We start from the raw sequence: 57,671 nt of genomic DNA on the forward strand, positions 1-57,671 counted from the left end.
GATCCCACCCTGACCTGTTTAATTCATCAAGGTTATCAAAATAATTTAACCCTTCAGAGCGCAGCCGTGAATGTCTTAAAAGCGAGAGCTCAACTTGCGCAATCGGTGGGTGAATTGTATCCCCAAAAGCAGGCCTTAATGGGAAGTCTGACTTACAATCGTATTGGCGGTGGTTCATTACAGCATGTCATACAATCTAATTTTTGGACAGACACGTTGGGAGTAACGGCGAGCTGGGAAATTGATTTTTGGGGGAAATACCGCAGAGCAATTTTGGCGAATGACGCGCTTTTCTTAGCTTCGTTTGCCGCTTATGATCAGGCCTTAGTCTCTCTCACCTCTGATATTGCTACCGCTTATATTGATATTCGCACCACAGAAGAATTAATTCGCATCACTCGACAAAATATTCGAGTACAAACCGAAGGGTTCAATATTGCGAATGCGCGTTATTCGGCAGGGCAAACCAGTCTGGTCAATGTAGAACAAGCGAAGACGGAATTATCTCAAACGCAGGCAAAAATTCCTCAATTACTCAGTCAATTACAACAACAAAAAGATTTGTTAGGTGTATTGTTAGGAACCACACCCGATAAAGTGGATGGTTTTTTAGGTAAAAATCGCGGAATTCCTCGAGCTCCATTGAGCGTTGCGGTGGGAATTCCCCTAGAAACATTAGTGAAACGACCTGATATTTATCAAGCACGGATGGAAGCTGTGGCGCAATCTGAAGCAATAGGCGCAACAAAAGCGAATCTTTATCCTGCTTTTTCGCTTTCAGGGACGTTCGCTTTTGCCGCCAACACCATTGGTCGTTCATCTTTAACCGATATTTTTCATTGGTCGAATCGCACCGTTACGGCGGGACCCTCTTTCAATTGGCCCATTTTGAACTATGGCCAAATTACCAATGCAGTACGTGAGCAAGATGCTGCTTTTCAGCAAGCACTTTTAGATTATCTCAATGCGGTATTAAAGGCACAACAAGAAGTGCAGGATCATATTACTCAGTTTATCGAGACTAAAAAGGCGGAGCGTTATCTGGTGACGGCGAATAGCGCGGCAGTAAAAACAACACGCCTGGCAATGGTCCGTTTCACAGAAGGTGAAACTGATTTTACGCCTGTGCTCATTGCAGAACGTGAGCAATTGCAAGTCCAGAGTGATTTAACGACTACAAGGGGAGATATCCCTAAAGCGTTAGTGGCTCTTTATCGTGCATTGGGTGGTGGTTGGCAAATTCGTAATGGCAATGATATTGTACCCAATAAGATCAAAGAAGAGATGGCAGCTCGCACTAATTGGGGTAGTTTACTTAAACAGCAAAATCATGAGCCACCTACGACTAAGGCCCAAAGAACAAAGGAACTTTATTTACCTAATTGGTGATGAGTATGAATTCAAATCGATCGTCAAAATTACTATACATCGCTATTATAGGGCTAGTTATTGCTTTTCTTTTTTGGCTCATGACTCATCGCTCAACTAAACCCATCCAAGAGATGCCTCCTCCAGAGGTGATCGCCCAAAAACCGCTAATGAACAATGTGAGGGAGTACGTGACTCAGACAGGGACCCTCGTGGCTTATAATTCAGTGGATCTGGTGGCACGCATTAAAGGGTATTTGGAGGCAGTGGAGTTCACGGATGGGACATTTATCAAAAAAGGTAAAGAGCTTTTTATCATAGAGCCTCAACCTTATCTTGAACAACTGAAAGAGGCCCAAGCTTCTGTCGTCGTGCAAAAAGCCTCTTATGAGTATGCCAAGGCCGAATATGATCGCCAGCAACGCATGTATAAACAACATGCAACGTCACTGGATAATGTGGAAAAATGGTACGCTAAGACGGTTGAATACAAAGCCGAAATTGATAAAGCAGTTGCTAATGCTGCGGTCGCGGCAATTAATTATAGCTATACTCATGTGCTTGCCCCTTTTGATGGACGTATCGGTCGCCATTTAGTCGATCCGGGAAATTTAGTGGGTAATGGGGCTGCTACTGATTTGGCCACCCTTGAGCAAATTGATCCCATCTATGCTTATTTTAATCTTAATGAGCTGGATTTAATTAAAATTCGTGAGGCAATACGTAATAATACCTTTAACCCAGGGAAAATTAATGAAGTACCTGTTGAAGTAAAAATGCAAAGCGAAACTGGTTTTAAGCATCAAGGAAAGCTTAATTTTGTTAACACCGGCCTCAATGCATCAACGGGAACCATGGAGTTTCGTGCGCTTTTATCAAACAAAGATTACAGCCTGCTTCCGGGACTTTTCGTGCAAGTACGTATTCCTGTCACTAAACCGACACGGCAATTGACCATTCCGGATACCTCTGTGCAGTACGACCAAATTGGACCCTATGTGTTGACAGTTGATCAAGATAACATTGTCAAATTAAAGCGGGTACAACTAGGAACGGTAGAACAAGGGGTTCGTGCCATTACTAAAGGGCTTGATGCGCAAGACAACGTGATTATTTCTGGCATACAAAACGCGGTGCCTGGTAATCGGGTTAAACGGGTTTCGAACGGGAATAAACAACAATGATTTCAGAATTTTTTATTGAACGTCCTGTACTGGCGAATGTGATTGCGCTGTTTTTCCTATTGCTGGGAGCGGTTGCAATCTACGTTTTACCCATTTCGCAGTATCCTGCTATTGTACCGCCGACTATTCAAGTGACAACAAGTTATCCCGGTGCAGATGCCAAAACCTTGATTAAAACGGTAGCACTTCCTATTGAGCAGCAAGTCAACGGTGTAGAAAATATGCTTTACATGCAGTCTACCAGCACGAATAGCGGCTCATATACTTTGATTGTGACTTTTGCCATTGGGACGGATCTTAATTTTGCCCAAATGCTCGTGCAAAATCGTGTCCAAGCAGCAATGGCGCAATTGCCAATGGCAGTGCAGCAGCAAGGGGTTTTGGTGAAGCAGCAATCCACAGCGATTCTACAATTCATCACCTTAACCGCAAAACATGGCGAATACGATGGATTATTCCTTAATAATTACGCAACCATCAACATGCAAAATGAGCTAGAGCGCTTACCTGGAGTGGGTAATGTCAACATTTTTGGCTCAGGTTCTTATGCAATGCGCATCTGGCTTGACCCGAAAAAAATGTATGCGTTTGGCTTAAATCCGAGCGATGTGCTCCAAGCCATTAGCCATCAAAATAAGGAAATTTCGGCCGGTCAAATTGCTTCCCCTCCAGCAGTGGGAAATCAATCCTATCAACTAACAGTCAATGTGCCAGGCCAACTTGCTGATCCCGAAGAATTTGAAGATATTATCGTCAAAACAGTGTCGACAATGCCTAATCAAAAGGCCAATGTCAGTACGAGTGCACAAGTTGTGCGCATTCGAGATGTCGGTCGTGTGGAATTAGGTTCCTCCAGTTACAGTACGCTTTCTAAATTCAATGATAAGCCTGCCGCAGCAATTGGAATCTATCAGCTGCCCACTGCTAATGCGCTCCAAGTCGCTGAAGAAGTCCGCAAAGCAGTGGCTAAAATGGCCAAAAAATTTCCCCCTGGTCTCCAATATGACATACCGTTTGATACGACTGCTTTTGTTAAGGCTTCTGTGGATGAAGTGTACAAGACGCTGTTTGAGGCAGGAATTTTGGTATTGATTGTTATCCTTGTCTTTTTGCAAAATTTTCGCGCTACCATGGTCCCTGCAACAACGGTACCTATCACTATTGTGGGCTCATTTATAGCGATGCTAGCTTTAGGGTTTAGCATTAATCTACTCACATTATTCGCGTTAGTGCTTGCCATCGGTATTGTGGTGGATGACGCCATTGTCATTGTTGAGGGGGTTTCACAACACATCGAACGTGGTACTTCGCCCAAACAATCAGCAATTGAAGCCATGAAAGAGCTTTTTGGGCCTATTATGGGTATTACCTTGATGTTGATGGCTGTTTTTATGCCGGCAGGGTTTATGCCTGGGTTAACGGGCGCAATGTATGCTCAATTTGCCTTAGTCATTGCGGCCACTGCGTTCATCAGTGCTATCAATGCCATGACGTTAAAACCCACTCAATGTGCGTTATGGCTCAAGCCAGTAGACCCCAATAAAAAGAAAAATAGGGTATTTCGTGCTTTCGATCGCGTTTACAATCCAATTGAAGCAAAATACATCGCTTTTATTGACCGTCTTGTGCATCACAGTGGCCCTGTCTGTCTACTTGGTGTAGTGCTTATTGCGCTTGCTATTTTTGGTTTAAGCCGAATCCCCACCGGTTTTATTCCCATCGAAGATCAAGGGTATTTGATCTTGAATGTGATGTTACCTGATAGTGCTACCTTAGGACGTACTGAGGCGGTTACCAATGAATTAAGTAAAAAAGTCGCTGAAGTGGCTGGTGTTCGCGATACAATTACGATCGGTGGGGTTTCACTATTAGATAATAATGCGGCTCTCGCAAATGCTGGAATTGTGTACGTCATGTTCAAAGATTGGAGTGCAAGAGGCAAAGGAGAAAGTCTAAAAGATCTCTATGCAAAGCTCAATGAAATAGCAGCAAAAACACTTGATGCGAAGGTGTCTGTCATCGTTCCTCCGCCCATACAGGGATTAGGATTGTCAGGAGGCTTTCAAATGCAAGTTGAATTACAAGATGGCAGTTTTGACTATCGTAAATTGCAGGATGTGACAGATCAAATGGTGTCACTAGGCAATAGACAACCTGACTTACAAAAGCTTATGACCACTTTTCGTGCTTCAGTACCGCAAGTGTCGGCACCCATTAACCGAACTAAGGCAGAAACTTTAGGAGTCACATTGGGTGATGCGTTTGATACGTTACAAACTTATTTAGGCTCCTCTTACGTCAATCTTTTTACTAAATTCGGCCAAGTGTTTCAGGTTTATGTGCAGGCCGATGCGCCTTCACGGATGACGATTAATGACGTACGCAATTTTTACGTGAGGAATAAAGGAGGGGAAATGGTGCCTTTAGGGACGCTTACCGATATTCATTCCGCATTGGGTCCTGCAATTATTTCGTTGTACAATCTTTATCCTTCCAGCCTCATCAATGGCGCGGCTGCATCGGGCTACAGTACTGGACAGGCCATTCAATCCTTGGAGCAATTGGCAAAAACGTTTTTACCACCTGGTATTTCTTATGAATGGACGAGTACTGCTTATCAAGAGAAAGTGGCTGGAAATATAAGCCAATATATCTTTATGTTATCGCTTGTTTTGGTTTATCTCATCTTGGCGGGTCAATATGAAAACTGGGTTACTCCTTTCGCCATTCTCCTCAGTGTCCCACTGGCATTAATCGGTACGGTATCGGCGCTTTCACTGTTGGGACTTGCTAATAACATTTATACTCAAATCGGTATTTTATTGCTGATAGCCTTGGCTGCAAAAAACGCGATTTTAATCGTTGAGGTTGCGCGTGAGCAAAGACTCATTCATAACAAAACTATTTTAGAAGCGGCGGTGCTAGGCGCAAAAACTCGCTTTCGTCCCATTCTTATGACTTCCTTTGCCTTCATCATGGGCGTGTTGCCTCTAGTATTTGCAACGGGTGCTGGGGCTAACGCACGGCATTCCATTGGAATAGCTGTCTGCAGCGGTATGATTGCCTCAACGTGCCTTGCTGTCGTTTTTGTTCCGGCATTTTATGTCTTACTGCAAACATGGCAAGAGCGGCGGCGTGAAAGAAAGGTTCAAACCGCATTAACCAAGTTAACAATAAGCGACTAAATACTTTGGGGTTATTCCACAGAAACTCCTTTATTCACTTCCATGATTATTGTTGTACAATGAGGGTTTATTTGAATTATTGGAAAATTAGCCTTCCATTTATATTATCATGCCAGAAAAAAACCATTACGAAACGCTTGGTGTCGAAGAGGATTCTCCTTTAGAAACGATCAAGGCTGCCTATAGAAAGTTAGCGTTAAAATTTCATCCCGATAAAAACCCAGGAAACACTGCAACACGGAGCAATTTCAGAACATTGCTACTGCTTATGGTATCTTAAGCGATCCTGAAAAGCGCAAAAGATATGATAAAGAGCTAAGGGATGCAGAGGAAGTAGATGCTTTTGAAATCGTTGAAGAAAATGAATCATCTGCTTCGAATAACGCTTTAATGGTAGTAAAAACATATCGTTTTGGCGAAGTAGTTATCGGTGCGAATCCTACTAAGAACGAATTATTTGAATTAGCTCACAAAGACTTAACTCTGGCAAAAACCATTGTAGAAACTCCCGAGTTATTGGAGATTTTAGGTTATTTTAAGTTTTTAGATTTGGCAGAAAAATACGAAGAAATCGCTGAGATTTTTCTTAAAAAACAGTTGAGGGAGCCTGAGCCTGCTTTCTACCCCTTTAGCGCAAACGATGAATATGGTTTGTGGGTTTTAGCAAAAAAACACTCAATAATTTGCCAGCTTGTATTGCAAGATAGTCAATTATCCAGTCGCCTTAACATCCAACAACTTCTTGAGTTACGTACACAATACGCTGATGATCAGGTTGTGCAAACAGCATTTGAGAATAACGAAAAAGTAAGTGCACGCTATAATGCTTATCGAGAATTGCATGCTTATTTAGATGAAGCTGCTGATACTCTCGTAATGGATACTGCGAAATTCGCAACCCTTTTTTACGAGGCGGAACCAACTCATCAGCTGTTAGTAGATTTGGCTAAAGAAAAGCTAATTGTCGCAAGATTGATTTTCGAATCGCCAAAACTATATAACTCATTGACATTCTTAGAACTTTTTCGTATTGCTTTAAAGCACAAAGAAATTGCAGTTAATTTTGTTAGAAATAAAGCATTATGGCTGTCTTGTGCACAGGATAGCTTAGGGATGTCAACAGTTATTTCTTATTCCGCTATTTTTACTCTGGCACGCAAATATTCTGAGGCATGCCTGCTGCTTTTAACCAATGAAGAGCTCAGTCACTCTGTGAGTGGTAAAGAATGGCATCGGTTGCGGTTGCACTATGAACAAAACTCACAAATAACCATAGCACTCAATAGCAATCAATCAGTAGCAACAATGTTGAATGCTTATGAGCAGCTTTTGACAGTAGCAACAAAGGGTAATTTTGTCACTGTTTCTGAGTTGCAAAACCATTGCCGTACAGCCAATTTGCGCGGCAACGAATTAAAGACCTTGGCTAAAAAATCGTTTGCGATAGCTCAGGCTATCTTATCCGATAACGAATTAGAAAAAGTTCTTGGTTACCATCGACGCGAGTTGTATCTTAGCCACAAAGAAATTGCCCTTACGCTTGACGATAAGGCAATTACAGCAGCATATTTTTTTCATGAAGATGATTTCTATACTATGGCTGCTACTTGGATTGAGGTTTGTCAACTTATTCTTGCTAAACCTAAACTATTAGCAAAGCTTAGTGGAAAGCATCTCTATGATTTAACCGTGCAATACGGTCTTAAGATTGACCTCGCGGATGAAGAACCGCTAAAGCGCCTACGCAGCTATGCATTAATCGATATAGCTTCTAAAAATCCAGCCGGCATGCGCCTGCATAAACGAGCTACAGCGAGCTTACAAAAGGAAGAGCATCGAGAAAATCTTTACCAAATGGCAAAAATTTATCAGCGACAAAATACCCGAGAGAGTTTAGAGTTGGCCGGTGATTATTATTATCGCGCAGCAGTCCTTGGGCACGGGGATGCTTTACCGCCCTTTGTAGAAATGGTTCAAGCCACTCCAAATAGCATTAACCAAATAAAAGTAGCTGAGGTATATGTTCGTCAAGGAAAGATGGAGGAAGCTAGGGCTTGGCGAGCTCTTGCTCGCGCCTCTTTGCAATTGGCTGAGATTAATCCGCTTGCCGAGCATATAACCCGCTGTTTGGGCAATTTAAAAGATGATTTTTGTAGTGAGCTGGTAGGCGCATTTTATCTTGAGGCAATGGTTTTCCTAACCGAATTACCGCAATTTAATGATGTTGAGAAAATTCCAATCTACCATTCTTTAAGCCACTGCCTTGAGCAGTGTAATGAATCGCAACTTGCTTTAACCGCGCTGCTTAATATCCCGGATTTGCTGCGCAGTGAGGATGATTTATTAAGAATGGGCAATTTGGCATTAACAGCCACTGCGGATAGACAACTTATTGAACAATTGCAGCAGTTTGATAATTCTGAAAGCGAAAGTGCTCTACTACGTAGCCCTCAAAATTTAGCTGAGCGTTATAAAAACGCGTTGCCTTATTATTTAACCGCAGCGGCAAGAGGATTTGCATCAGCAAAAAGACTTTCCATCAATATGCTCAGAGAGTTTTTTAATCTTGATTTGCCAATGGACGAAATAGGTTCCCAGGTTTTACAAGAGCAAACCATGATTGAGAACTTCTCTTTGGTGCTAAATGATGAGGAAATTAGAAAAAATCATGGGCAAATGTTTCTTCAACTGGCTCTTAAAAACAGCACAATTGCTGCTCATTTGTTGAGTTTTTTAAGTTTTGCTGAAATTACTGCGCACCTCACCGATACTTATTTACTATCGTTATTGCAGCAACATCCTACACTGATTGGTGAAAATAGCGTGGTTCAGCGGGTAATCCCGCACATAAAGGACGCTGAAACCTATTATCAGATAGGACTATTATGCCTCCAGCAAAACCAGAAAAAATCAGCGCTCTCCTTTTTTAGTAAAGCCGCGGAGTTTGAACATCAAAACGCTCGACTATTTACCAAATATTCCGCTTTAACGGAAGATAGCTTTGTTTTTGATGCCTTGCAATTGATGATGGATAAAAATTTACTATCCTGGTTACCGGTATTTGAAACAATTTATCAGCTGCCTCAACTTTATCAAAAAGTCCGCCAGCAATTTCTTGAGCTACTCAAAAAGGATGAGTATTCTGCTACCGTAGAAGAAGATTTTGTTGCAACAGTTGCTACTTTAGAAACAATCAGTCAGCAGATGGATACACAAAAAAAAGCGATTAATGCGTTTCTTAGTCAGCAAGAGCAATTAGTTATTCGATTTCAAAAGGATTCACAGAGGTACTGGCAGCAAGGTCTAAAAACTGAGGCGCGTAAATCATCAACGAAAAGTATGATTGTGCAGAACCTCATTACGAAGTTGCAAATGGATGTTAAGCACTATTATTCACAAGATTTCTCATCCATAGCCCCTGATGATGCTGCATTTAGTCAACGCCTAAAAACTACGATTCGTGAGCAACTCATTGAGCCAAATGCTGAATTAAAAGAGCAAGCAAGTTGGGCAAAGCAACTTGCTTTCTCGCTTCTTTGCGCTCTGAGAAAAATTTTTTCCACATCAGCTACTCTGTCAGTGTGGATGACCAATGTAAGTGCACATTTCAAAGTCATTACCGAAAACGAAGCCACTGCGCTTTTAAGTAACGCTGCGGATTGCTTTATAGCGCCCGTTGTTGTCACATAAGGATGATTCATTAGTGCTTAATAGCTCGTTTATTGAAATATAATGGACTAGTTTGTTGCGACCAACATTTGGACTATCGCCATAAACCCAAGCCTGATAATTCGACCTTTTCTTGATTGTACAGCAGGAGAAGCTGACAATTTAAGAATCGTGTTTCAGCCACTTGCTTAAATTTGGCAAGTAGATTGGGAGGAATTTGTGGCAATTCAGGCGCATTAATCACTAAATAACTGTTTGGATTAGAAGCAAGCAAAAAGGCTAAATAATAGAGATTTCGTGTAGAAAGTGCTTTTCCATCTGAATAAAATTGCGCCGAATACTCGAGGCGTGTAGCCCAATAAATGAGTTTGGAGTGAGGTGGAGGGTTTTGCTTTTTCCATAAAGAGACGACCATTTTTTGTGATTTGGCCATTTTGTCAGGATTAAGCGCTATGACAGTGGTTGCTACGAGAAAAGAGAGCCCAATAAAACTGGTTAAATAAAGAATGCTGGTTGCGTTGCGTTCCGTTATTCCTGTTCGTTTCCACAGTTCAGCAAATAACAGGGCAAAGGCTGGTAAACTGGAAAATGCGTAAGTGTAGATAATATTCTTTGAGAAAGTAAAAAAAATTAAGGGTAAATAAGCCCAAAGGAGAAGATAAAGGAGCCATCCCTGATCTTCTTCGCGTAAAAGCGAGGGTAATTTTTTGCCGTGATGAAGCAACCAAAGACCAGCGGCTACCGACCATGGAAAAAGTCCAATTAGCCCATAAATCCAAATTGCGCCATAGGGTTTTGCATGAGAATACCCATACATATTCCCTTTCCACTCAGGCACATAAAATCGCAGAAAATGCTCTCCGATAATAAAGTAATTCAGAAAACCCGGAGTGCGAATTTCAGCCAAAATATACCAGGGTAAAGCAATCGCGAGGGTAATTAGGCTTCCTGTGATCCAGGGTAGATTAACCCAAAGCGCTTTCCATTGATGACGTAATAACACCCAAGAAAAAACCGGCATTGCGGTAAGGACTGTTGCCACGGGACCTTTTGCTAATAGACCTAAACCTAAGGCGACAAAAAAAAGGTAGGACCAAATTTTTGAATGGCTGGACATGCTATGCCAGAAGGACACCATACTCAATGTGGTACAAAAAATGAGCGAGGCATCAGTCATTGTCGCACCGGCATTGAGATAAAAATACAAACAACTGGAAAGAAACAGTATAGTTATGGTTGCCACAGCTTGGCCATTTCGCTTTTTTGCTAAAGACCAAATTAGTCCTAATAGACCGAGAGACAATAGTAAACTTGGTAGCCTTGCCGCTAGCGCATTGAGGCCAAATAACTGAAAAGAAAAGGCTGTTAACCAGGTGGAAAGAGGCGGCTTTGCCAAAAAAGGCGTGCCATAGTGATGATAAAGAGTGATCCAATTATGTGAGCGAAGCATTTCGCGAGCGATTTCACTGTAACGGGATTCGGTCGTATCCATCAATGGCACGAAATACATCGCTACCAATCGACACAACAAAATAAATAACAAAGCCAATACCGCTTTGCGATAGAAATTTATACTCAATTTGATTTGATTTGTCTCAGTCATTTAATTTAAAAACCTTTGGGACTACGCGTTAATGACGTTTAAAAATTCACAACAATAATTTACGCTGCAAGCGACATTGTTGCTCGTGTAAATCACTTAAAAAAGCATCACTCATCAAATAACTCAGCTCATAATGGCGAAAGCGATGTAAAGGGTCATCCGGATCAGTAGAGCGCTTCCCCGGGTGGCACATGATAAGCCCACCTGCATCACTTTGCTTTAAAAATTGCTTGAAGTAAGCGCGATAATTTTTTGCTGCTGCAAAATCATAAATACCGGCAAAGCTCGTATTCCTTAAAATAGCGTGCTTTTTTAGTCGCTTTTTTAATCCAAGACCACCCAGTAAAGCAATTGCTTGGCGCTTGGGAAAAGGAAGGCTAAATAAATCTTTCCAATCGTTACTGGTGTTGCGACAAAATGCAGTTAAATTTCTTTGTTTATAAACAGAAATGAAGGCATCGCGAATAATGGGGAGTTGATGAATGTGTTGATGCCCATCAATGAAATCGGGAGGCATACCCGTGGCGTCAATAAAAACATTAAGTTGAGCATTAATTTCAGCTTCCACGCATTCTCTGTCTAAATGACGAAAATAACTTTGCTGAATAAGCGAAAAAAAACTTCCAAAATGAGAAGTATATTTTTCCTCCCAGGCAGCACTTAACGCCCTGCCGAAACTCAAATTCACATGCAGGCCAATGAAGAGATCGTGCTTTATCCGTTTCAACGCAGTATGCGCTTTTTCCCAATAGGGCAAATTGACTAAGCAGCTGATAGCATTGATGCGTTGATTTTGAGCCAACAATAAAATGCCTTCACTGATTGGTTCATTTTGTGCGTAATCGTCAGCACAGAGAATAATTTCTCTATTCATGAAAAACCTTAACATCACACGCGTTAAGGTCTTGAAGTGTCTCGTAGGTTATTTCTTGTTTAATGTAGTACAAAGGCCTATTTTTTGTTTCAACCAGTATTCGACTAATGTATTCGGAAATAATCGCTAAGAATAAAAATAAAACTGAAAATAGTCCTGAAGTCAAAAAAATAATGGAAGCCACACCGTCAGCCAAATGTTGATGAGTAAACAATTTTTCCATCAAAATAAAACCTGCGTAAAGCATCATCACGGCACTAATAAAAATAGATACGAACGACATCGTGCGTAACGGACGAGCGGAAAAGGAGATAACGGAGTCCAACGCTAAATTAATCAGTTGACGCAAACTGTATTTTGATTTTCCAGCAGCTCGTGGTGGACAATAGTAGGGGATATTTGCTGTTTTAAAGCCCACGTAAGCAAACATCATGATCAAATGACGATTGCTTTCTTTCATTTTTTTTAACGACTCGACGACTTTTCGTTTTAAAAGGCGGAAATTCCCTGTGTCCCCTTGCATATCAAAGCCAGTCATCTTTCGAGTAAACCGATAAAACAGTTTTGCAGCGAACTGTTTGAATCGTGTTTCGTGCTCGCGATTACTGCGTGAAGCGCAAACGACATCATAGCCTTCCTGCGCTTTTCTCACCATTGCAGGAATCAATTCCGGCGGGTGTTGCAGATCAGAGTCCATTAAAATAACGTAGTCGCCCACGGCATAATCAAAGCCTGCCGTCGATGCAATTTCATGACCATAATTTCTCGAAAAGGAAATTAAACGAATATTTTTATTGGCTTTAATGTAAGGAGTACAGCGCGCCAGGGTATGATCCGTTGAACCATCATCGATAAGTATTAATTCGTAATGCTGAAAGTGGGTCTCCAAAACATGAATTGTTTCTTGAAGATAGATTTCGATGATCGCTTCTTCATTGTACATTGGAGCAATGACAGAGATCTTGCTAGGTTGTTGCATATAATTAAATGAAATAGGTAAGAATACAAATGGGTATCAATCTAGCGAGAGTCAATGTGGATTGCAAGTACGATAAAGTGTTTTTTAAAGAAAGTTATTAATTCACATCCCTTAGTAATTTCAGTAGAATGAATGTCATTTTTTAAGGATTAGAGGGTAATTTATGGCTGTCAGCGCACATACAATTGATTTGCGGAACTTGGGTATGAAGGATCTAGAGCAAGTTGGAGGTAAAAATGCCTCTTTGGGAGAGATGATTAGCCATTTATCTTCTGCAGGCGTGTTAGTGCCAATGGGTTTTGCAACGACTGCCGATTCTTTTAGGGAGTTTTTGGCTAATGATGGCCTTGATAAAAAAATTTATAATTTGCTCAATACATTAGATTCCGATGATTTGTCTGCATTAACTTCAGTGGGCAAAACCATTCGTGAGATGATTATTAAGGCGCCCTTTTCTTCAAGCTTTGAAAAAGCGGTTCGGGAATCTTACGAGCATCTTGCTAAGGCAATTGGGCATAATGAGTTTAGTGTGGCAGTCCGCTCTTCAGCGACAGCGGAAGATTTACCAGAGGCTTCTTTTGCAGGACAACAGGAAACCTTTTTAAATGTGCGTGGGATAGACGATATTTTAACTACTATTAAGTACGTCTTTGCTTCATTGTTTAATGATCGCGCAATTACGTATCGGGCTCATCATGGTTTTGCTCATAACGATGTTGCTTTATCAGCGGGTATTCAACAAATGATTCGCAGTGATTTAGCAGGAAGCGGTGTGATGTTTACCATGGATACTGAATCGGGTTTTGATCAAGTTGTTTTTATTACTTCCTCGTATGGTTTAGGTGAAATGGTGGTTCAAGGGGCTGTAAATCCTGATGAATTTTATGTGCATAAACCAGGTTTAAAAGCAGGAAAGCCAGCAGTCATTCGGCGAAATTTAGGCACAAAAGCAGTAAAAATGGTGTATTGCGATACAAGTAGAGTAAAAACCGAAGAAGTGTCTCCTGCAGAACGATTGCAATTTTCGTTGACGAATGAAGAAGTTGAGCTTTTGGCTAAACAAGCGCTCATTATTGAAGGGCATTATGGTAAGCCCATGGATATTGAATGGGCTAAAGATGGTAAAGACGGCAAGCTTTACATTTTACAAGCTCGACCCGAAACCGTAAAAAGCCGAGCGAATAAGCAAATTCTAGAGCGTTACACACTGAAAAAACAAGGCCAGATTTTAAGCGAAGGGCGAAGTATTGGTCAGCGGATTGGCCAAGGACGCGCGCGAATTATTAATGACATTAGCGAAATGCATCGCGTTGAGCCGGGCGACGTATTAGTGTCTGATATGACGGATCCCGATTGGGAACCGGTCATGAAGCGTGCTGCAGCGATCGTAACGAATCGAGGTGGGAGAACTTGTCATGCGGCCATTATCGCACGTGAATTAGGAATCCCTGCTGTTGTGGGGTGTGGTGATGCCACACGAAACATCCAAGATGGAGACGAAGTAACGGTTTGTTGTGCAGAAGGGGATATTGGTTATGTTTACCAAGGATTACTGCCTTTTGAACGCGTTAGTCTTGATGTAAGCACAATGCCTGAATTACCACTGAAAGTCATGCTTAACGTAGGAAATCCCGAACGCGCGTTCGCATTCCAGTCAGTTCCTAATGCGGGAGTTGGCTTAGCACGTCTTGAATTTTTAATTTCAAATACCATAGGCATTCATCCAAAAGCTTTATTGGAGTTTGAGCATTTGCAAGATAAGCAATTAAAACAATTTATTGCTGATAAAACAGCTGCTTATGCCTCGCCTGTTGAGTTTTATATTGAACGGTTAAAAGAGGGTATTGCGACCATTGCGGCTGCATTTTATCCAAAACCGGTCATTGTCAGGCTTTCCGATTTTAAATCCAATGAATATGCTAATTTAGTCGGTGGTCAGTTGTATGAACCCCACGAAGAAAATCCCATGCTAGGTTTCCGTGGTGCCTCACGTTATGTGTCCGAAAGCTTCGCAGACTGCTTTGCTTTAGAATGTCAAGCAGTTCGCCGTGTTCGTGAAGAGATGGGGCTTAAAAATGTCGAAGTAATGATTCCTTTCGTTAGAACGGTTTCTGAAGCAGAAGAAGTGATTAAGGTACTCAAAAAACAGGGGCTTGAACGCGGGAAAGAAGAGTTGCGGATCATCATGATGTGTGAGCTCCCCTCGAATGCGTTACTTGCCAGCGAATTTTTAGAGCATTTCGATGGGTTTTCGATTGGATCAAACGATCTAACTCAACTCACCCTTGGTTTAGACAGAGATTCAGGATTGATTGCTTCTCAGTTTGATGAGCGAGATGCGGCCGTTAAGGCTTTGTTGCATATGGCCATTTCAACGTGTAAAAAAGCAGGAAAATACGTCGGTATTTGCGGTCAAGGGCCCTCTGATCATCAGGATTTCGCGCAATGGTTGATGAAAGAGGGCATCGATAGTGTATCCTTAAACCCCGATTCTGTGCTAGAAACCTGCTTATTTCTAGCTGAGCAAAAGTGAATGTTAGGTGTTTGCGTTCAAAAAATAGGACTTTTCTTGGCAGGATATCTTCCTGCCATTGCTTTTGCAAATGACGCAGTCATGGAGCACCATGATCCCATTGCCCCAGTGATTTTGTGGGTGACCTTTATTTTTTTATGCGCTCTGATAGGTCGGTACATTGCTCAACGCTATAAGCAACCGGCCGTACTAGGTGAGTTATTAATGGGGGTGTTGGTAGGAAATCTTTTTTACTTACTGGGTTCTCACCTTATTGTTGTTCTCCGTGAAGGCTCCGCTGTTTTTAATATCATGAAGAGCATGCTAAATGGCGTTTCGCTGACTCAGGCCATTGATGCAAGTATTCCCAATTCTTACTATGCTCACCAGGTTGCTAATGCTCTTAGTCATAACAATGGCGTCGATTTAATCAAAATCGCTTATATTCTGGATATTTTTTCTCAGTATGGGGTTATCTTTTTGCTTTTTAAGGTAGGTCTTGAAAGCTCTATTGAGGAATTAAAGCATACAGGACGAGAGTCAGTTCAGGTAGCGATAATTGGCGTAGCCGCACCTATTCTTTTGGGATTTTTAGTGGCTTATATGCTATCACCTGGAGCCAGTTATAAATCGCATCTTTTTGTAGCCGCGACCTTATCGGCAACCAGTATTGGTATTACAGCACGTGTACTTTCGGAAATGAAAAAATTGCGTACTCGTGAAGCAAAAACAATTTTAGGCGCGGCAATGATAGACGATATTTTAGGTCTGATTATCTTGGCGATAGTCAGCTCGATAGTGCTTAGTGGTGTGGTTGATGTGATGATGGTCACGCAAATTATTATTTCAGCTATCGCGTTTTTTGCGGGTGCATTACTGATTGGTCCTTGGATTGTACGTAAGGCGGTACTGTTTTTTCGGTTCCTGGAATTATGGGAGCTTAAATTATTTATTGCGTTTATTTTCGTCATGACATTGGCTTGGTTAGCCACTGTTTTTCACTTAGCAACTATTATCGGAGCTTTTGCTGCAGGGTTGATTTTACACGATGATTTCTTCGATTCAGAAAAATCCAGGGGAAATTCCCAAAGCATAGGCAATCTGATTACCCCACTCGAATCCATACTGGCGCCTTTATTTTTTATGCTAATTGGTATTCAAGTCAAGCTGGAGGCTTTTGGGGATTGGCAAGTGTTGTTGATGGCGAGTGGATTAATCGCTGCGGCAATCCTTGGGAAATTAATCAGTGGCTTGGGCGGAAGCAAAAAAGATGATCGATGGTTAATAGGAATTGGTATGTTGCCACGAGGGGAAGTAGGTTTGGTTTTCGCTTCTATCGGTCGGACGTTAGGGGTAATTTCGGATCAACTCTTTTCAGCCATTATACTTATGGTCATTGTCACGACTTTTATAGCGCCGCCTCTTTTAAAAGCGCGTTACATGACTAATGATAAAAAAATAATTAAAAAATGAACATTAAGCAAGCGGATATTCTAACGGATGTAAGACGCGCGTTGCAGGAAGACGTTGGTGCGGGCGATGTAAGTGCAGCACTGTTACCAGTCTCATTGATGGTTGACGCAGAAATTATTTCTCGCGAACCAATGTTAGTTTGTGGTTGTCCTTGGGTTGAAGCGGTTTTTGCGGAAATCAATTCAGCTATCCAATTGGATTGGCGAGTGAAGGAGGGTGAATGGTTGGCTAATCCTGCAACCCTATGCCGCATTAAAGGCCCTGCGGCCTCGATATTAACTGCTGAGCGCAGTGCCTTGAATTTTCTGCAAACATTATCAGCAACAGCTACACAAACTTATCACTATGTGCAAGCGCTGAAAGGAACGCACACCCGGTTATTGGATACCCGTAAAACATTACCTGGCTTACGACTGGCGCAAAAATACGCAGTGGCTTGTGCTGGAGGTATTAATCATCGCATGGGTTTATATGATGCTTTTCTAATTAAGGAAAACCACATTAAGGCATGTGGATCAATTAGTAAAGCAATCGAATTAGCAAAATCATTGAAAAATAATTTATTGATTGAAGTCGAGGTGGAAACCCTTGAAGAATTGCATGAAGCATTAAACGCAAAGCCCGATCGCATTTTACTCGACAATTTTTCGAAAGAAATGATTGAAGCCGCAGTAAAAATTAATCAACCTTATGGTTGTAAGTTAGAAGCTTCGGGTGGAATTAATTTATCCACTATCGCGGCCATTGCGCAAACAGGAGTAGACTATATTTCAACTGGGGCAATCACGAAATCGATTCAAGCGATTGATTTAAGTTTATTAGTTAGGAATATTCAATGAACCCACGAATTATTTTTACTGGCGGCGGTACTGCAGGTCATGTCACGCCTAATTTACCATTAATCGAAGCATTACAACATGAAGGTTGGCAGGTCGACTACATTGGCTCAAATGAAGGGGTAGAAAAAGGAATAGTTACTGCTTTACAAGTGCCTTTTCATGGCATTAGTAGTGGGAAATTGAGACGTTATTTCAGTTGGCAGAATTTTTTAGATCCCTTTAAAATTTGTCTTGGTATTGGTCAAGCTTATCGTCTTATGCGCAAGCTTAAAGCAGATGTGGTTTTTTCAAAAGGCGGATTCGTTGCTTTTCCAGTTGTTTTTGCAGCCTGGTTAAATCGTATTCCCATCATTGCTCATGAATCGGACATGAGTCCAGGATTAGCTAATCGTCTTAGTTTTCCTTTCGTTGATAAAATTTGTGTGACATTTGCGGCAGCAAAGCAGCATTTTAAAAACCCAGATAAAGTGGAAGTCACCGGAACTCCTATTCGCCCAGAATTATTTCATGGTTCTAAGGGAGCAGGTTTAACCTGGTGTGGTTTTACCAAAGATAAGCCCTGTTTGCTTGTGATGGGAGGAAGTCAAGGTTCGTTGAAATTAAATTCAATCGTCAGAAATGCATTGCCCGCATTGGTTAAGCAATATCAGATTATTCATTTATGCGGAAAGGGTAAATTGGATGCCTCTTTACTTCATCATGCAGATTATTGCCAGTTGGAATATGCAAGTAAAGAGTTAGCTGATTTGTTTGCTGCAAGTGATGTCGTGGTTTCTCGGGCAGGAGCAAATTCCGTGTATGAAATCCTAGCCCTACAAAAACCACACCTTTTTATTCCCTTACCTTTGCATGCCAGTCGCGGTGACCAAATCCAAAATGCACGTTATTTTAAACAACAGGGCATCAGTCAGGTTTTGGATGAAGACACACTCACCGCGGAAAATTTCCTTAAAGCTATTAATGATACTTATCAACAAAAAGAGGAAATCGTCCAAAGAATCCAAGCATTAAATATTGAATCAGCAACCCTAAAAATCATAGCCCTGATCAAGGAGCAGATGCATGTTGAATCCCCAAAAGCTATATGATTACATCAGTCGTGAATGGAAGGAAACCATTCTACCCAGCTTATGTGATTACATAAAAATTCCCAATAAATCCCCCCATTTTGATAAAAATTGGCAAGAGCATGGCTATATGGAGCGAGCAGTTAACCATGTCGCTGATTGGTGTGAGAAACAGAACCCGGACAATATGAAGCTGGAAATTATACGGCTACCTAACCGGACGCCTTTATTATTCATTGAAATACCCGGAAAAACGGAGCAAACCGTATTGCTTTATGGGCATCTTGATAAACAACCGGAAATGACTGGTTGGCATGAAGATTTAGGGCCCTGGAATCCGGTTATGAAAGAAGGCCGTCTTTACGGTCGTGGTGCGGCTGATGATGGCTATGCGGCCTATGCGTCGATAACAGCAATACGCGCGTTGCAGGAACAAAAATTAGCTCATGCTCGCTGTGTTTTAATTATTGAAGCGTGTGAAGAAAGCGGAAGTTACGATTTACCTTATTATATTGATGCATTAAAAGACAGAATTGGTGAGCCCTCGTTAGTCATTTGCTTGGATTCAGGGGCGGGCAATTACGAACAATTATGGATGACTACTTCGTTACGAGGGAATATCGTTGGCGAATTAACGATTGAATTGCTCAATGAAGCGGTGCATTCTGGGTATGGCAGTGGCATTGTGGCTGATAGCTTTCGCGTCGCAAAACAAGTGATAAGCCGGATTGAAGATGAGATAAAAGGTGAGATTAAACTACCGGAACTGCATTGCGATATCCCTAAAGAGCGAATAAGGCAGGCCGAAAGGTGTGCATCTGTTTTAGGAGAGGAAGTGTATAGCGGATTTCCGTTGCACGCAGGTGTAGAACCCGTCACTAAAGACAAAACACAGTTAATTTTAAATCGAACCTGGCGTCCTGCTTTAGCCGTGACTGGTGCAGAAGGACTCCCGGCACTTGCGGATGCAGGAAATGTATTAAGACCCAAAACTTCATTGAAATTGTCAATGCGCCTGCCGCCGTTGGTTTCACCACAAAAAGCGGCAGAGGCGATGCAAAAAGCCTTAACTGCAAATCCACCTTATCAGGCCAAAGTGAATTTTCGTATTGATAATGTTGCGGGAGGATGGAATGCCCCACCTTTAGCTGATTGGCTAGCAAAGGCAGTGGAAAATGCTTCAATGACCTTTTACCAGAAATCGGCTGTTTATATGGGGGAAGGAGGAACTATCCCCTTTATGGCTATGCTGGGGGAAAAATTTCCTCAAGCCCAATTTGTAATCACCGGGGTGCTGGGTCCGCATTCAAATGCTCACGGGCCAAACGAATTTTTACACTTAGAAATGGTAGAAAAATTAACATGCTGTGTTGCCTATATTCTAAATCAACATTTTGAGCAAATAGACCTCGACAGGTAAAAAAAATATTGCAATACTTTGCTGCCCCTTCCGATAGAAGGGGGTAGCAAACGTGGCTTGAAAAACCACACGAGTCCAAACAAAAAGGAGATTTAAATGAAAGCAAATTTATTTGCTGTTTTGTTGTCGTTATCTATTAGCTATCTTCCCGTACACGCTGCTAGCGAACAATCCAGTAAGCTCCCAGCAATACCCATTCAAAAATCCACTGTAAAAATTGAATTGAATAAAGCAGATAGTCATGCTTTAACCAAGGTCGTCAAAGGAATTGGCCAAAAAAGGGCTGAGGCAATTGTGAAATACCGTACTGAACATGGCAGTTTTAAATCCTTAGAAGAGCTAGCTAAAGTGCCTGGTTTGGGTAATCAGTTTGTTAAGAATCATCTTAATGAACTGCAAGAAGCGTTCACAGTGAATTAATTCCATATCTTCTCTAATTTTTCTTCTCAATACCGTGCTTTAATGCGCGGTATCAATCGATCGCATTCAACAATTAAATTTTTCATGAGGATAGCTAAGGTCTATTTATATTTTTATTCGAATAATTCTTTCATAAGATATGTCGATTTTTATTTCAATATAGGTTAAAGTGTTCGCCAAAAAAAGAACGAGGTAATGAGGCTCATGTTCAGGAAATTGCGGGGCGTTTTTTCGAATGATTTATCGATCGATTTGGGAACGGCCAACACATTGATTTACGTACGAGATAAAGGGATAGTCTTAAATGAACCTTCTGTTGTTGCTTTACGCAATGAATCAGGTCAAAAACGAGTAGCAGCAGTTGGTCTTGAAGCCAAGCGCATGCTTGGAAGGACACCCGGTAACATTAATGCTATTCGACCAATGAAAGACGGCGTAATAGCCGATTTCTTTGTTACCGAAAAAATGTTGCAACATTTTATTCATAAAGTTCATGAAAATCGATTCCTACGACCAAGTCCTCGAGTGCTGGTTTGTGTGCCTTGTGGATCGACCCAGGTTGAAAGACGTGCGATTCGTGAATCAGCGATGGGAGCAGGGGCACGCGAGGTATTTCTCATTGAAGAACCTATGGCGGCAGCACTAGGATCGGGCATGCCAGTGGAGGAAGCAAGTGGTTCCATGGTTGTCGACATTGGTGGTGGGACTACCGAAGTGGCTATTATTTCCCTCAGCGGTATTGTCTATCATCAATCAGTGCGAATTGGTGGTGATAAATTTGACGATGCGATTGTTTCTTATGTACGGCGAAATTATGGAACGCTAATCGGTGAAACCACCGCAGAACGTATCAAGCATGAGATTGGTTCTGCCTTCCCGAGCAGGGATCTTTTTGAGATTGAAGTCAGAGGTAGAAATCTTGCCGAAGGAGTGCCGCGTAGCTTTACATTGACTAGCGCGGAAATTTTGGAAGCCCTGCAAGAGCCATTGTCAGGGATAGTAGGCGCAGTGAGAGCTGCTTTGGAATTGGCACCGCCTGAATTAGCAGCGGATATTGCAGAACGTGGTATGGTGTTAACCGGCGGTGGCGCCCTCCTGAAAAATATGGATACTCTATTAATGGAGGAAACAGGGCTACCGGTGTTAGTTGCAGAAGACCCATTAACTTGCGTTGCTCGTGGTGGTGGTAAAGCCTTGGAAACAATGGATCTACGTGGCGGTGATTTCCTCTCAACAGAATAACCCTAAAAGCAGACTTTTCACCAAAGGCAAGCATAGATCATTTGGTTTTGTGTTTGCCACCATGCTGTCAGTCTCGCTCATGTTTTCAGACTATCACTATCGATATTTAGATAGCGTGCGTAGCGGCTTTGCTTTACTTGTTTCTCCTTTGCAATACACGGTGGATTATCCTGTACGAGTTATTGGTTGGATTCAATCGCTAGTCAGTGCAAAAAAAGCGCTCATCAATGAGAACATGCAGTTGCGTTATCAACAAACCTTACTCGAGGCCGAATTACAAAAACTCCTAGTCATTAAAGAGGAAAATTCCCAACTCAGGGAGTTATTGCTTACCTCAACCAAGGCAAACATGCGGGCAATGGCAGCACAAATTTTAGCTGTCGATACGAGTATCTCTCGCCAATTAGTCGTTTTGAATAAGGGAAAGCGTGACGGTGTGTATACGGGTCAGCCTGTGCTGGATGCAAAAGGAGTCATGGGGCAGATTATTGATGTGGGATATATGACAAGCACCGTATTACTTATATCCGATTCAAAAAGTGCTGTTCCAGTACGAAATAATCGCACGGGCGAGCGGGCTATTCTGGTGGGAACTAATAATATGAGTCAGCTCTCATTAGTAAATTTACCACGAACCTCATCCATTGAGAAAGGAGACTTACTCGTTACCTCTGGGCTTGGACGGCTCTACCCGGAAGGTTATCCGGTGGGTCGAGTTGACAATGTCAGAAGCATTCCTGGGGAAGCGTTCATTAAAGTCGATGTTAGCCCTGTCGCATTACTGAATCGAAATCGGTTGGTTCTTCTCATTTGGCCTGATAAGGAGCAAGAGGAATTAACAGCGCAGATCAATGAGCGAATGAATGCAATAGGAGCAACCGCATGAATTTTGTGAGTTTACGTTTATTTGCGGCAGTTATTATCGCTCTTGCTCTAACCATTTTGCCATTGCCAGAAGTTCTTCTAGGTCTTAGGCCGCCATGGGTTTTGATTCTTATTTTATACTGGCAATTTTTTTTGCCCGATTATTTCAATATTGCTATTTTACTTATTATTGGTTTGGCGCTTGATGTTTTACTCTCGACTGTTCTTGGGGAACATGCGTTTGCGCTGTCATTAGTGACCTGGCTTGCCAGCAGTAAAGCGAGGCGATTCCGCTTGTTTTCGATGGGGCAACAAATGGCGCTGGTAGGATTTTTTTGTTTATTGTATCAAACGCTCATTGTAATGGTTGATGCATCGCTTGGTTATTACTATGGTTTTCTTATGTTATTAGGCAGCACAGCCATAAGTGTTTTGTTATGGCCTTGGATGCGATTAATAGCCGATGACACTTTAGGAAGTAAAATGCCTAGGTTGGGTGATTAACTAGCGTGTATTCTCCGGGTTTTAAATCCCCTAAAGACCAATCAGCAATGCGATGACGTATTAGACGTAGTGTTGGAAAACCAATGGCCGCAGTCATTCTGCGAATTTGGTGGTTTTTCCCTTCTCTTAAAATGATCTCAAGCCAGCTGGTTGGCACGGATTTGCGAAAACGCACAGGAGGCACTCTTGGCCAAAGTGGTGGCTCTTCAATGATCGAAACAGTTGCGGGTAGAAAAGTTATCCCTGAAATCACTAATCCTTTTCTCAGCGGTGCTAAATCTTCGTTGGCTGGAATTCCTTCCACTTGAACCCAATAATATTTCTTTTTGTCAAAACGAGGATGACTTAAACGATGCTGCAGTTTGCCATCATTGGTCAATAGCAGCAACCCTTCGCTGTTTTTATCCAGGCGACCTGCTGCATAAAAATTTGGCATTTGAATGTAACTAGCCAATGTTTCTTCCTTATTTGCGCCAGTGAATTGGCTGACTACACCAAAAGGTTTATTAAATAATAGAATTGAGCTCATAAAACGCTTGACCCCTTTTTTCGAATTGGTAACCTGGTTCAAAAAAAATTGATTATGCATGCGAACGTCAGTTGGGACAAAGGGTTTTAGCATGCTATCATAATTGTCTTTAATTAGCCGGAGTTGTTGATGACATTCGAAAAAATTCATGTACCTACTAATGGCCAAGCCATTACCCTTGCAGCGGATCAATCATTACAGGTACCCGATTTTCCGATCATTCCTTTCATTGAAGGAGATGGTATCGGTGTGGATGTTACCCCTCCGATGAGAGAAGTTGTTGATGCAGCGGTTAAGAAAGCTTATGGTGAAAAAAAGAAAATTGCCTGGATGGAAATCTATGCCGGGGAAAAGGCAACGCAAATTTATGGAGCTAACCAGTGGTTGCCAAAGGAAACCATCGATGCAATTAGAAAATACATCGTTGCCATCAAGGGGCCGTTAACGACGCCTGTAGGAGGCGGAATTCGTTCATTGAATGTCGCGATTAGACAGGAATTGGATCTTTACAATTGCATTAGGCCAATTCGTTATTTTGAAGGTGTCCCAAGTCCTCTTAAAGAACCATGGAAAACGAACATGGTGATTTTCCGCGAAAATTCTGAAGATATTTATGCGGGTATTGAGTGGCAGGCCAATTCAGAAGAAGCTAAAAAAGTAATTCATTTTTTACAGAAAGAAATGGGGGTGAAAAAAATTCGCTTCCCTGAAAATTGCGGCATAGGAATTAAACCGGTTTCTCAGCAAGGGACTAGCCGTTTGGTGAAAGCCGCTATTCAATACGCCATTGATAATCAGCGCGACTCTGTGACCTTTGTGCACAAAGGCAATATCATGAAATTCACGGAGGGTGCATTTAAAGAGTGGGGCTATCAAGTCGCCAAACAGGTTTTTGGTGCCACAGAATATGAGGGCGGCCCTTGGATGCAAATAAAAAATCCGAATACTGGAAAACCAATTATTATCAAAGATATTATTGCAGATGCTTTTCTACAGCAGATTTTGTTAAGGCCAGAAGATTATAGTGTTATTGCGACTCTTAATTTAAATGGTGATTATATTTCTGATGCATTAGCTGCACAGGTGGGTGGAATAGGCATAGCGCCAGGTGCTAATATTGGGGATAAGGTAGCTGTTTTTGAAGCAACTCACGGCACTGCTCCAAAGTACGCTGGACAGAATAAAGTGAATCCTGGTTCCATTATTTTATCCGCTGAAATGATGCTTCGTTACTTAGGATGGCCGGAAGCAGCGGATCATATTGTTAGAGGAATGGAAGGCGCGATTAAGGCGAAAACCGTGACTTATGATTTTGAGCGTTTAATGGAAGGAGCCACCTGCTTAAGTTCCTCCGCGTTTGGCAAAGCGATAATTAAGCACATGTGAATGTGATTAACATATATTATCCTTGAAGTATGCTATGGATTCTTTAGAAGCTCGCTTTTTTTGGAATCTGTAGCACGACATCGCTTAATGTAATGACCAAGATGGTCATGCTCAAGAGTGGTTGTCTCAAATCACCCGAAGCTGTAAAAATGAGCCTCTAAAAGGGGCGTTTTGTGTTTAGCCTGTCATCTAGATAGGATTTTTGTTTATAGTATTACAACAAAAGCGGGGGACTCTTTTTATCTACCCTGCAAAAAATCACTATGGGTGCGATCTAATCAAGGTGTAGCCGATTGTCGCAGGGTTTAATTATTTCAATAATTAAATCATTTTTTTACTGGCCAAAATGCTCTTGGAAGTCTATAAAATTAGTAAAGGGTGTAAGTTATGAGTGGATGGTCATTAGAGGAAATCATTGAACACAAAACAGCAGAGTCGAAAGCTTTGCCTGAGCTTAAGCAACCTAAAAAATACAGGGTTCTACTGCTCAATGATGATTACACCCCAATGGAGTTCGTGGTAGATGTACTGAAGCGATTCTTTCATTTTAATGAGGAATTGGCTACGCAGGTGATGTTACAGGTTCACTTTTTAGGTAAGGGTATTTGTGGCGTGTTTACTAGGGATATTGCAGAAACAAAAGTAGCCTTAGTTAATGATTTTGCTAGAAATAATGAACACCCACTGCTGTGTACTATGGAACCCGAATAGTTTGGTGTTGTGGCTGGAGAGAGGAGCGACAAAATGTTAAACAAAGAACTTGAATTCACCTTAAATCTAGCCTTTAAGGAAGCGAAAGAGAAGCGTCATGAATTCATGACTGTTGAACATCTGCTATTATCTTTGCTAGATAATCCATCAGCTGGAAATGTGCTACAGGCTTGTGATGCTAATATTGATGCGCTACGCCGCGACCTAACCGAGTTTATTGATGAAACGACTCCTCGCATTCCTGAAGATGAGCTCGATCGTGAGACTCAGCCCACATTAGGTTTCCAACGCGTGCTGCAAAGAGCTGTCTTTCATGTGCAATCCGCAGGAAAAACAGAAGTCACGGGTGCGAATGTTTTGGCCGCAATCTTTAGTGAACAAGAAAGCCAAGCTGTCTATTTCTTGCGCCGTGAAAACATTACTCGCCTGGATGTGATCAATTATATTTCTCACGGTGTTTCTAAATATCATAATAATGAAATGAGTGATAGTATGAGCTCGCCAATGGATGAAGAGGGAATGGGTAGTGAAGGCAATGAATCACCCCTTGAAAGCTATTGCATGAATCTTAACAAACGAGCTAGATTGGGCAAAATAGATCCACTCATCGGTCGTCATGAAGAAATTCAACGCACTATTCAGGTTTTATGCCGACGCCGCAAAAATAACCCCTTATTAGTCGGGGAGGCTGGCGTTGGGAAAACAGCAATCGCTGAAGGATTGGCAAGACGTATAGTGGATGGAGAAGTTCCCGATGCAATCAGAGGTTGTGTGGTTTACTCACTTGATCTTGGTGCTTTGCTCGCTGGTACAAAATACCGTGGCGATTTTGAAAAACGTCTGAAAGCCGTATTAAAGCAATTAGGCCAACAAGACGGTGCTGTACTGTTTATCGATGAAATTCATACTATTATTGGTGCCGGTGCCGCCTCAGGTGGGGTAATGGATGCTTCCAACCTAATCAAACCCTTACTTGCTAATGGTGAATTAAAATGCATTGGTTCAACCACTTATCAAGAATATCGTGGCATCTTCGAAAAGGACAGGGCACTTGCCAGACGTTTCCAAAAAATTGACATCACGGAACCTACAGTTGATGAGACTTTTGAAATTCTCAAAGGCTTAAAAGGCCGGTTGGAGGACCATCACGGCGTTAAATTCTCCATTCCTGCATTAAAAGCCGCTGCAGAATTGTCAGCAAAATACATTAATGATCGTTTCTTACCCGATAAAGCAATTGATGTGGTCGACGAAGCCGGTGCTTACCAAAATCTATTAACGGCTAACAAACGTAAGAAGATTATTAGCGTCACTGAGATAGAAAGTGTGGTTGCTAAAATTGCCCGTATTCCAGTCAAAAAGGTATCCGCGCGTGATAAAGATACCTTACGTAATCTTGAAAGGGATTTAAAATTATTGGTTTATGGTCAAGACGATGCCATCACGGCGCTTGCTTCTGCGATTAAATTGGCGCGTTCAGGACTGCGTGATCCCCAAAAACCGGTGGGTTGTTTCCTTTTTGCAGGCCCTACAGGAGTAGGTAAAACAGAAGTTACCAAGCAACTATCGAATGTGTTGGGCATCGAATTACTACGTTTCGATATGTCTGAATACATGGAGAAACATACTGTTTCACGGCTTATTGGTGCACCTCCTGGCTATGTGGGTTACGATCAAGGAGGATTGCTCACGGAGGCTGTCACTAAAAATCCACATGCGGTATTGCTGCTTGACGAAATCGAAAAAGCTCATCCCGATGTTTACAATCTGCTATTACAAATCATGGATCATGGCACACTGACGGATACTAACGGTCGCCAAGCGGATTTTCGTCACGTCATCGTTGTCATGACAAGTAATGCAGGAGCAACAGAGATTTCTCGAAACTCAATAGGGTTCTCTCTGCAGGACAACAGCAATGACAGTTTGGAGGCAATCAAACGTCAATTCAGTCCTGAATTTAGGAATAGATTGGATGCAATCATCAATTTTGCACCACTCGACAGTACGACAATTGGGCTTGTGGTGGATAAATTCATCATGGAGCTTGATGAGCAGCTAAGTAACAAAGGGGTCACCTTCAAAGTGGATAAAGCTGCCCGCGATTGGCTCATTGAACATGGTTATGATAAAACAATGGGAGCCCGTCCAATGGCAAGGTTAATCCAAGAAAACGTGAAGAAACCTTTGGCTGACGAACTACTCTTTGGCAAATTGTCCAATGGTGGTCACGTGACATTAAAAGTCAAAGATGGCAAATTGCATTTTGATAGCCATGACCACAGAGAAGGGGTGTGCTAAGCGGCATGTTTATACTAACCTGTTTTACACCCGTATAGCGCTAATCAAAGATTCCGAGTCTGGCCAACTTCCTGACCAGACTCTATCCTTAGAAATACTGAAAGCAGGAAGAGAGAGCCTGCTTGCTACGCCTGGATCTTTAGGAAACTACGTGTTCTATGAACACGATAGTGCTCTGAACTCAAATTACTCTTTTACAACGTTCAAAGAAATGAGTGGTCCATGTGAGCTCTTGAAAAGAGAATTTCCAAAATGTACTCATCATTGACATTTTTTTCTCACACATTAAAATGCCGTATTCGTTTATAACATTTTAATATACATTTTTTTGGGAGATCTCTATGCTAAAAGATTTGCATATAGCACATATAACAGGAACTGCAAGAGTTCTCCAAAATAAATTGTTTGCGGATAGAGTAGAATTTGGTCTCCCGCGCCGCAGCATTGGCCAAATGTTTTTTAAACCTTATGAGTCAAAGAAAGAGTTTATATTCTGTGCCCGACATACTCTACAACCCGTAGCACTTATTGGCCTCGGTATATTAAGCCCCATAGGTGTTGCGATAATACCTGCTGTCTTTCTTGCTGCCAGCTTGGGATGTTTAGTGATTGGAGGCTTGGCTAAAAGCTTGGGTAACCAGGAGAGTGCTTTATGGTGGTTTAAGGCGGCTGAGGAAATCGTTTCACGTTTATTGCAAACAATTATTAATTTAGTGGTCTTGCCCGTTTCTGCTGTCGCATTACTTACGCGCAGCGTATCCACTGGATTACAAGCAGCAAGTATTTACGATTATGATGCTCCACCAGAGGATAAGAATTCAGAATCAATGGTTCATGCTGATGATAACTATCCAGAATCAATGGTTCATGCTTAAGCATTGCTGAGAATAGTTTAAGCCTAACAAGCGAAGTGTAATCAAACTGCTCGGTGTTTCAATTTTATTTAATCGCTGATCTGTATTTTTTATTACACTTCGTTTATCAAGTCACTGACTAATTAACACGCTGTTTCATTTCTCTGGCTATCTGGTTAGAATAGGCCAATTTATTATAACTCGATTAAACCATGCTAAGTGTGATCATCATTGCGAAAAACGAAGAGGCAAACATCAGGCGTTGTCTTGAGTCTGTTCAATGGGCCGAAGAAGTCATTGTTCTTGATTCTGGAAGCAGTGATAATACGATTGAGATTGCGAAAGAATATACCAATAAAGTGTATTCAACAGATTGGCAAGGCTATGGTATTCAAAAACAGCGTGCTTTAGCTCTGGCAACAAAGGAATGGGTATTAAATCTGGATGCAGATGAGAGTGTTAATGCGGAACTAAAAGCAGTCATTCAAAAGGCAATCGCCAGTGATCACGCTGACGCGTATCGTATTCCAATCCGCATGAATTTTTATGGTTTCCCTCTACGATTCTCCTCAAGCCCTAAACGGCATGTTCGCCTATTTAAACGAGAGGGGGCTCGTTACAGTTCAGACATCGTGCATGAAAAAGTCGTTCTCCCCCCCAGTGCAAGAATTAGCAGAATAAAAAAAGCAATCATGCATCATTCATTTCAAGATGTAAGTCATGCCCTCTATAAAATTAATCGCTATTCGTCTTACAGCGCCAAGATTAAAATCGAAAAGAAGAAAAAGCCCAGTTTTGCTAAAACGCTTGTTGGCACTTGTTGGATGTTTTTCCGTTGCTATGTTTTGCAACGCGGCTTTCTTGACGGAAAAGCAGGGTTTTTATTAGCTGTTTTTAATGCGCAAGGTACTTTTTATCGGGGGATTAAGCAGTTATACCATGATTCCCAATTGGATAAATTCCCTAAAACTCATTCGTAAAGGAACCCAATGGACGCACTCGTCGGCTCGTCAACGCAATTTTCTGATCAGAAATTTGTTCCGTTGCTTTTAGCAGCAACCCTTTTTGTGCTTCCCTTAAGTTCCTCGGCAAAAAGTATTTGTTTAAGCTTATCCGTTGTAGCCATTTTGTTAATTCCGTCTTATCGATCGGAAATATTCGCTTTATTAGCAAAAGATTGGTGTAAAGCAGCGATTAGTTTATTTTGTCTCGCCCTTGCGGCTTGCTTATGGAGTCCTGCTAGCTTTTCAGAAAAAATGCTCATCTTGGAAAAATACAGCAAATTCTTGTACTTGCCTATTCTTGTTGCCGGATTTCGTAGTGAGCGAGCAAGAAATACAGGGTTACATGCTTTCCTATTGGCAATGTTGCTCACTTCAATGATTGCGATGTTAAGGGTTAAGGGGTTTTTACTTACCTACATTATTCATCCTGATTATATTTTTCGCAATCATATTATGGTTGGTTATATGCTCGATTTTGCAGCTTATTTATCAGCATTATTTGCTTATCGGCAATCAGGGGTTAAACGACTAGCTTATGGCCTGCTGTTTATTTTATTCAGTTATCATGTGCTTTTTATCAATGAAGGACGAATGGGATACATTGCCTATTTTATGCTGATGGCTCTATTAATCCTGCAAATTTGCTCTTGGCGCTTGGCTATTACTGGTGTCATCATCATTTGTGCTGCATTCCTCTTTGTTTATCACGAAAGTGAATACATGAGGAATCGCTTAAGTTTAGTGGTTACCGAAGTGAAACATTACCAACAGAACGATAAAGACACACCTGTAGGGTATCGTCTGCAATTCTATCAGTTTGCCTATCACCTCTTTAACAGGCATCCCTATGTAGGTAATGGAACAGGTAGTTTTACTTATTATTTCAGAACAGAAAAACCGGTTCCTTCTTGGCAGAATACCCTGTTAGAACCGCATAATCAGTATTTTTTTGTGGCTACCGAATTTGGGCTGTTAGGAATCGTTAGTTTATTCGCATTCCTTTTTTATTTAATTAAGGCAAGCTTACGGCTTGATAAAATGCGCTCCGTTGCTTTTGCTATGCTTGTCTGTTTTCTCTTAGGAAATTTGACGGATTCTCTTTTACTTTATTCTGGTTCTGGTTATTTCTTTATTTTATTTATGGCGCTTTGCTTAGCGGAGCCTTCACGGCTTGAAAAATAAGGACATCTTTCTCGTTTAGAAAGTTTCATTTATGGGTAACAAAAAAGCAAAATTAAAACACACTGTTCATATTTTGTTAATAATGTCTCTTTATAATGGCTTTGGTATAGTCAATTTGGAGATGTAAATGTTATCCACACAAGATTTAATCATTACCCTTGCTACCGATTTAGCAAGCAAACACGTTCCAATCCCTGCACTCATCAAGCTAATTGACTCAGCTGAAAAACCAGATGAGGTTGTTTCTGAGTTCGATGAAGTAGGAGATGGATTAGTTCATCTTTTATTGTCGAGAGTAAATGAAGATGAAGATGAGATCATTACCTTTGTAAAAAAATATTCTGCTTCTCTTGATCTCAATCGACAGACTGAAACCGGCGAAACAGCTTTACATGTGATTGCCAAAAAAGATCTAGCTAAATTATCTGCGCTTGTGCTGAGTGGTGAACTGCAATTTGCTAGCAAACCCAATTTATATGCAAAAAATGAATCAGGTAAAACGCCAGCAGAAATGGCGGGTGTATTGAGCAAAGATCTTTTTAAGGAAGTCATGCAAGACGATTTTATTGATAGGGTTGTGTTAGTGACTTCGTTTGCAACCGATTCCGTATTTAGTTATTTAATGGATAACGAGTATGCTACAGTGGTTTGGACAGAGTCTGGCGACCCTGATGCAAGAGCATCCGTTATCAAAGCGATAGCAGAAAAATCGGGGCTTATCGCTGATGATGGTACGGTTGGCAAGCACTTGAATTTTGCAGAAACGCTCTATGACAAGAGCTTTGTAGATAGGCCGCATAGCCATTGGACGTGGAACCACTTATGCCATCCCAATATTGGTGGAGCCTGGGAAGATGCGCTGATTGCTGTGATTGATCCATTAACAAGCTTTCAAAACGTCGAAGGGATTGTTCCTTATGACACCACTATTATGGGCCCTCACCGTTTAAGCGGGCAATCCATTATTTTAGTGCCTAATGATGCTGTGGCGGCGCTTACAAAACGTTTAAAAGAAGAAGGCAGTTTTCTGGGAACCATTCAAGGATATGATCCTTCAGTGATGACCCTAAGGCAAGCGCTTGAGAAGGCGATGAAGACGCATTATCCAAAAGCAGCGACGTTGTTTAACCATAAAGCCGGTAATGTCAATCTCACTAAAATTACAAAATCTACCGCGGGTTATTTTGGGTATGATTTTTCTTATGGCCTTTTTGATGAATTGTTTATGCAATTTGAGGGAAATAACGTGCCTTTAATGAGGGGGCGTGCAACTATTTCTCTTCCAGCCTACCGTGAATACAGCCAGGATCGACACGTCGGGTTGCACTCCGGTTCAGTAAGTGATATCGAAAAGAATACGATTTTGCTCCATTTAAAAGAGGTTTCTATAAAGCCTGAGAAGCTATCAGAAAAAATTCCTTATCTGATCGGCAAGGAAGGCAATAAAGAAATTTCTAAACTTTGCACCGTTGAAGCGTATAAAGTTTACAAAAAACTGCATCAATATAGCGAGGAAACAGGGGCGCATGATTACGCTGAGTATTTATTAAAGAAAGCAATCATTGCTGATTTCAGAGCTTACCACTATCAAGTGGATGCTAAGGAACCTGCTTTGGACAGCATCAAACTTAAGCAAATGGTGGATGAAAGTTTTGAGGGCTTGGTTGCTGCTTTAGAAAAAATAACACGTCATGGTGCTGATTTGACAGAATATAGAGCAACAATGGCTGAGACTTATACTAAAATTCTCACGCCGCCAAAATCGACTATTGTCAAAGAAGGCGTGAAATTTAGCATTTGGACTGAAGAACCTGTTCAGTTACCTGCACAGCTCCAAAGAGAACTAGAACATGATCAGTCTGCGAATCCTAAACAAACGGTTGAGGAACAACCCTCATCGCAAGATGTGCAAGTGTTCGTATAAAATACTAATAGGAGATAAAAAAAGGCTGCGTATTAAGCAGCCTTTTTTATTGTTGATGTCGAACGTGAATCTAAAATCTTAATGCTCAAGCCTATTAACTTACTTATCATAACACCCACAGAGTTTAATTCGTTTGAAGCCATATGACTTTTAAGGTTTAGCACCAAATTTAGCTTATACTTTCTCTTTTATTTCACATAAGTCTGCTCATTGAAGATGCGTATCGCAACCATAATTCATGGTGTTAAAACTGAGGTTATTACGGCTCAACAGCAATCTCACCGCCGCTTATTTTATCAGGGTAAAGAAATCACTGATTCCACCATTCTTGCTAGTTACAGCAAGGAAGGCAAGGGGAGCAGCACCAAACATTTTGTTGTTATCCATGACATTAAAACAGAGGTTATGACTGCAAATCAGCTCACTAAAAACCGTTTATTTCATCAGAGTAAAGAAATCACTGACGCGGCCATTCTTGCTACCCATAGCAAAGAAGGCAAAGGGAACAGCATCAAACATTTTGTTGTGATCAATGGCATCAAGACCGAAGTGTTCAACAAAAAGCAATTAAAACGGCGGCAATTTGCATCACAACAGCGGGAAGACGAGTGGGGTAAGCGTGCTCGCCTGCAAATCCCAGGGGAGGAAAGCGTATTAACAGATCTCTATGACCAAATTCTTGCTGGAGTTAAAGGGCTTTAGCACTCCCTCAAGCACTGATAGTCTACCGGAGTCTGGGCAATTGCGATTGCCGTAGGAAGTTGCGCAACCTTATGGGCGTGTTAACCATCCTGGCCTGCAAACCACAAGGCAGGGAGGTGCATTAACAAGCTCTTATGACCAGATTCTTACTGGGTTAGAGGGCTTTAGCACTACCCAAAGCACTGATGCCCTGCCGGAAGCTGGGAGGGCACAATTGATGCAAGAAGTTTCGCAGTCTAATTCCCTGGGTTGTTTAACACACACGCTTTTTCAGCCACCAAATCAACTGGCAAACCAACACCACCCTATGCAGCTTTCTGCCACAGGAAGTCGTATATTGCAGCAGCAAGGTGATTTGGTGAGTAGTAGATTAGAGGCGGCCTATCATGTGCTGGAACAGGCTTTGCTTGATGATACCGAGTCCGACAATGCGCGTTTCACTTATTAATATCAGTCTTGTGTTTGAGTATTGGGTTAAAATTTTGAAAAAGTGACGTCCAGTCTTAGACTGGTCGCCATTTTGGGTCTTTGCACATGAAATACATTATCGAGATCAATTATGCGACTGTCTAAGATTTGAGATCTACTTTGGATTTAGTGACGGTAGCTATGGTGTACAACAGCCAATTTTCAATAATTCATTACTGGCATCTGTTGGATAAGAACCGCAGCGGGTTGGCTTATTAAGCCATGATGGCTTAGCCCATAGAAGTGTATCGAAATTTTGTATCGCAAATGTGGCCGTAACCTTTGGATTTTCTTCCGAGTAAGTTTTATCCTATTTGAAGTATAGAATGATTGACTAATGCCTCCTCAACTTCAGGAGCGGGATTTCTCTCTCCAATTAATTGCTTAGCTTCTCTCGCAAAAAACTCAAAATACCTCATGCGTGAATCCCTATTATTTTGATCTTTTTTAGTCACATAAAAATCAAAATAGGTAGTAAATTTTTTCTCGAGGTGAGCACTAAGCATAAGTGGAGTAAATAGGTTTCGAATTTCAACCGGAAGTATTTCAGGCAGCCTATCGAGACCAAAAGTCACTATCATGGCCGCCTTTATGTTGATTAGCATGGTTTCTGTGATCCCTATAACGAGGAAGTTTAAGCGCTCATCATGAGGCGAGGAGAGATTTTGCTTAAATTGGAGGCTAATTTGTAATAGCCATTCGAGCGTTTTCGCTTTAAAAATAAAGGTAGTAAGACTATTTTCTTTTATTTCTTCTAATAGTTTGGATATTTCATTTAATTTGACAAACAATACTTCTTGAGTGATGGGTGGATTTTCATTTAAATCTGCTATTTTCTCATTTAACTGATTTTCAATTGCTTTAGGTATAGCCATCTCTTGTCGTTTTTCTTGATGAGTTTTCACAATCGCTCCTTAAAGAGTTATCTACTTCATTTCGACTCTTGCATTCTGTATTTCCTGTGGAGGCGCAGAATCTGCTTCAGGTTTAGAGTAGAAGGTTTGAGTAGTAGCATTAGAAAATCGGTGCACACTATTAGGTAAATTTTCTAGGAAAAGACGGTATTCGTCCACCATTTGTTGCTTATAATGGTTACACTCCGCATCATTAGGTAACTCAAGGGCATTTGCCAATGTTTCTACTCGTCTCAAGAGTTGTTTATAGTGGTTGTCAATAAGTGATTGAACTTCAGATACAGGCATGTTCATTTGACCATCCTGTCCTTGATGAACACTTCTAAAATCAGCCAAGAAACTTTTCTTTAACAAATATTGAGCATAACTATGCAGTCCCGTTTCAGAAGAATACTCCATGAGTTTTTGGCAAATAGTAAAGGTTCTCACCAGAACAAGCTCGTTAAGGTTTCGAACCCCTTCTTGGCCGACAAAATTAGGTTTAAATTGCGGTAATTTGTTCGGCGAAACTGAAACTGTTCTTAATATTTTCATTAAACGGTCGGATTCAATGTCTGTGGGGGAATGGCTATGTAAGCCAACAAATCGGCCTTGGGCATAAGTTTGGTATGCTGGCATGAGTAGTGTTTTTTCCCCCTGCATCAATGGGATTAAATCGGCTCCCTCTTCTGAGCGTATAAACACGTCTTCGAAGTAACCCTTAACCGAATTATAATTTCGTTCCCTCACTTGGGAAGGATTGAAATTGTTATCCCCGCCAGATAACGCCAATTCATTGATATTGTGACCCTTTTTATCGGTCATGATGAATGCTTTAGGGTAATGCACTTCGAGTACTCGATTGATTGCGCTTCTTAAAGTTTCTTTACTCGGATCAAAGCCTATAATTTTACCTGGGTAGCTTTGAAGTCTAGCCCTTAAGGGTTCTACACTTTCATCGGGAACAAGGATGCAAGATTCTTTAGTGAATTGGTGAGGCCCCATCGTCATCGTATCATAGGGGGCACAACCCATTACATTGTCCACAGCACTTAAAGGTTCAAAGAATGCAACTAAAGAATGCTCCCAATCACCGCCTGAATTCGCTTGGAATAAGCCATTCCACCACCAATGGACATGTGGCCTGTCAACAAAAGAATGGGTGTATTGATGGGCACTAAATGCCAAATGGGAACCAATAATTGCGTCATTGGTAAGGAGAGTATCGTCTTGGGTAATCGCATTTTGAATGGTTTTGGAGACATCAAAAGAATCCGTTTCTGAATTAAAAGCAATGAGATGGTCTTTACCAATTTTAAATAAAAGATCAAGGATGGAATTGGGTTGAAGCGGATGAACTAAAATAATTCTGTTGGTGAAGTCAGTAGCTGTAATCTCTTTATTCTCTTTACCCTTCATACTCACTTCCTCCATAGAACATCATTAAGTGGCTAAAAAAATCGACACTAAAATGGAGAAATTATATACTAAATGAGTAATAAAAATCAATATAAAAGAGGAAATCGTGTCACAGGCTGGTAATGCATGAGTTACATTGACAGTTCAAACATTAGGCAATTTGGGTACGTGCCTAATATTAAAACGCCAATTTAAATTGTTGCCAATACTTGTTGTATAGTTCTAGCGTTTCTTCACCAAGATCACGCTGGAGATAAGCATGTTTTAAGGTTTCTTCAGCAGGATACACAACCAGATTATCATTAATGGCCTTCGGTAAAAGCGCTCGTCCTTTGGCATTGGTTATTGCTGCTCCTTCTAACAAGGCAATTTTCACAGCGGATTCCGGTTTAAACATGAAATTAATGAATTCATAAGCTTCTTTAGGATGAGGTGGATTAATAGGGATAGCAAGGCAATCCACCCAAATCACAAACCCTTCATTGGGGTAGCTAAAGCTAATTTGCGGATTTTCTCCTTGCGCTTTGAAGGCATCACCATTCCAGGCAACGCCTGCAATAGCATCCTCATCAATCATTATGGCTTGAATACTGTCGCTAGCAAATAATTTAATATTGGGCACTAATTCCAAGAGCCGGTGATAAGCTTGTTCAATGTGCGTAGGATCTTTATCGTTGGGGTTATACCCTAAACTCATTAAGGCAATAGAAAACGCTTCCCGTGGATCGTCCAACAACATGAGCTGATTACGCCAGCGTTTTTGCCATAAATTCTGCCAAGTTTTGGGTGCGTCTTTGACGTAACTTCTGTTATAAAAAATCCCTGTTGCTCCCCAAATTAACGGAGCACTGTATTGATTTCCAGGATCATAATCGCTCTGGCTGAAATGATCATCAATATTAGCGAGATTGGGCAACAGATTATGATTAAGTGGCATCAACATCCCTTGGTTGCGCATGCGTTCAACAAAATACGCAGAGGGTAAAATCACATCATAAATACTGTTGCCGCTTGCTTTTAGCTTGGCATACATTGTTTCATTGCTGTCATAGGTGGATAAATGGACTGTAATGCCTGTTTCGTTTTCAAATTCCTGTAAAAGTTTCTTGGGAATTTCTCCACCCCAAATGTAAACATTAACGACGCGGTTGGCAAAAAGCGTCGTCGATATTAAGAGGCAAAAAAATAACAAGAGAAAACGTCTCATGGTGATTTACTCGATAAACGATGAGAAAGAATCACCAATGCCATTGATAAGGCAAGAGTGATAGTGCATAGCGCATTAAGTTCGGGAGTTACGCCTGTTCTTACCAAAGAATAAATGGTCAATGGCAAGATATTGAAATCAGGGCCCGCAACGAAATAACTAATAATAACGTCATCAAAAGAGAGGGTAAAACAAAGTAAAAAAGCACTCAATACTGCAGGCCACAATAAGGGCAGTAGAATTTTTATTAAAGCAGTAAAGCGACTGGCTCCCAAATCCAATGCGCTGAAATAAATATTGGGATCGAGAGTATGGATTCGGCTATTAATCGTTAAAATGACAAAAGGAATACAAAAAGTAATATGAGCAATCAATAAACTAAAAAAACCCAGCGGCACGGAAGCCACATTAAAAAAAATCAGAAGAGCAACACCTAAAACGAGATCGGGAATAATGATAAGCAGTAACAATATTGCGTTAAGTAAACGCTGCGATTGGTTACGAAACAAGAAAAAATGAACACAAGTTAACAATCCAAAGGTGGTAGCTACGACGGAGGCACTAAGTCCTAAAAGAGCTGAGTGAAAAAAAGCAGACCATAAGCCGCGGTCGTGAAATAGTTCGGCATACCATTTCAGCGAAAAGCCATGCCATTGCAAAGAAAATTTAGCGTCATTTATTGAATAAATAACGAGGACCAAAATAGGAAAATAAAGAGAAAAATAAACCAAATTTAAAAATGTTTTTTGTGCCAAAGCTTTCATTGCAAGACCTCCTTGCTTTGACGACGAAAGAAAAATAGGACTATTAATAAAAGTACAGTAAGTAAAACGGAAGTGGCCGACCCTTGGGGCCAATTTTCCAGTATAAGAAACTGATCTTGAATCAAATTGCCAAGTAAAATGGAACGAGCACCTCCCAAGACATTGGGAATATAAAATAAAGTCATTGCTGGCAAGAGCACCATTAAACAACCAGCAATAATACCATTGGCTGTATTAGGTAAAAATACGCGAAAAAAGATATTCAATTTTCCAGCGCCTAAATCTTTTGCAGCCTCAATAAGTCTAAAATCAAAACGTTCCATATTGGTAAAAATAGGTAAAACCATAAAAGGAAAGAGGTTATAAACCAGACCAGTAATGACCGCAAAATTGGAGTAGAGTAGGGAAAGTGGCGTATCAATTAAATGGAGTTTTAAAAGCACTGCATTAATGATGCCCTTTGACTTAAGCAAAGCAATTAAAGAGTAAGTGCGTATTAGGGAGCTTGTCCAAAAAGGAATGATAATCAGTAATAGCAGAATCGATTTATGCTTTGATTTAATTAATAAAAAACTAAATGGGTAGGCAAGCAGGAGACAGCAGGCTGTAGCAAACAAAGCCATCAATAAAGAGCGCAGGAAAATTTTAATAAAAATCGGAGTAAGTAAAGCTGAATAATTGCTGAGCGTAAAAGGTAAATCAACCAAATGTGCGCTATTTCTGGATAGAAAACTGGAGATTAGCACCAGGCAAAGTGGTATAAAGCTAAAAATAACTAACCAGAGATACGTAAGATAAACTGACAGGGATCTAACTTTCATTCGCGGCTCGCTTTAAAAACGGGTCATTCTTCATAAGGTAATAGCACTTCCCAACCAGGTAGCCATTGTACCCACACTGACTCGCCAAGCGTATATTCTAGCTTATCATCGTCTTCATCAAAAAATTCTGAAGCATTAATGATTTTTCCAGAGGACAATTCCACTTTTAAATCAACCGTTGAGCCTTTATAGACAATATCGACAATTTTACCTGGCAACATCTCACTGGTATCCTCTGTTTCAGATTGATTCCACACGCGGATATCTTCCGGGCGAACAATCAAATGGACTTTATCACCGGGTTGAAAATGGCCAGTATTTTTGCAATGAAAGAGAACGGATTCAATTTCGGTAATTAAATGTTGTTCGCAAATTTCATTAACCACAATATCAAAAATATTGGTTTCACCAATAAATTTAGCCACATAGAGGTTATTTGGGGTTTCGTACACTTCGCGCGGCGTTCCAATTTGCTCTATATGACCGTGATTAAAAATGACAATTCGGTCAGACATGGATAATGCTTCTTCTTGATCATGTGTAACAAAAATAAACGTCATGTTTAACGCTTTTTGCAATTGCTTTAGTTCATACTGCATGTCTTTACGTAAGCGATAATCAAGCGAGCTTAACGGTTCATCCAGGAGTAACACTTGTGGCCGATTAATGACTGCGCGAGCAATAGCAACACGCTGCTGCTGTCCGCCGCTTAATTTCTTAATATCACGTTTAGCAAACGATTCGAGTTGCACCAAGCGCAGTGTTTCTTGCACACGTTCAGCAATTTTTTTCTCCTCAACCCTTTTGCATCGCAACGCAAAAGCGACATTTTCATAAACGGATAAATGAGGGAAAAGGGCATAACTTTGAAAAACTGTATGCACATCACGTCGTTGCGGGGGAAGGGAATTGACGCATTGACCATTGATGTAGATTTCCCCAGATGTGGGTTGTTCAAATCCTGAGATTAAACGCAGTAAGGTCGTCTTTCCACACCCAGAGGGACCGAGAAGGGTTAAAAATTCGCCATTTTGCACGGATAAGGAAACATCGTTGAGAATCAAAGCAGGGCCATAAGATTTGTAAACTTGCTTAATTTCAATGAGTGGACTAGTCATGTCGTGTGTATTGTATAAAACGGCAATTATGGGCTTTGCAAGTGCAGTTGTCCAGTCATCGCCTTGCTTACCAGCTCGATACTTGTTGCGTTGGATTTTGCAAACTGCAAACTTCTGAAATGCTGCCGTTGTTGCAAACCACATTGCCCAATTCATTGACAGCCATGACCCCGCCTTGCCATAAGCAGCAGCCTGAAAGTTTTTGTAAATTCATGACCGCATGCCTTGTGCAATAACAAGTCGAATAGTAGCCATTGTTACAGACATAACGGCCTGCCACGGAATCACAATAGCTAATTCCACCCATTGCGTGACAACACAGTTGTTTATCGCAGTAAGGAATGAAAATGGGATCACATTCGGGAGGAATCTTTGAATGAGTCATGGATGAACTTAATAAAGCAATTGCAGTAAATAGCGAGTAAGACAAGATTCGCATGGGTTATTCTCGCGGTAAGCGTATATTTAGCATACCATAGGTTATTCATTAAAAAGAAGTTATCTATTCAATCGGTTCAGTAAGCACTTCACGGTCTTGCATATCTAATTCAACGGATTCAATCTTTTGAAATCGTTGTGTTATTTTTTTTGCTGAAGTACTCACTTCACTCACATCTTGATGCGCTAAGTCAATGTGTTTTGAGAGTTTATCCATACGCTTCTCGAAGCGTTGAAAATCATCAGCCAGGGCATGTAAATGCTTTTGAATGATATGAACTTGTTTGCGGGTCGCATCATCTTTTAATACCGCTCTTGCTGTTGTTAAAACGGCCATTAACGTGCTGGGGGAAACAAGCCATACTTTAAGACGTTGGGAAAGGGCAATGATGTCCGGATAGTTGGCGTGGATTTCAGCAAAAATGGCTTCTGCAGGAATGAACATGACCGCCCCATCGGTGGTTTCATTCGGGATAATGTATTTTTCCGCAATGTCTTTGATGTGTTTTTGTAAATCTTGGCGGAACTGTTGTTGTAAGCTTTTACGTTCTGCAAGACCAGTATCCGTGTTCATGAGTTTCTGATAGGTCTCAAGTGGAAATTTGGCATCAATCACCACATGACCTGTAGGCTCAGGCAAGAAAAGGATACAATCGGCTCTCTTTTGATTACTCAGGGTGTATTGCATACGATAGTGAGAACTGGGAATCATATTGGCAATCAGTGTTGCTAATTGCACTTCACCAAAAGCACCACGCGCTTTTTTATCAACGAGAACATCTTGCAAACTAACCACATGGGTTGACAGTTCGGTGATTTTTTTCTGAGCTTCATCAATGATTGTAAGCCTTCTCACCACATCGGTGAAGGTTGATGATGTTTTTTCAAAGCCTTCAGTTAATCGATGATTCACTTGTTGAGTAAGGTTATGCAAATGATTGCGTATTTCTTCGGTTAGGGACTGCAGATGTGAGGTGAGTGAGCTAGCGTGTTGTTTAAAGCTATGATTCATCTGTTCCCGCACATCAGTCATCTGGCCTTGGATGATTTCATTGATGATGCGCTGACTTGCTATTTGGCCTTGAGTAATTCTTTCGTGAACATGGTGTTGACTGGCTTGGAAAGTCTGCTGCAATTCAAGATGCAACTGATGGAGTTGAGTATTCAGTGATTGTTGTGATTTTTCAAACTGTTCATCGAGCCACCTTTGCTGGCGCTTTAAGCGATGGATGACGAAAAAAATAAGCAAGGTCTGAAGGGCAATTGCTATAGCAGTGCCCTCAAGAAGCGAAATGTACGATAAATAGATCATTAATCAGCTTATTAATTGAGTGATTTCAATTGGCGTATCATACTCAAAGACAGGTTTCATTTGCCCAAAATCAGTTAAGCGGATATAGCCAAGGTAATAAGGGGGGTTATAATCTGTTTTTATTGGAGAATCAAATGAAAAATTTAAACGATGTTGCCCCGTTGAAAGCCAAGCCGATGATTGAGTCGTTTGAACGGGGTATAGTTTGCCTTGATGATCTCTGGCTAAAAGCATTGCCTGAAGCGCATAACGACTACCCGTAGCCACATTGATTAAAGCAGAAAAGCGGAAGGCGTCTGAATTATCTTTATTTAATTCTTCAACAGAAGCAGAAGGAATCACATAGGAAAAAGCCGAATGAACTTGGCGTTTAATGATTTTATCGCTCAAGATTGAAGTGATAGCAGCTTCAACATACCAGTTGGCTCCTTGGCTATTTTTTTCGGAGTCTAAGAGCACCCTTGCTTGAAAGATATTCGGCGCCAGTGATGTGGGGTTAAGTGAAGTGATTTCACCATCAGGACTAATCAGTGAAACCGTTAGTTTATCGATTGAGTAATCCAGTTCTCTATCGTTTAAGAGAATTGTGGTGATGAGCTCATCGCCTCGATAATAGCGTACTTTATTGGTTTGCAATGTTAATTCAGCGGATGAATTGCGATCAAAAACATGAATAATGAATTCACTGTTCTCATCGGCTTGGTTAATATCAGTACTGATGGTGAATTCACCTGAACCCATTTCAGGCTTTAATTCGGCAAGGGCAAACGTATTCCCCGCAAATGGTGTGTTATTTAATGCCTCTTCTTTTGAAAATAAAGAAGACGCGTCCATTAATGTTGCATTGACTCCACGATTATTCCTAATTCGAAATTCGGGCTTTATCGAAGGTGTATTAACAGGACTAATGCGAATAATCGCGCCAGGGGCTTGAGTGTGAATGGGAACACCCGCACGTAGTTGCTTTAGATTTGCTTTTATTTGATATTTACGGCTGGTTTGCTGGTGCCTCGTCATCTGCTGCAAAGCGACATTGGGAGTGGCCCAACTCAGGTTGAGCGTGTCACGTGATAAGTTGTCACACTGCTGGCACTCGTAGGGAATAAGGGACCGTTGTTTAGGCAAAGAAAAGGCTTGTGATTCGCCAAACCATACTAGCGTTAAAAGAATTAATGACAGTGCTTTCATTGGGTGACTCCTTGAGCCAAGAGATCTTTGCGAAGTATTTGATCTAAGCCAAAACAACTGTGACGACTCTGATTATGATTTAATGCAGTTTGATAATTCGTTTTTTGTCGATCGTAAAACCAGAGGCTGCCCGCAAGACTTTGCGATGCACAATCTAAAAATCCATCTGAACAATGGCTTAAATAAGACTGGGTAATTTTTAGGCTTGTATTAAGGAGAAAACCGTTACAGTATGCTGTCTTTGTAAAAGGTGAAGTATCAACATCAGTACCAACAACCACGCGAAAGGGAACAGGCAGAGTAGGGCGTCCAAAAGTCCCTAAAAGTATTTCTGCATTATAGAGTGCCATATCGCCAATGCGTTGTTGCTTAACCGCGTCGTTGTGATACCCAAGCAACCAAGCTAGGCTGTCTTCAAAACCATTTCCATCAGTGACTTCATCAGCCAGTTCTGTACCTCCACTGGAGGGAGCTAAGGCAATGACCTGATGAATGTGTTTAGTCAGATTTAAGTAGCGAGCATCATAAGTAGGATTTGACAAAATCCAGCGAATCACATTCGCGCCATTGGAATGAGTATAAACGATGAGCTTGGTAATTTGTTTGTTATTGATGAATTCAGTTAATTGATTCGCAACACATCCACCTGCGCTTTCATGCCACATGTAATGGCTGAAATCACAATGCACCACGTAGTAGTTATCTGGGTTTGCGAGTCCCTGAGTGACAGAGTGGATGAATTTTTCTTTCCAGTAGGTCCCCTCTGCGCCTTTAGTGTAGTCATGGGTGCCATGAATAAAAGCGACGCCGAGATTTTCAGGTGATTTCTCTGTGGAATAGGCGAGAAAGGTACAGAAAAATAAGAGCAGGCAGGCAATACAGCGCAATAAATCCATTTCCAATTCCTGGCTAAAAATAAGACGCGAGATGTATATCATATAAGAAATTGTTTAGCAAGATGAAGGATTGCGATGGACCTATATGAAAAATGTTCACGTAAAAAATTAACCTGTTTTGGGTGTGGCTCCTCTTTGACGAATGCTATGCTAACCTTCGGGTTACAGGTAGAATGAGTTCATCCCTGTTTTGGATTTCAAAGGTAAGAAAAGCAGATGACTGAGGATGATTTAGCTAAAATCGAAAGCTTGCGAGAACGTATTAGGATGTATGATTACCATTACTATGTTCGCGATGAGCCACTCATTCCTGACAGCGAATATGATCGCTATTTTAAAGAATTACAAATGCTGGAGAAGCAATACCCTCAGTACATCACTCCTGATTCACCCACTCAGCGGGTGGGAGCTGCACCATCTGGTGCATTTGAGCCGGTTGAGCACAAACAGCCCATGCTGTCTCTCGGAAATGTTTTTTCAGAAGAGGAGTTACATGCTTTTTTCAAGCGCGTTGCCGATCGTATCGATGGGAATGAGGAGTCTTTGCAATTCGTTTGTGAGCCAAAATTGGATGGGTTAGCAGTGAATTTAAGTTATGAGAAAGGGCAGTTAGCGTACGCAGCGACTCGCGGTGATGGTGCCGTGGGAGAGAATATCACAAGCAATATCAAAACAATCCCTGCAGTCCCTTTAAAATTAATGATTGACAATCCGCCCTCTTTTATTGAAGTGAGGGGGGAAGTCTACATGCCTAAAGCTGGTTTTGAAGCATATAATGAAAAAGCACGCGCCAGAGGGGAAAAAACATTTGCTAATCCACGCAATGCTGCAGCAGGTAGCGTGCGTCAACTTAATCCTGCAATTACTGCGGCTAGACCTTTAGCGATTTATTGTTACGGTATTGGTGCTTGCGAGGATTGTAAACTGCCTGAGACTCACATGGATCAATTGGAGTTTTTGCGCCAACTGGGTTTTCGCGTCTCTTCTGAAATTAGGCGTGCTCAAGGCTTTGCGGGTTGTCTTGCCTATTATCAAGAAATGTTGCGGCGTCGACTATCGCTTCCTTATGAAATAGACGGTGTTGTTTATAAATTAGATAACATCGCACTGCAACGGCGGTTGGGTTATGTTGCCAGGGCTCCTCGTTTCGCCTGTGCCCATAAGTTCCCTGCCAGCGAGGAAATGACTGAATTAAATGCAGTTGATTTTCAAGTGGGACGAACCGGTGCGCTAACCCCTGTAGCACGCTTAAAGCCTGTCAGTGTTGCCGGCGTTACGGTAAGTAACGCAACGCTTCACAATATGGATGAAATCATTCGAAAGGATATTCGCATTGGTGACACCGTTATCGTTCGTCGGGCTGGCGATGTTATTCCTGAAGTGGTTTCTGTGGTTACAGAGAAACGTCCTCTTCATACAGAAGCAATTCATCTGCCTTCTCATTGCCCCGTTTGCGGGGCGGACGTTATCCGAGAAGAGGGGGAAGCAGTCGCTCGTTGCACAGGTGGTTTATTCTGTAGTGCCCAACTTAAACGCTCGTTATGGCATTTTGCGTCTCGTAGGGCCATGTCCATTGACGGTCTAGGGGGCGTGCTTATAGAGCAATTAGTTGATCAAGGGATTGTTCGTGATATCTCTGATCTTTATCAGCTTGATTTAACGACAGTCGCCAATTTACCGCGAATGGGAAAAAAGTCTGCTGAAAATCTTCTGAATGCGATTGAGAAATCAAAAAAAACAACACTTGCTCGTTTTCTCTATGCATTAGGGATTCGTGAGGTCGGTGAGGTCAGTGCTAGAGCATTAGCATTAGAATTAGGGGATATTGAATCATTAAAAAGAGTTTCCGCTGAGCGACTCATGGAAATAAGAGATATTGGTCCAATAGGCGCTTACCATGTTGTTCATTTTTTTGCGCAAAAGCATAATGTTGAAGTTATTGATAAACTGTTAGCACTCGGTGTGCACTGGCCTTATGAAAAACCTAAATCACTGAGCAAGGAGCATCCTTTTTATTCTAAAGTGATGGTACTTACTGGTACTTTGGCCAGTATGGGGCGCGAAGAGGCTAAAGCACAATTACTCGCAGTGGGTGCAAAAGTGACCGGCAGTGTTTCTGCAAAAACGGATTATGTTGTGGCAGGAAGCGAAGCGGGTTCTAAGTTGGACAAGGCGCAGTCAATGGGTGTTAAGGTATTGAGTGAAGATGAATTCCTTAGGCTTTTATAATCGATGATCCCTTCTTTGAGACAATGGATTGTATTGATTTTACTGTTAGGGACGACCCTATGCCCAGTTTATGCAAGCCACTGGGTACTCAATAATCCTTATCCTGAAAGTGAAGCCAATCAAAAAATCTACTATTCCTCATTTAACGAACAGCCTAAAACATTGGATCCAGCGCGCTCTTACTCCAGCAACGAATATCAATTCACCATGCAAATTTATGAGCCACTTCTGCATTACGACTACCTCACCAGGCCTTATAAAGTGGTCCCATTGATTGCTACTGCAATGCCAGAAGTGCATTACTTTGATAGGCTTTATCATCCTATCTACGATGTGACAAAGGGAGAAGTGGCCTACACTGTTTACACCATTCATATCAAACCCGGTATTTTATTTCAGCCTCATCCTGCTTTAGCAAAAGACAAAAAAGGTAAGTATCGTTATTTAAATTTGTCTCGGAATTATTTAGATGAGCACGATATTAATAAGTTATCAGATTTTAAATACACAGGGACGCGTGAGTTAACGGTTGATGATTACATGTATGAAATTAAACGCTTGGCTCATCCCGCAGTTAATTCGGCAATCTATGGATTAATGAGTGATCATATTGTGGGTTTTCGGGAATACGCGAGTACTCTTCCTTTCGCATCAGGCGAATTCATTGACTTAAGAAAATACCCCATGGCTGGTTTGCGAAAGTTAGATGATTACACATTTGAGATAACCCTCAAAGGCCAGTACCCGCAATTCATGTTTTGGCTGGCCATGCCTTTTTTTGCTCCAATTCCTTGGGAAGCAGATCAGTTTTACTCGCAGGCGGGAATGCGTGATAAAAACCTCAGTTTCGAGTGGTATCCTGTGGGTACGGGGCCATTCATGCTCAGTGAAAATAACCCCAATCGACAGATGATCTTGAATCGAAATCCCAATTTTAGGGAAGACTATTTTCCAAGCGAGGGTTCACTCGAAGACGAAAGAAAGGGGTATTTATTGCATGCCGGAGCGAAATTACCATTAATTGATCGCGCTGTTTATACTTTAGAGAAAGAATCGATTCCGCGGTGGAATAAGTTTTTGCAGGGTTATTACGATTTATCAGGCATTAGTACTGATAGTTTTGATCAAGCCATTCAAATTAGTCGCTCGGGTGCGCCACGCTTAAGTCCAGCCATGCTTGATAAAAAAATGAAACTCACGCAAACCACGGATCCAACGCTTTTCTATTTAGGGTTTAATATGCTCGATCCCGTTGTTGGAGGGTATACAGAACAAGCAAAAAAATTACGCTTAGCGATTTCAATCGCAGTAAATTTTGATGAAAACATTGCCATTTTTTTAAATGGTCGCGGAAAAGCGGCGCAAGGTCCAATTCCACCCGGCATTTTCGGCTACAGAGAAGGAGCAGCAGGGATAAACCCTTACGTTTATTATTGGGACGGCACAAAAGCAAGAAGAAAATCCATTAACGAAGCGAAGAAGCTCCTACGAGAAGCAGGGTATCTTTCCGGGCGTGATCCAAAGACAGGCAAGCCCTTAATTCTCAATTACGATGTTTCAATTACAGGAAACCCGGATGAAAAGGCACAATTGGATTGGATGCGTAAGCAATTCGCTCGTATCGGGATTGATCTTAATCTTCGAGCCACACAATATAATCGCTTTCAGGACAAAATGCGTACAGGTAATGCACAAATTTTCAGTTGGGGATGGAATGCGGATTATCCTGATCCCGAAAATTTCTTATTCATGTTTTACAGTACCAATGGAAAAGTAGAGTACGGTGGCGAAAATGCAGCAAATTATAAAAACCCTCGCTTCGATCGCTTGTTTGATCGCATGAAAAATCGCAACAATGATGCTATTCGCCAGCAGCTGATTGATCAAATGGTTGAGATTTTAAGGCACGATGCCCCTTGGATTTGGGGGATTAACTCACAAACCTTAATTTTGACCCAACAGTGGGTCTCCCCAACCAAACCGAACACGATAAGCACAAGTGCGTTAAAATACATCGCTATTGATGTGGCTAAACGTAACGAATTGCGGCAACTGTGGAATCAACCGGTATTGTGGCCCATAGGATTATTACTTTTATTTTTCCTGCTTTCTTTACTCCCTTTGCTTGTTGCTTATTATAGGAAAGAGAAGCAGAAGGCGATGAGAGTGAAACGATGATTTATTATTTATTGCGACGAATTCTCTATGCAATTCCCATTTTATTTGGAATTAATGTGCTCACCTTTGCTTTATTTTTTATGATTAATTCACCGGATGATATGGCGCGCATGCAATTGGGACAAAAGTATGTAAAACCCGCTGCTATTATGCAATGGAAAGCGCAGCGTGGGTATGATTTACCGTTGTTTTATAATGAAGAAAAAACAGGATTTCAACACTTTACTCAAACGCTTTTTTTTCAAAAATCATTACGGTTATTCACCTTTGATTTTGGAATTTCAGATGGGGGAAGGGATATTGGCTATGATATCTCACATCGCATGTGGCCAAGTTTAGCGATTGCCATCCCCATCCTTATTTTTGGTATGTTAGCCGATATTGTGTTTGCGATGTCCATGGCCTTTTTTCGCACGTCATATCTGGATTTAACTGGGGTCGTTTTTTGTATTGTTCTCATGTCGATTTCCAGTCTTTTTTACATTATCGGTGGGCAATATATTTTTGGGAAAATTTTACGCCTAGTCCCTATATCTGGTTATGACGGTGGAATTGAGGCCATTAAGTTTATTGTATTGCCTGTCCTAGTAACGGTATTAGCAGGTCTAGGATCGGGTTCGCGGTGGTATCGAACCTTATTTTTAGAAGAATTAAACAAGGATTATGTCAAAACCGCTCGTGCCAAGGGGTTATCTGAAGTCAAAATATTGTTCCATCATGTTTTAAAAAATGCCATGCTACCCATCCTTACTGGAGTGGTTGTGTTGATCCCTTCTCTGTTTATGGGCAGCTTAGTGCTTGAATCGTTTTTTGGTGTGCCGGGTCTTGGAAGTTATATCATTGATGCTATCGGGCAGCAGGATTTTGCAATAGTGCGTTCAATGGTGTTTTTGGGTTCTATTCTTTATATTTTGGGGTTAATCTTAACTGACATTTCTTATACCCTTGTGGATCCTAGGGTGAGGTTTAATTAACCATGGAATTATTATGGACTGATCAATGTTTTTTGTCTGTCTTACTGATAAGTCTTATTATCAGTTTGATTAGCTTGAGAAAAAGGCATATCAGGCGAGCGTTTCAACGTATTTTGCATCGGCCTTTGGCAGTGAGCGCCGGGATAGTATTACTGTTTTTTCTGATAATTGGCATTATGGATTCCATTCATTTAACCTCAAGGGCCATTGATGAAAATACCGAGCTTTCTACCATTCAAAACAATTCCATTTTAGATCGATTACTAGCGCCACTCGGTAGTACGTATGAGAAAACCTATTCTGCTCCCCTAGCATTGAATTTGTATAGCTCCGAGACAGTGCTGGTGAAGGGTAGCGCCCAGCAAATTTACCCTCGGTTAAAATACCCTCCTCTTGTGATAAAAAACGACACCATTAAACATCAATTCATTGCACAAAAAGTATATCAAGCTCTGTTATTGAGCCTTCTTATTGCGGGAGTCCTTTGGTTGGCCGTAGTCATAGTGAAGGGGTTAAGGTTTAAAAAACTACAGTTTACACTTACGTCTAGTGGTTTAAGTGCGCTTATTAGTTTATTCGTTTGCGTATTTGTCATTTTTGCCAGTTACAGGATATCCCGAGATTTGCATCTTTTGGGTACGGGTAAAATAGGACAGGATATCTTTTATTACACGGTTAAAAGCATTCGGACAGGCCTTATCATTGGGATTTTAACCACGTTATTTATGTTACCGTTGGCTTTACTTTTAGGTATTTCAGCAGGGTATTTTGGCGGCTGGATAGATGACATTATTCAATACGTTTACATTACATTGAGTTCTATTCCAGGGGTTTTATTAATTACTGCGTCGGTCTTATCCATGCAAACGTACATTGCTAATCATCCGCAACAGTTTTCAACCTTGAGCAAAAGCGCGGATGCTCGGTTGCTGGCTTTGTGTTTAATTTTAGGAGTAACCAGTTGGACCAGTTTATGTCGATTGCTACGTGCCGAAACCTTGAAGTTAAGGGAAATTGATTACGTTTTAGCGGCGCGTGCTTTGGGCAGTAGTTCATTGACCATTCTGCGCAAACATCTTCTACCCAATGTGATGCATATTATTTTAATCACGCTCGTTTTAGATTTCAGTTTCTTGGTGCTTGCCGAAGCGGTTCTGTCGTATGTGGGAGTAGGGGTCTCGCCAATGACCATTAGCTGGGGTAATATGATTAATGGCGCCCGACTTGAATTAGCCCGAGATCCCATTGTCTGGTGGCCTATGCTCTCTGCTTTTGCTTGCATGTTTATTTTAGTATTAGCTTCTAATCTATTTGCTGATGCGGTGCGGGATGCGTTTGATCCCCATCATAGTACGGGGTGAGCGATGCGTTATATTGGTGGTGGAAAAGATAGAAAAAATTTTGGGCTGCATTATATCAAGCTGGGCATTTTGCTTTTTTATGCACTGTGGTTTTTTATTGCATGCCTAACGAATGTGGTCAATCTAATGGATGCTTTAAATATCATTAATACCCAAAAATTTAATTCGGGTAATTTTCTTTTCCTAAAAGAGTTAATTTTTAAGTTTGATACCTCCTTTCCTTTACTAGAGTTATTATTTATTTTGGGTGTGTTTATCCAGGCTATTTCATCAACGCTATTTTTCATAGCCTTTTTTGCATTCTGGAAAGGAAGAAATAAATGGAAATGCGTTAATCTTGCTTTTGCTATCAGCATGATGTTTTGGGCAGCCTTTATTCTTAGTGAAGAAATTTTTATTGCCTACGCCTATGAACCCACGCATCTAAGATTATTGGCTTTAGAGCTTCTTTCTCTCCTTGCGTTTCACTTGCTGGCTGAGGCAGCAAAGGAATAATACAAGGGTTGGGTCAAGGCTGAGGACCCAACCTCCAAAAGCGTCTATAAAAACTGCTTCAACACGTCCATTTGGTATGAATTAGGTAAAACCCGCAGGTTATAATTGCCCCATCCATGCCCAGTCGACCAGATAGTCCAACCTACAAACCCGTAGCCTTTGTCTTTTGCAGCATTGTCCTGCATGTATTGCATAAATTGCGTCAACGGAGTACGACAGCTTTCAGCACTCCTACCTGTACCGAATTCAGTGACTATAGCTTGTAACTGATTGGTATTTAAATAGTCCACAAAGGCATTTAAATTAAAGCCGTTGGGTCCGGTAGTTGATAAATCTTGCAAGCACGTGTCATGTGTTCCGCTATAATCGGCATCAAGGTATTGATGAACATTAATCAGCACTTTGGATAAATCGGTGACCCCTGCCTGCGCAAAATTGTCGCGCGTAAACAAGATGGCATTAGTATAAGCTGTGCCATCTGAACCAGTCCATTGATGAGTAGTCCATGAATGCAATCCAGTCCAGCTGTTACCTTCGACCAAAATATAGCCACTAAAATGTTGCTCCTGAAGCATTTTGATTAAAGCAGCTTGTATTGTGAATACTTTATCGTCTGGGACGTTGACAGGCTCATTCATTAAATCAATCATGAGGTAGTTCTTATCGATTTTATTGTCCTTTTGCATCCGCTGTGCGAGTTGTCCCCAAATAGACTGATAGGCGGTTTCATCGGTAATTAAAGTTCCGTCAGGGCAATTGGCCGTAACCGCCGGATTACAGCCTGAAATTTGCTCACCAAATTTGGAGTAACGCATGTAGGCATGTAAATCAACGATAGTATGCACTTTTGCTTGCGTGAGTGAACGTAACAAAGGCCCAATGTAATTGTCGTAATAGGCTTCATGGAGTTGACCTGTACCGGGTCCATTCAATTGAAGAAATCCCCAGCTTATTGGAACTCGCACCGTGTTAATCCCTGCTTTGATAAACGCTTCGGTATCCTTTAAATCAGAACTCGTCGAATTGGCATCAGCAAGGGAAAGATTGGGGATAACGGTAGGATCAATGACTTTGCCAAATTCCATTCCTGCTAAATTAATCCCAACAAAAGGCCAGTTTTTACCTGCTTTGGCTTGAATTAAATTAGGATTCTCATCAATGGACGTGTATTCAATTGAACCCGTAACATGGCCTAATCCATCAATAGCCGGATTTTTGAGCGCAATATGCACTCCATCAGGTGGTTTGTACTCATTGATTGCGTTATTGCCATTATTACTAATGAGAAAGCCAATATAACCGAGATAAGTATTATCTTTGGTGCAGCCATCAAAGCGAATGGTGCCGCCAGCATAACCTGGGTTGCCAGAGGCTTGATTGGCATCGCCAGTCATGCCTGGAGCAAGCTTTAAAGACACGGTTTCATCAGTTTTTTGAATACAAATATAAGGCTTAATAGAGCCGCTAGGACCGACACCCGTGATGTTATTTGTTATAGGCGCTGAAAACGCAAGCGCTGGAAGAAAAGGAATAATCGCCATTAGTTTATTCATACAACCCTCTATGGTGAGTTTTTTTTAAATCAAATGTATAATAACAGCTCGTTTTCAGTTAAAAACCTGTCTTTTATATCAGGTTTTGGAAAAATATGCTTGAAATTTGTCAACGCATGTCCTTGGCGACTTCTTTAGAGGGACTGAATTTAATGTTGGTTAACTATTTCGCTAAACAAGGAATAGGAAGTTTCGCCATAACCTACTACAGTCAGCATACTAAGACAGGTTCTAAACTTATCTATGATTGGGCAAGCGCCAATTTGCGCCCTTGGCATCACCATTATCTTGGCGAACATTATGCGGATATTGACCGAACACTCGAATGCTCCGAGCAGTCTCTCTTGCCCGTGTTTTGGGATGTTCAAGAGCAATTAAAACGAGCAAAAAATAAGCGAGAGGCAAGAATCCGCCTGGAATCAATTGAATTTGGTATTGATAAAGGATTGAATATCTCTTCACATGGGTTTGAGAGTGATTTTCTAATTTTAGTTTTGCACCAACGGCAGAATGAAACCGGTTTGCAAGGTTGGGAGCTGAAACAATATCAGTGGATGGCAATTACTCAATGTTATTTTCACTACCTTAGAAAGTTTCTATTAAATGGAGCTATGAACAGCGTAAAATTAACGCGACGTGAGCAGCAATGCTTAATACTCACAGCAAAAGGCGTGAGAGTCGATAGTATTGCAATCACACTGGGGATCTCTCAAAGGACAGTTAATTTTCATCTACAAAATGCGAATAAAAAATTGGGCGTTACGAATAAATATTTAGCAATTATGCGATGGAAAGGTAGTGATGGAGGGAGATAAACCTGAGTTGATTTCCTGTCAGGGTTATTGCCAAGAGTCGGGAGGTCCTTCGCGTTGCTCAGGATGACGGTGGTGTTGTCGTCCTGAGCGAAGTGAGGGATCTCCTTGGTGGGGTTATTGCCAAGAGTGGGGAGGTCCTTCGCGTTGCTCAGGATGGCAGTGAGTGTTGTCGTCCTGAGCGTAGTGAGGGATCTCCTTGGTTGGGTTATTGCCAAGAGTCGGGAGGTCCTTCGCATTGCTCAGGATGACAGTGAGTGTTGTCGTCCTGAGCGAAGCGAAGGATCTCCTTGGTGGGGTTACTGCCAAGAGTCTGGAGGTCCTTCGCGTTGCTCAGGATGACGGTGGTGTTGTCGTCCTGAGTGAAGCGAAGGACCTCCTTGGTGGGGTTATTGCCAAGAGTCTGGAGGTCCTTCGCGTTGCTCAGGATGACGGTGGTGTTGTCGTCCCGAACGTAGTGAGGGATCTCTTTAGCGCTTTTAACTCTTGCCCTAACTTGCCGACTTCGGTAGAGTGCATTCATCGACTTCTGGGAAAGCTTAAGCTTATGCTATCGCGTTTTGTTCATTTACGTGTACATACCGAATTTTCAATGGTTGATGGCTTGGTTCGAATTAAGCCATTAATGAGCGCCATTGTTGAAAAAGGAATGAATGCCGTAGCGGTAACTGATTTTTGTAACCTTTTTGCAGCGGTCAAAGTGTTTAAAGCCGCAATAGAGGTTGGGGTGAAGCCAATTTTAGGTGCTGATTTACCCTGTCACGATCCAAATCATCCCGAACAGATCACCTCGCTTGTGCTTCTCTGTCAGAATGAAATAGGTTATCGAAATTTAACCCGCTTAGTCTCAAAAGCCTATCAAGAAGGCCAATATCAAGGCCAACCTCGTGTCCACCATGCCTGGATCAGTCAGCACGCCGACGGATTGATTGCTTTATCGGGGGGAAGGACAGGTGCGATTGGCAAAGCGTTATTGACGGATAATGAAGCAGAAGCTTATTCATTGGCAAAATCGTTTGCCCAATTATTTCCAGATCGCTTTTACCTGGAAATCCAGCGGACAGGTCGTGCAGATGAGGTGGCTTACAATGAAAAAATTGTTCGCTTGGCAGAAACGGTAAACCTGCCTTTGGTTGCCACGAACGATGTGCGATTCATTCACAAAGGGGATTTTGATGCCCATGAAGCAAGAGTATGTATTCATGAAGGGTTCACGTTAGCTGATCCACGCCGTCATCACCAATACAGTGCTGCGCAATATTTGCGCTCAGCCGATGAAATGATTGAATTATTTAAGGACTTACCCCAGGCAGTAAAAAATACGGTTGAAATCAGCAAGCGTTGCACAGTAAAGCTTGATTTAGGCAATAATTATTTGCCTAATTTTCCTATTCCCGAGGGCTCGACAGTCGAAGCGTATCTCTCAAGCCTATCTAAAAAGGGGCTGGAAGAGCGGCTTCTGCAAATTTTCCGTGGAAAGCCGCCTGAAGTGATTCAGGCTTCACGATCCCCTTATGATGAGCGTTTGCAGATCGAGTTAGACGTGATTAACTCGATGGGTTTTCCAGGCTATTTCTTGATTGTCGCGGATTTTATTCATTGGGCTAAGCAAAATGGTGTCCCAGTAGGCCCAGGACGTGGATCAGGTGCAGGTTCTTTAGTGGCCTATGCGCTAAAAATTACGGATCTTGACCCTTTGCAATATGAGCTACTGTTTGAGCGCTTCTTGAATCCTGAGCGCGTGTCAATGCCTGATTTTGATATTGATTTTTGCATGGAAGGGCGTGATCGAGTGATTGAGTACGTGGCTGAGAAATATGGCCGGCAAAGCGTATCGCAGATTATCACGTTTGGTACTATGGCAGCTAAAGCAGTAGTTCGGGACGTAGGACGAGTGCTCGGGCATCCCTATGGTTTTGTTGACAAATTGGCCAAATTAATTCCTTTTGAAATCGGTATGACCCTGCATAAAGCGCTTGAAGATGAGGCTGAATTACAGCGTCGTTATCAAGATGAAGAAGAAGTGAAGGAATTGTTTGATTTGGCGTTAAAGCTGGAAGGGATTACGCGAAACGCTGGGAAACATGCCGGTGGCGTGGTGATAGCTCCATCGAAGTTAACCGATTTTACTGCGATTTATTGTGAACAAGGCTCAACGCAAATTGTAAGTCAATTTGATAAAGACGATGTGGAGGCCGTGGGCTTAGTCAAATTTGATTTTCTAGGTTTGCGGACATTGACCATTATTGATTGGGCCCTTGCCATTGTGAATAAGCAACGGCGAGAGCAAGACGAGGAGCCCGTGGATATTTCGGTGATTCCCACCGATGATGAGCAAACATTCAATTTATTGAAGGCATGTCAAACAACGGCGGTATTTCAGTTGGAATCGCGTGGCATGAAAGAGTTAATTCATCGCTTACAGCCTGATTGCTTTGAAGATATTATCGCTTTAGTGGCTTTATTTAGACCAGGGCCACTTCAATCGGGAATGGTGGATGATTTTATTGATCGGAAACATGGACGAGCAAAAGTCGAATACCCTCATCCTGATTTAGAACCTATATTAAAACCAACCTACGGAGTCATCCTTTATCAAGAACAAGTGATGCAAATTGCCCAGGTGCTAGCGAATTATACGCTGGGTGCTGCGGATTTACTGCGTCGCGCTATGGGTAAGAAAAAACCGGAGGAGATGGCAAAGCAAAGGGCTATTTTTACCGAGGGTGCGAAAGCACGCGGGGTCGATGAGCAAACCGCAACTTATATTTTTGATTTAATGGAAAAGTTTGCTGGCTATGGTTTTAATAAATCGCATTCTGCTGCTTACGCTCTTGTCGCTTATCAAACTGCCTGGTTAAAGGCCCATTTCCCCGCTGCCTTCATGGCTGCAGTCATGTCTTCGGACATGGATAATACCGATAAGGTCGTCACTTTTATCGATGAGTGCGAGCAAATGAAGCTTAAGGTTTTGCCTCCCTCCATCAATCATTCTTTTTATCAATTCACCGTAAAAGACAATCACACTATTCTGTACGGACTTGGCGCAATCAAAGGCGTCGGGGAATCGGCGATTAATTGCATCATAGAAGAGCGCAAAGCAAAAGGGGCCTATACTGGCTTATTTGGCTTATGTCAGCGGCTTGATCTACGAAAAGTGAACCGGCGAGTGCTGGAAGCGCTCATAAAAAGTGGTGCTTTGGATGATTGGGGAGTCGAGCGCTCTGTGCTCTTCGCGTCTTTAGAAAAAGCATTAAAAGTGGCTGATAAAACCCATCAAAATCAGTTAAGCGGTCAAACAGATTTGTTCTCTTTGCTGGAAGATACCGCCAATCAAGAAGATTATCTTGAGTGCAAACCCTGGCCTGAAATACAGCGTTTAGAGGGCGAAAAAGAGACCCTTGGGCTTTATCTAACGGGGCATCCAGCTGCTTATTATTGTCAGGAATTTAAAGCCTTTATTCAACCCATAGGTCGTTTAAATCCCTCTGCCATGAAAAAAGCAGTGGTTTGTGGGCTCGTGACTGCGGTGAGACGAGTTATGACAAAACGAGGTAAAAAATTAACCATCGTTAGTCTTGAAGATTCCAGCGCAAAACTTGATATTGTGGTGTTTTCTGAGCTCTATGAAGCGCAACAGACACAAGTGCAAATGGCACAAATGCTTGTGGTTGAGGGAGAAATTGCAGCCGATGATTACAGTGGCGGCGTTAAAATGACTGCTAGCCATCTGTATTCGATTGGTGAGG

Annotated in this window: 45 protein-coding genes (2 of these 45 cut by a window edge); 30 read left to right on the forward strand and 15 right to left on the reverse strand. The window is 41.6% G+C overall.

Translation table 11 applies throughout. The features are described from left to right. The 5 genes from B5D33_RS07505 to B5D33_RS07525 form a co-directional block, all read left to right on the forward strand. On the forward strand, positions 1-1,389 hold the 3' portion of the coding sequence (locus tag B5D33_RS07505; protein ID WP_058451047.1) for an efflux transporter outer membrane subunit. Its footprint begins 165 nt before the window's first position; the window shows 1,389 of its 1,554 coding nt (coding positions 166-1,554); its start codon lies beyond the left edge, outside the window; the stop codon is at positions 1,387-1,389. A 5-nt stretch (positions 1,390-1,394) separates the two neighbouring features. Further along, positions 1,395-2,552: an efflux RND transporter periplasmic adaptor subunit gene (locus B5D33_RS07510; protein ID WP_115304978.1), complete on the forward strand. Its 1,158-nt coding sequence runs from the start codon at positions 1,395-1,397 to the stop codon at positions 2,550-2,552. Next, positions 2,549-5,737 carry an efflux RND transporter permease subunit gene (locus B5D33_RS07515; protein ID WP_058451049.1) on the forward strand — a complete coding sequence of 1,063 codons (3,189 nt, stop codon included), beginning with the start codon at positions 2,549-2,551 and terminating at the stop codon, positions 5,735-5,737. The genes B5D33_RS07510 and B5D33_RS07515 overlap by 4 nt, the downstream gene beginning before the upstream one ends. 109 nt (positions 5,738-5,846) lie before the next feature. Next, positions 5,847-6,017 carry a J domain-containing protein gene (locus B5D33_RS07520; RefSeq protein ID WP_078767376.1) on the forward strand — a complete coding sequence of 57 codons (171 nt, stop codon included), beginning with the start codon at positions 5,847-5,849 and terminating at the stop codon, positions 6,015-6,017. A 110-nt stretch (positions 6,018-6,127) separates the two neighbouring features. Next, positions 6,128-9,427 (forward strand): hypothetical protein, encoded by a 3,300-nt coding sequence (locus B5D33_RS07525; protein ID WP_058451050.1) that lies wholly within the window; start codon positions 6,128-6,130, stop codon positions 9,425-9,427. Positions 9,428-9,500: 73 nt separating this feature from the next. On the opposite strand, the gene B5D33_RS07530 is transcribed toward B5D33_RS07525, so the two are convergent. The 3 genes from B5D33_RS07530 to B5D33_RS07540 are packed head-to-tail and all read right to left on the reverse strand — an operon-like array spanning position 9,501 to position 12,862. Further along, entirely contained in the window at positions 9,501-11,009 is a 1,509-nt protein-coding gene (locus B5D33_RS07530) for an ArnT family glycosyltransferase (RefSeq protein WP_058451051.1), read from the reverse strand. A gap of 46 nt (positions 11,010-11,055) precedes the next feature. Then, positions 11,056-11,883, reverse strand: coding sequence for a ChbG/HpnK family deacetylase (locus tag B5D33_RS07535; protein WP_058451052.1), 828 nt, complete (start codon positions 11,881-11,883; stop codon positions 11,056-11,058). Continuing rightward, complete coding sequence (locus B5D33_RS07540; RefSeq protein ID WP_065239968.1) at positions 11,876-12,862, reverse strand: glycosyltransferase family 2 protein; 987 nt, start codon at positions 12,860-12,862, stop codon at positions 11,876-11,878. Before B5D33_RS07540 ends, B5D33_RS07535 begins: the two co-directional genes overlap by 8 nt. A 163-nt stretch (positions 12,863-13,025) precedes the next feature. On the opposite strand from B5D33_RS07540, the gene ppsA reads away from it, so the two are divergent. From ppsA to mreD, 9 genes are all read left to right on the forward strand, one after another. Next, positions 13,026-15,395 carry a phosphoenolpyruvate synthase gene (gene ppsA, locus B5D33_RS07545; protein WP_058451054.1) on the forward strand — a complete coding sequence of 790 codons (2,370 nt, stop codon included), beginning with the start codon at positions 13,026-13,028 and terminating at the stop codon, positions 15,393-15,395. Then, positions 15,396-16,847, forward strand: coding sequence for a cation:proton antiporter (locus B5D33_RS07550; protein ID WP_058451055.1), 1,452 nt, complete (start codon positions 15,396-15,398; stop codon positions 16,845-16,847). Further along, positions 16,844-17,686 carry a carboxylating nicotinate-nucleotide diphosphorylase gene (gene nadC, locus B5D33_RS07555; protein WP_058451056.1) on the forward strand — a complete coding sequence of 281 codons (843 nt, stop codon included), beginning with the start codon at positions 16,844-16,846 and terminating at the stop codon, positions 17,684-17,686. The genes B5D33_RS07550 and nadC overlap by 4 nt, the downstream gene beginning before the upstream one ends. Next, positions 17,683-18,774: an undecaprenyldiphospho-muramoylpentapeptide beta-N-acetylglucosaminyltransferase gene (locus tag B5D33_RS07560; RefSeq protein WP_058451057.1), complete on the forward strand. Its 1,092-nt coding sequence runs from the start codon at positions 17,683-17,685 to the stop codon at positions 18,772-18,774. The genes nadC and B5D33_RS07560 overlap by 4 nt, the downstream gene beginning before the upstream one ends. Continuing rightward, positions 18,749-20,173 carry a M20 family metallopeptidase gene (locus B5D33_RS07565; protein WP_058451058.1) on the forward strand — a complete coding sequence of 475 codons (1,425 nt, stop codon included), beginning with the start codon at positions 18,749-18,751 and terminating at the stop codon, positions 20,171-20,173. The genes B5D33_RS07560 and B5D33_RS07565 overlap by 26 nt, the downstream gene beginning before the upstream one ends. A 96-nt stretch (positions 20,174-20,269) precedes the next feature. Then, a complete protein-coding gene (locus B5D33_RS07570) occupies positions 20,270-20,593 on the forward strand; it encodes a ComEA family DNA-binding protein (protein ID WP_058451059.1) in 324 nt (107 codons plus the stop codon). Positions 20,594-20,797: 204 nt separating this feature from the next. Further along, complete coding sequence (locus tag B5D33_RS07575; RefSeq protein ID WP_025385468.1) at positions 20,798-21,835, forward strand: rod shape-determining protein; 1,038 nt, start codon at positions 20,798-20,800, stop codon at positions 21,833-21,835. Further along, positions 21,813-22,721: a rod shape-determining protein MreC gene (gene mreC, locus B5D33_RS07580; RefSeq protein ID WP_058451060.1), complete on the forward strand. Its 909-nt coding sequence runs from the start codon at positions 21,813-21,815 to the stop codon at positions 22,719-22,721. Before B5D33_RS07575 ends, mreC begins: the two co-directional genes overlap by 23 nt. Beyond that, positions 22,718-23,203, forward strand: coding sequence for a rod shape-determining protein MreD (gene mreD / locus B5D33_RS07585; protein WP_058451061.1), 486 nt, complete (start codon positions 22,718-22,720; stop codon positions 23,201-23,203). Before mreC ends, mreD begins: the two co-directional genes overlap by 4 nt. Here mreD and B5D33_RS07590 read toward each other — a convergent pair. After that, positions 23,187-23,732 carry a pseudouridine synthase gene (locus B5D33_RS07590; protein ID WP_058451087.1) on the reverse strand — a complete coding sequence of 182 codons (546 nt, stop codon included), beginning with the start codon at positions 23,730-23,732 and terminating at the stop codon, positions 23,187-23,189. The two genes, mreD and B5D33_RS07590, sit on opposite strands and share 17 nt — an antisense overlap. 129 nt (positions 23,733-23,861) lie before the next feature. On the opposite strand from B5D33_RS07590, the gene icd reads away from it, so the two are divergent. From icd to B5D33_RS07635, 9 genes are all read left to right on the forward strand, one after another. Then, positions 23,862-25,118: an NADP-dependent isocitrate dehydrogenase gene (gene icd / locus B5D33_RS07595; protein ID WP_058451062.1), complete on the forward strand. Its 1,257-nt coding sequence runs from the start codon at positions 23,862-23,864 to the stop codon at positions 25,116-25,118. A 387-nt stretch (positions 25,119-25,505) separates the two neighbouring features. After that, the gene (clpS, locus tag B5D33_RS07600; RefSeq protein WP_058451063.1) at positions 25,506-25,829 is read left to right on the forward strand and encodes an ATP-dependent Clp protease adapter ClpS; all 324 of its coding nucleotides are present in this window, start codon (positions 25,506-25,508) and stop codon (positions 25,827-25,829) included. Between the two features lie 33 nt (positions 25,830-25,862). Continuing rightward, positions 25,863-28,130, forward strand: a complete 2,268-nt coding sequence (clpA, locus tag B5D33_RS07605) for an ATP-dependent Clp protease ATP-binding subunit ClpA (RefSeq protein WP_058451064.1) — start codon at positions 25,863-25,865, stop codon at positions 28,128-28,130. Between the two features lie 341 nt (positions 28,131-28,471). Continuing rightward, a complete protein-coding gene (locus B5D33_RS07610) occupies positions 28,472-29,005 on the forward strand; it encodes a hypothetical protein (protein WP_058451065.1) in 534 nt (177 codons plus the stop codon). A 191-nt stretch (positions 29,006-29,196) separates the two neighbouring features. Then, positions 29,197-29,964, forward strand: coding sequence for a glycosyltransferase family 2 protein (locus B5D33_RS07615; RefSeq protein ID WP_058451066.1), 768 nt, complete (start codon positions 29,197-29,199; stop codon positions 29,962-29,964). Between the two features lie 9 nt (positions 29,965-29,973). Then, entirely contained in the window at positions 29,974-31,170 is a 1,197-nt protein-coding gene (locus tag B5D33_RS07620) for an O-antigen ligase family protein (protein ID WP_058451067.1), read from the forward strand. A gap of 127 nt (positions 31,171-31,297) precedes the next feature. Beyond that, entirely contained in the window at positions 31,298-33,094 is a 1,797-nt protein-coding gene (locus B5D33_RS07625) for a hypothetical protein (protein ID WP_058451068.1), read from the forward strand. Between the two features lie 216 nt (positions 33,095-33,310). Beyond that, positions 33,311-33,796, forward strand: coding sequence for a hypothetical protein (locus B5D33_RS07630; protein WP_058451069.1), 486 nt, complete (start codon positions 33,311-33,313; stop codon positions 33,794-33,796). Positions 33,797-34,010: 214 nt separating this feature from the next. Beyond that, positions 34,011-34,244 (forward strand): hypothetical protein, encoded by a 234-nt coding sequence (locus B5D33_RS07635; protein WP_133140951.1) that lies wholly within the window; start codon positions 34,011-34,013, stop codon positions 34,242-34,244. Between the two features lie 325 nt (positions 34,245-34,569). On the opposite strand, the gene B5D33_RS07640 is transcribed toward B5D33_RS07635, so the two are convergent. From B5D33_RS07640 to B5D33_RS07680, 10 genes are all read right to left on the reverse strand, one after another. Beyond that, a complete protein-coding gene (locus B5D33_RS07640; RefSeq protein WP_058451071.1) occupies positions 34,570-35,169 on the reverse strand; it encodes a hypothetical protein in 600 nt (199 codons plus the stop codon). A gap of 21 nt (positions 35,170-35,190) precedes the next feature. Further along, on the reverse strand, positions 35,191-36,576 hold the full coding sequence (locus B5D33_RS07645; protein WP_058451072.1) for a hypothetical protein: 1,386 nt from the start codon (positions 36,574-36,576) through the stop codon (positions 35,191-35,193). A 178-nt stretch (positions 36,577-36,754) separates the two neighbouring features. Next, positions 36,755-37,783: an ABC transporter substrate-binding protein gene (locus tag B5D33_RS07650; protein ID WP_058451073.1), complete on the reverse strand. Its 1,029-nt coding sequence runs from the start codon at positions 37,781-37,783 to the stop codon at positions 36,755-36,757. Further along, positions 37,780-38,547: an ABC transporter permease subunit gene (locus tag B5D33_RS07655; protein ID WP_058451074.1), complete on the reverse strand. Its 768-nt coding sequence runs from the start codon at positions 38,545-38,547 to the stop codon at positions 37,780-37,782. Before B5D33_RS07655 ends, B5D33_RS07650 begins: the two co-directional genes overlap by 4 nt. Next, positions 38,544-39,368, reverse strand: a complete 825-nt coding sequence (locus B5D33_RS07660; protein ID WP_058451075.1) for an ABC transporter permease — start codon at positions 39,366-39,368, stop codon at positions 38,544-38,546. Before B5D33_RS07660 ends, B5D33_RS07655 begins: the two co-directional genes overlap by 4 nt. A gap of 23 nt (positions 39,369-39,391) precedes the next feature. After that, the gene (gene potA, locus B5D33_RS07665; protein WP_058451088.1) at positions 39,392-40,486 is read right to left on the reverse strand and encodes a spermidine/putrescine ABC transporter ATP-binding protein PotA; all 1,095 of its coding nucleotides are present in this window, start codon (positions 40,484-40,486) and stop codon (positions 39,392-39,394) included. 67 nt (positions 40,487-40,553) lie between these two features. Further along, the gene (locus tag B5D33_RS16310; protein ID WP_133140952.1) at positions 40,554-40,925 is read right to left on the reverse strand and encodes a hypothetical protein; all 372 of its coding nucleotides are present in this window, start codon (positions 40,923-40,925) and stop codon (positions 40,554-40,556) included. A gap of 63 nt (positions 40,926-40,988) precedes the next feature. Beyond that, on the reverse strand, positions 40,989-42,236 hold the full coding sequence (locus tag B5D33_RS07670) for a DNA recombination protein RmuC (RefSeq protein WP_058451076.1): 1,248 nt from the start codon (positions 42,234-42,236) through the stop codon (positions 40,989-40,991). 3 nt (positions 42,237-42,239) lie between these two features. Then, entirely contained in the window at positions 42,240-43,424 is a 1,185-nt protein-coding gene (locus B5D33_RS07675; protein WP_058451077.1) for a DUF4785 domain-containing protein, read from the reverse strand. Then, positions 43,421-44,320 (reverse strand): hypothetical protein, encoded by a 900-nt coding sequence (locus B5D33_RS07680; protein ID WP_058451078.1) that lies wholly within the window; start codon positions 44,318-44,320, stop codon positions 43,421-43,423. The genes B5D33_RS07675 and B5D33_RS07680 overlap by 4 nt, the downstream gene beginning before the upstream one ends. Before the next feature lie 216 nt (positions 44,321-44,536). Here B5D33_RS07680 and ligA point away from each other — a divergent pair, with 216 nt between their 5' ends. From ligA to B5D33_RS07705, 5 genes are all read left to right on the forward strand, one after another. Beyond that, positions 44,537-46,549 (forward strand): NAD-dependent DNA ligase LigA, encoded by a 2,013-nt coding sequence (ligA, locus tag B5D33_RS07685; RefSeq protein ID WP_058451079.1) that lies wholly within the window; start codon positions 44,537-44,539, stop codon positions 46,547-46,549. A gap of 285 nt (positions 46,550-46,834) precedes the next feature. Further along, on the forward strand, positions 46,835-48,727 hold the full coding sequence (locus B5D33_RS07690) for an ABC transporter substrate-binding protein (protein ID WP_411550301.1): 1,893 nt from the start codon (positions 46,835-46,837) through the stop codon (positions 48,725-48,727). Further along, positions 48,724-49,701 (forward strand): ABC transporter permease, encoded by a 978-nt coding sequence (locus tag B5D33_RS07695; RefSeq protein ID WP_058451081.1) that lies wholly within the window; start codon positions 48,724-48,726, stop codon positions 49,699-49,701. The genes B5D33_RS07690 and B5D33_RS07695 overlap by 4 nt, the downstream gene beginning before the upstream one ends. A gap of 2 nt (positions 49,702-49,703) precedes the next feature. Next, positions 49,704-51,062: an ABC transporter permease gene (locus B5D33_RS07700; protein WP_058451082.1), complete on the forward strand. Its 1,359-nt coding sequence runs from the start codon at positions 49,704-49,706 to the stop codon at positions 51,060-51,062. 3 nt (positions 51,063-51,065) lie between these two features. Next, positions 51,066-51,557, forward strand: a complete 492-nt coding sequence (locus tag B5D33_RS07705) for a hypothetical protein (RefSeq protein ID WP_058451083.1) — start codon at positions 51,066-51,068, stop codon at positions 51,555-51,557. A gap of 44 nt (positions 51,558-51,601) precedes the next feature. Here the strand turns inward: B5D33_RS07705 and B5D33_RS07710 are convergent, their stop codons facing one another. Further along, a complete protein-coding gene (locus B5D33_RS07710) occupies positions 51,602-53,110 on the reverse strand; it encodes a glycoside hydrolase family 5 protein (RefSeq protein ID WP_058451084.1) in 1,509 nt (502 codons plus the stop codon). 95 nt (positions 53,111-53,205) lie between these two features. On the opposite strand from B5D33_RS07710, the gene B5D33_RS07715 reads away from it, so the two are divergent. Both B5D33_RS07715 and dnaE read left to right on the forward strand, forming a co-directional pair. Further along, positions 53,206-53,925: a helix-turn-helix transcriptional regulator gene (locus B5D33_RS07715; RefSeq protein ID WP_058451085.1), complete on the forward strand. Its 720-nt coding sequence runs from the start codon at positions 53,206-53,208 to the stop codon at positions 53,923-53,925. 544 nt (positions 53,926-54,469) lie between these two features. Then, positions 54,470-57,671, forward strand: partial view of a DNA polymerase III subunit alpha gene (gene dnaE, locus B5D33_RS07720; protein WP_058451743.1) — the 5' portion only. 245 nt of this gene lie beyond the right edge of the window; only the first 3,202 of its 3,447 coding nucleotides appear in the window; the start codon lies at positions 54,470-54,472; its stop codon lies off the right edge, out of view.

The organism is Legionella maceachernii (assembly GCF_900167045.1).
GTDB lineage: Bacteria > Pseudomonadota > Gammaproteobacteria > Legionellales > Legionellaceae > Tatlockia > Tatlockia maceachernii.

Bases quoted from the DNA above. Each gene is read 5' to 3' on its own strand.
- B5D33_RS07695 (WP_058451081.1), top strand. From the start codon at position 48,724: ATGATTTATTATTTATTGCGACGAATTCTCTATGCAATTCCCATTTTA.
- B5D33_RS07620 (WP_058451067.1), top strand. From the start codon at position 29,974: ATGGACGCACTCGTCGGCTCGTCAACGCAATTTTCTGATCAGAAATTT.
- B5D33_RS07705 (WP_058451083.1), top strand. From the start codon at position 51,066: ATGCGTTATATTGGTGGTGGAAAAGATAGAAAAAATTTTGGGCTGCAT.
- B5D33_RS07590 (WP_058451087.1), bottom strand. From the start codon at position 23,732: ATGAGCTCAATTCTATTATTTAATAAACCTTTTGGTGTAGTCAGCCAA.
- B5D33_RS07510 (WP_115304978.1), top strand. From the start codon at position 1,395: ATGAATTCAAATCGATCGTCAAAATTACTATACATCGCTATTATAGGG.
- nadC (WP_058451056.1), top strand. From the start codon at position 16,844: ATGAACATTAAGCAAGCGGATATTCTAACGGATGTAAGACGCGCGTTG.
- B5D33_RS07645 (WP_058451072.1), bottom strand. From the start codon at position 36,576: ATGAAGGGTAAAGAGAATAAAGAGATTACAGCTACTGACTTCACCAAC.
- B5D33_RS07550 (WP_058451055.1), top strand. From the start codon at position 15,396: ATGTTAGGTGTTTGCGTTCAAAAAATAGGACTTTTCTTGGCAGGATAT.
- mreD (WP_058451061.1), top strand. From the start codon at position 22,718: ATGAATTTTGTGAGTTTACGTTTATTTGCGGCAGTTATTATCGCTCTT.
- B5D33_RS07560 (WP_058451057.1), top strand. From the start codon at position 17,683: ATGAACCCACGAATTATTTTTACTGGCGGCGGTACTGCAGGTCATGTC.
- B5D33_RS16310 (WP_133140952.1), bottom strand. From the start codon at position 40,925: ATGCGAATCTTGTCTTACTCGCTATTTACTGCAATTGCTTTATTAAGT.
- B5D33_RS07525 (WP_058451050.1), top strand. From the start codon at position 6,128: ATGGTAGTAAAAACATATCGTTTTGGCGAAGTAGTTATCGGTGCGAAT.
- B5D33_RS07575 (WP_025385468.1), top strand. From the start codon at position 20,798: ATGTTCAGGAAATTGCGGGGCGTTTTTTCGAATGATTTATCGATCGAT.
- B5D33_RS07520 (WP_078767376.1), top strand. From the start codon at position 5,847: ATGCCAGAAAAAAACCATTACGAAACGCTTGGTGTCGAAGAGGATTCT.
- B5D33_RS07565 (WP_058451058.1), top strand. From the start codon at position 18,749: ATGTTGAATCCCCAAAAGCTATATGATTACATCAGTCGTGAATGGAAG.
- B5D33_RS07530 (WP_058451051.1), bottom strand. From the start codon at position 11,009: ATGACTGAGACAAATCAAATCAAATTGAGTATAAATTTCTATCGCAAA.
- potA (WP_058451088.1), bottom strand. From the start codon at position 40,486: ATGACTAGTCCACTCATTGAAATTAAGCAAGTTTACAAATCTTATGGC.
- B5D33_RS07610 (WP_058451065.1), top strand. From the start codon at position 28,472: ATGCTAAAAGATTTGCATATAGCACATATAACAGGAACTGCAAGAGTT.
- B5D33_RS07615 (WP_058451066.1), top strand. From the start codon at position 29,197: ATGCTAAGTGTGATCATCATTGCGAAAAACGAAGAGGCAAACATCAGG.
- B5D33_RS07570 (WP_058451059.1), top strand. From the start codon at position 20,270: ATGAAAGCAAATTTATTTGCTGTTTTGTTGTCGTTATCTATTAGCTAT.
- clpS (WP_058451063.1), top strand. From the start codon at position 25,506: ATGAGTGGATGGTCATTAGAGGAAATCATTGAACACAAAACAGCAGAG.
- ligA (WP_058451079.1), top strand. From the start codon at position 44,537: ATGACTGAGGATGATTTAGCTAAAATCGAAAGCTTGCGAGAACGTATT.
- B5D33_RS07650 (WP_058451073.1), bottom strand. From the start codon at position 37,783: ATGAGACGTTTTCTCTTGTTATTTTTTTGCCTCTTAATATCGACGACG.
- B5D33_RS07690 (WP_411550301.1), top strand. From the start codon at position 46,835: ATGCCAGAAGTGCATTACTTTGATAGGCTTTATCATCCTATCTACGAT.
- icd (WP_058451062.1), top strand. From the start codon at position 23,862: ATGACATTCGAAAAAATTCATGTACCTACTAATGGCCAAGCCATTACC.
- B5D33_RS07625 (WP_058451068.1), top strand. From the start codon at position 31,298: ATGTTATCCACACAAGATTTAATCATTACCCTTGCTACCGATTTAGCA.
- B5D33_RS07630 (WP_058451069.1), top strand. From the start codon at position 33,311: ATGCGTATCGCAACCATAATTCATGGTGTTAAAACTGAGGTTATTACG.
- B5D33_RS07710 (WP_058451084.1), bottom strand. From the start codon at position 53,110: ATGAATAAACTAATGGCGATTATTCCTTTTCTTCCAGCGCTTGCGTTT.
- B5D33_RS07660 (WP_058451075.1), bottom strand. From the start codon at position 39,368: ATGAAAGTTAGATCCCTGTCAGTTTATCTTACGTATCTCTGGTTAGTT.
- B5D33_RS07515 (WP_058451049.1), top strand. From the start codon at position 2,549: ATGATTTCAGAATTTTTTATTGAACGTCCTGTACTGGCGAATGTGATT.
- B5D33_RS07655 (WP_058451074.1), bottom strand. From the start codon at position 38,547: ATGAAAGCTTTGGCACAAAAAACATTTTTAAATTTGGTTTATTTTTCT.
- ppsA (WP_058451054.1), top strand. From the start codon at position 13,026: ATGGCTGTCAGCGCACATACAATTGATTTGCGGAACTTGGGTATGAAG.
- B5D33_RS07680 (WP_058451078.1), bottom strand. From the start codon at position 44,320: ATGGATTTATTGCGCTGTATTGCCTGCCTGCTCTTATTTTTCTGTACC.
- B5D33_RS07715 (WP_058451085.1), top strand. From the start codon at position 53,206: ATGCTTGAAATTTGTCAACGCATGTCCTTGGCGACTTCTTTAGAGGGA.
- B5D33_RS07535 (WP_058451052.1), bottom strand. From the start codon at position 11,883: ATGAATAGAGAAATTATTCTCTGTGCTGACGATTACGCACAAAATGAA.
- clpA (WP_058451064.1), top strand. From the start codon at position 25,863: ATGTTAAACAAAGAACTTGAATTCACCTTAAATCTAGCCTTTAAGGAA.
- B5D33_RS07670 (WP_058451076.1), bottom strand. From the start codon at position 42,236: ATGATCTATTTATCGTACATTTCGCTTCTTGAGGGCACTGCTATAGCA.
- B5D33_RS07675 (WP_058451077.1), bottom strand. From the start codon at position 43,424: ATGAAAGCACTGTCATTAATTCTTTTAACGCTAGTATGGTTTGGCGAA.
- B5D33_RS07700 (WP_058451082.1), top strand. From the start codon at position 49,704: ATGGAATTATTATGGACTGATCAATGTTTTTTGTCTGTCTTACTGATA.
- B5D33_RS07540 (WP_065239968.1), bottom strand. From the start codon at position 12,862: ATGCAACAACCTAGCAAGATCTCTGTCATTGCTCCAATGTACAATGAA.